Raw genomic sequence first — 57671 nt, forward strand, 5'->3', positions numbered from 1 at the left:
CCTCGCAGTGGCCGTCGTCGACGCCGAAGAGCCAGAGGATGAAGTCCGCGAGCAGCGAGACGACCTCTTCGCGGCCCTCGGGGAGGATGCGGGCGTCCACCGGTCGGTGGCACACGGTACGGGCGACGCCTGGGCCGACCCTGGGGCGGTTCCACCGGTTGTCGTCCGGTGCACCCGCCTCCACGGACTACGTGATCACACGCATCTCTTCGCTTCTCGTGCTCCGCACGGATCCGGTCCGCCGGGCGGCGGCAACGATGCGACGGGTGTCCCGGCCGCGCCGTGCCGCCGCCCCTGGGAAGGCCTCCCGGCGCACGTGGTGAGGCGGTCAGCGCCTGAATCCGTGCTTCGAATGCTCCTTGGTCTCGCGGGCCCTGCCCCGTGTCTCCAGGGCGGCTCCCTTGGCCGCGGTGGTCTCCTTGCCCATCGCGTGGGCCGCCTTCCGCACGGCCCTGCCGACAACCTGCTCGGCCTTGGCCTTGGCCTTCTCTCCGGCACTCATGTCGGTCCTTTCGTAGTCTCCACTTCTGCGGCTGCCCGAGCCGCAGGGCCGGAAACCGGTCGCTTCGCGAGGGCGGGGAACGATGAAGAACCCGGCGGCGTGGCGTTCGCGCCCCTGTGGCGAGACCGTGCGGGATCAATGACCGCCCTGGACTGGTTTCCCGGCGGACGGGAAATCGGTCCAGAGCGTTGACAACGATGTCAGATGCATGGTCAAGTCTCCGCGCCGGTCCACGGATTCAGGAGAGGGACGCCCATGCACCAACTGCTCAGGAGAATACGGGCGCGCACGACGAGGGCCGCCGCCCTTCCGCTGGCGGCCGCCATGGCGTGGGGCGGGCTCCTCGCCCCCGCCCCCGCCGCGCAGGCCGCCGCGCCGGTGGCCGACGACCCCGCCGCACTGGTCAACCCCTTCGTCGGCACACAGAACTTCGGCAACACCTTCCCGGGTGCGAGCGCCCCCTTCGGCATGGTGCAGGTCAGCCCCGACACCGGCGGCCAGGGCGGCTACGACTACCAGCAGGACAAGATCCACGGGTTCAGCCAGACCCATCTGTCCGGTGTCGGCTGCTCTGTCGCCGGTGAACTGCCCCTGATGCCCACCACCGGAGCGGTCGACACCGTCGATCCGTCCCGCTACCGGTCCGCCTACTCCCACGACGACGAGGAGGCCGAGCCCGGCTACTACCGCGTCGGCCTGAAGACGTACGGCATCGACGCGGAGCTCACCGCCACGCCCCGCACCGGCTGGCAGCGCTACACCTTCCCCGCGACCGGCCGGGCCAACGTCCTGTTCAACACCGGCAAGGCCAACCAGCGGGTGTACGACTCCGAGGTGCACGTCGTCGGGGACCGCACCGTCGAAGGCCGCGTGGAGGCCGGGAACTTCTGCGCCGGGAAGGACCGCCACACGGTCCACTTCACCGCCACCTTCGACCGGCCCTTCGCCTCGCACGGCACCTGGCGCGGCGACACCCGCACCCCCGGCGGCCGTGACGCCGAGGGCGAGGGCGGCAACGGCGCCTGGGTGACGTTCGACGCGGCCGACGACCGCGACGTGGTCGTCAAGGTCGGCCTGTCGTACACGGGCATCGAAGGCGCCCGCAAGAACCTGGTGGCGGAGACCGGCGACTCGTACGACTTCGACGCCACCCGCGCCGGCCTGCGAGCCACCTGGCAGCGTCAACTCCGCTCCGTCGAGGTCGGCGGCGGCACCGTCGAACGGCAACGCGCCTTCTACACGGCGCTCTACCACGCCCAGTTGCACCCGAACCTCGCCGGCGACGTGGACGGCCGTTACGCCGGCTTCGACGGCAGGACGCACACCGCGGACGGGTTCACGCCGTACCAGAACCTCTCCCTGTGGGACACCTACCGGCCGCAGAACCAGCTGCTCGAGCTGCTCCGGCCGCAGGTGGCCCGTGATGTGGCGCTCTCGGTCGTCGCCGCCGGACGCGACGGCGGCTGGCTGCCGCGCTGGGCGCTCGCCAACAGCGAGACCAACATCATGACCGGCGACCCGGTGACCCCGTTCCTCGTCGAGGCCTGGTCCAAGGGGCTCCTCGCGGGCCACGAGGAGGAGGCGTACCAACTCCTGCGCAAGAACGCGACCAGCACGCCGCCGGCCGGCTCGCCCTACAACGGCCGTTCCGGGGTGGAGCACTACAAGGAGCGCGGCTACGTCCCCTCCGGCCTGGAGCTCGGCGAGGACTGCGCGGACAAGGGCGGCGACAACGACTGCAAGCACCCCGCCTCCGCGACCCTCGAATACGCCGCGGCCGACGCCTCGTTGGCCCTGATGGCCCGTGAGCTCGGCCACGCCGAGGACGCCCGGACGTTCGCGGCGCGCGGCCAGTGGTACCGCAATCTGTGGGACTCGGGGATCGCGCAGTTCCGGCCGCGTACGGCCGAGGGGACGTGGCTGACGCCGTACGACCCGGTCGAGGCGGCCCACCAGTTCCACGAGGGCGGCGCCCACCAGTACCAGTGGCTGGTACCGCAGGACCCGGCCGGGCTGGTCGCTCTGATGGGCGGCAGGTCCGCCACCGAGAAGCGGCTCGACTCGTTCTTCGCGTACGAGAAACTGCTCACCGACCCGGAGCGCACGGCCCGCGAGGACTGGATCTCCGCGCCGTACGACTACTACGGCAAGCCCACCTACAACCCGAACAACGAGCCCGATCTGCACGCCCCGTACATGTACCTGTGGGCGGGCGCGCCCGCGAAGACGGCGACCGTCGTCCGCGCGGCGATGACGCTGTTCACCAACGGCCCCGACGGCATGACCGGCAACGACGATCTGGGCACCATGTCCGCCTGGTATGTCTTCTCCTCCCTCGGCCTCTACCCGACGATGAGCGGCGGCGACTTCCTCGCCGTCTCCAGCCCGCAGTTCTCCTCCGCCGTCGTCCGCGTCGGCACGTACGGCGAGGAGCAGGGCGGCACCCTGACGATCAAGGCGCCGGGAGCGAGCGACACCACCCGCTACATCCAGCGGTCCTCGTTCGACGGCCGTGACCTGCGCCGGACCTGGCTCGACTGGGACGCCGTCGCCCACGGCGGCACCCTCGCCCACGAGCTGGGCGACGAGCCGTCCTCCTGGGGCACCGGCAGGAGCGCGGAGCCGCCGTCGGTGAACCGCGCGGCCGCCGACTCCCGCAGCCGGCTGGACGCCTCGCTGCGTGCCGGCTCGGACGTCGTACCGCGGGGCGACACCCCGCAGACCGCTCACCTGGCCCTCGACGTGCTGGGCCAGTCTCCCGGCGCGCTGCGGGTCACCGTACGGGCCAGGACCCCTGAGGGCTGGGAGGTGCGGATGCCGACGTCCTTCACGCTCGACTCCCGCCGGCTGCCCGTGCAGCGCACGGTGGAGGCCGAGGTGAGCGTGCCGGCCGGGACCGCGCCGGGTTCCTACCCGGTGCGCATCGAGGTGACGGGCACCGGCGTGGAGAGCGTGGTGCGGGAGGCCACCATCGAGGTCCGCGAGCCGAACCGGTGCGCGACGGCGAGCGGCGGGCAGTGCGCGGTGGACCTCGCCCAGGAGGCGAACCACGACGGCACCGCGACCGTGGCCGCCTCCGACGAGGGCGACTTCGACGGCGGCGGCTGGAGCTACGACGCCGCACTGCTGCCGAAGGCCGGCCCGGTGACCTGGGACGGCGTCACCTACCAGGCGCCCGACGCGTCCGGTACGGCCACCAACTTCACCGAGGCACGCGGGCAGTCGATGCTCCTGCCGGCGGGGCGGCACAGCACACTCCGGCTGGTGGCTGCCGCCCACAACGGCACGGTGTCCACGACGCTCACCGTCCGCTACACCGACGGCACCAGCGCCGAACTGCCCGTCACGGTGGGCGACTGGGCGGGCTCCGCGCCCGGCGGCACCACCGTCGCGCTCGACATGGACCACCGGATCCGGCGGGGCCAGGGCGTCGACGGGCCTTCGGTACGGCTGTTCGCGACCTCGGCGCCGCTCGAGGCCGGGAAGACGGTGCGCTCACTGAGCCTGCCGGACGACCCACGGGTGGAGGTGTACGCGCTCACGCTCGTCTGAGGCACGGTGCAGGGCCCGGGACCGCGTTCGCGCGGTCCCGGTTCTCGTCCACCGGTGCTTCCGGCCGTGGGCCGGAGGCGATGTGAGGCTCACGAGCCTGCTCGTGTCCCGGCGCAGCGGCTGCCGGGCCGCGTTGCTGGGTCCTTCTCGGTGGCGACGGCGGAGGCGGAGACGAGCGTCGCAGCGGCGAGGCTCCCCCAGAGCGCGGTCGCGCCATGGGGTGCGAGAGCGGTGATGACCGCCGTGCGCCCCGGTCCAGCCATCGGCCCACCGCGGGCATGCACACCAGGCCCACGACGACGCCGACCGTCATGGCGAAGCCGGTGGCCGGGGCGGACAACCTCAGCACGGTCACTCCGTAGAGCAGCAGAAAGGGCCGGAGCAGACCGGTGCCGAGCGCGTCCACGGCCAGGGCGACGGCGTAGCGGGGACCTCCAGAGGCACGGACGAGGGCGCGGGATCGGATCTTGGTGGTGGTCGGCATGGCGGCAACGGTGCGTTCGGCCGCCGGGACGGCCATGCCGGTTGACGGACACCGTCAACCGAGGCCGTCGCCGCGGTCCGGTCGGCGATGCTGAGGGGATGACGTTGAGGATCGACATCGGCGGGCTGCCGTCCGACCGACTGCGGTTCGCCGCCTCCCCGCTGGCCGAACTGACCGCGATGCTGCACGTGCTGGCCGAACCCGGGCATCATCCGCAGCACGCCGGCTGGGCCGGGGACGTCTGGTCGGGGCTGCGGCCCGAGCTGGCCGAGCGGCTGCGGGAGGCCGAGTTCCTCTGGCGTTCCTCACAGGCCGACTTCCTGATCCCCGCCAGGCCTCGGCCGACCCTCGCCGAGGAGTTGGACGACGTGGACCGGATCGACGACGAGACGTATGCGACCGCCGCGCTCGTCACGACGTGCGGCAGCAACCGGCTCCACTTCGCTGCGGCGTCGCCGCTCACCGACGCGACAGCGCGCGAGCGGGCCCTGGACCTGGCCCAGGCCCGCGGCGCGCGGCAAGAGGCCTTCGCCGAACGGCTGCTCGCGGACCCGGCCGCTGTGCGGGCGCGGGTGCGCCGCACGCTCGAAGAATGCGCCGAGGCCTTCTTCGACGCCGCGTGGACGGGCGTCGCCGTGCAACTCGCCACCGACCTGCGCCTGAAGAACGACCTGTTGAAGCGCCAGGGCGTCGGGGCGGCGCTCGCGTCGGTCTCCGGCGCTCTCACCCTGGCGCCGGACGGCGACTGCATCGTGGTGGACAAGCTGCAGGACAAGGCGACCGCCGCCCACGGCACCGGTGTCACCTTCATCCCCAGTGTCTTCGGCAGCCCGCACCTGGTGGTGGTCCACGCGTCCGGGTGGCAGCCGGTGGTGCAGTACCCGGTGGCCGAGCCGGGTCCTTCGGAGCCCGTATCGCTGGAAACGGTCACCCTGCGGCTGGAGGCACTCGCGCATCCGGTACGGCTTCGGCTGCTGCGCACCCTGGCCCGCGGCCCGCACACCACCGGTGAGCTGGCCCACGCCTGGGAACTCTCACCCCCGGAGGTCTCCCGCCACCTCGCGGTCCTGCGCCGCGCGGGCCTGCTCACCGCCCGGCGGCAGGGCCGTTACGTCCGGCACCACCTCAATCTGCCCGATCTGACGGCGCTGGGGGCGGACCTGCTGGCGGCCGTCCTGCGCTGAGAGGCTCCGGCCTGCCGGAGAACGCGCGCGACCGCCGTCTTCGCGGCCTCGTCCGACTCGGCGCACGCCGCCGGGGGGCGGTACCGGGCCCGCCCTCGGGCAGGCCAGGTAGCCATCGGCCGCTGCGCGGTACCGGCGCGCCCGGCTGCCCGCCTTCGGGCAGCCGGGGAACGAACCGGCCGCCGGGCAGTTGCCGGCGGATCCGCCTGCCCGCCTTCGAACGGCCGGGCCGCGCACCGGCCGCCGGGCAGCTACCGGCGCGAGCGCCTGCCGGGCTCGAGCAGCCGGGGGCGCACCGGCAGCCGAGCGCAGCGGCCGACAGGCGCTACTGGTGCGCGCGCCTGCCGCGCTCGGTCAGCCGGGGAGCGCGCCGGCCGCAACCGCCGGAGGTCCTGCCGCGCCATCCACGACGTTCACCTGCCCCGGCCCTGCCCCACCGCCGTCGTCAGCCCTGCCCGTTGGTGTTGGCCAGCGCCGCGGACAGGTCGAGCGCGACCTCCTGGAGGATGGGCACGATCTTCTCCGTCGCCGCCTCCGTGACCCGGCCCGCCGGACCGGAGATCGAGACGGCCGCCGCGGTGGGGGAGTCGGGCACGGAGACCGCGAGGCAGCGGACCCCTATCTCCTGCTCGTTGTCGTCGACCGCGTAGCCGGCGCGGCGGACCTGCTCGAGCGCCTCGAGGAAGCCCTCGGGCGTCGTGATCGTCTTCTCGGTCGCGGCGGGCATGCCGGTCCTGGCCAGCAGCGCCCGCACTTCCTCCGCCGGGGTGTGCGCGAGCAGCGCCTTGCCCACGCCGGTGGAGTGCGGCAGCACCCGCCGGCCCACCTCGGTGAACATGCGCATGGAGTGCTTCGAGGGCACCTGCGCCACGTAGACGATCTCGTCGCCGTCGAGCAGCGCCATGTTCGCCGTCTCGCCGGTCTCCTCGACGAGGCGGGCGAGGTAGGGGCGGGCCCAGGTGCCGAGGAGTCGGGAGGCGGACTCGCCGAGGCGGATCAGCCGGGGGCCGAGCGCGTAGCGGCGGTTGGGCTGCTGGCGTACATAGCCGCAGGCGACCAGTGTGCGCATGAGACGGTGGATCGTGGGCAGCGGCAGACCGCTGCTGGCGGAGAGCTCGCTGAGACCGACCTCGCCACCGGCGTCGGCCATTCGTTCGAGCAGGTCGAAGGCGCGCTCAAGGGACTGCACGCCGCCGCTGGCGGCGGGCTTGGCTGCGTCGGTGGCGCTGGCGCTGGACGTCGGCACGTCGGCGGTCCTTTCGGGCAGGCAGGGCAAGGCTGCAGCCTACCGGGCGCGGGTCCGGGACACATCGCCCGCAGAGTCGCGTCGTGGCCGGTCAGGGCGTGTTTGTCCCTGTGTCTGCGGTGATGCGCGGGCCTGCTCCTGGCTGAAGCGACCACGTCGCAACGGAATTGTACTTCCACTTTGTGGAAACGTACAAGCGTGATCTTCCGCCTCGGGCGGGTCTTGACGGGTATCGACGAGAGGGGAAGACTCCTTCAACAGTTCGTTGAATTTTTCGCTGAGCAGTGGAAGTGAGGGGAGCGGGTGTCCGACGTGGAAGTGGACCTGGTGCTGCGCTCGACGCGCGTGATCACCCCCGAGGGGACGCGCGCCGCGACGGTCGCCGTCGCCGGCGGGCGGATCGCCGCGGTGGAGCCGTACGACGCCGATGTGCCGGCCGGGGCACGGCTCGAGGACTTCGGCGACGACGTCGTCCTCCCCGGCCTCGTCGACACCCACGTTCATGTGAACGACCCCGGCCGCAGCGAATGGGAGGGCTTCTGGACCGCCACCCGCGCGGCCGCCGCCGGCGGCATCACCACCCTGCTCGACATGCCGCTCAACTCCCTGCCGCCCACCACCACCGTCGACCACCTCGCCGTCAAGCGCGACGTGGCCCGCTCCAAGGCCCACGTCGACGTCGGCTTCTGGGGCGGCGCGATCCCGTCCAACGTCAAGGACCTGCGGCCGCTGCACGACGCGGGGGTCTTCGGCTTCAAGTGCTTCCTGTCCCCGTCCGGCGTCGAGGAGTTCCCCGAGCTCGACCAGGAGCAGCTCGCCCGCTCCATGGCCGAGATCTCCGGATTCGGCGGCCTGCTGATCGTGCACGCCGAGGACCCGCACCACCTCGCCTCCGCGCCGCAGCGGAGCGGGCCCAGGTACGCCGACTTCCTCGCCTCCCGGCCCCGGGACGCCGAGAACACCGCGATCGGGAACCTGATCTCGCACGCCAAGCGGCTCGGCGCCCGCGTCCACGTCCTGCACCTGTCCTCCAGCGACGCGCTGCCGCTGATCGCGGAGGCCCGGCGGGAGGGCGTCGCCGTCACCGTCGAGTCGTGCCCGCACTTCCTCACCCTCACCGCGGAAGAGGTCCCGGACGGGGCGACCGAGTTCAAGTGCTGCCCGCCGATCCGGGAGGCCGCGAACCAGGACGCGCTCTGGCAGGGCCTCGCCGACGGCACGATCGACTGCATCGTCTCCGACCACTCTCCCTGCACCACCGACCTCAAGACCCCGGACTTCGCATCCGCCTGGGGCGGCATCTCCTCGCTCCAGCTCGGCCTGCCCGCGATCTGGACCGAGGCCCGCAAGCGCGGCCACACCCTCGACGACGTCGTCCGCTGGATGGCGAAGGCACCCGCCGATCTGGCGGGCCTCGGCACCAAGGGCGCCATCGAGGCCGGCCGTGACGCCGACTTCGCGGTCCTCGCCCCCGACGCGACCTTCACCGTCGACCCCGCTGAACTGCACCACCGCAACCAGGTGACCGCCTACGCGGGCAAGACGCTGTACGGGGTGGTCAGATCGACGTGGCTGCGCGGCAGGCGGATCGTGGAGAACGGCAACCTGGCCGAGCCGACGGGCCGGCTGCTCGAAAGGAACAACTGAACCGTGTCTGCATCCTCCATCCCCTCCTTCACCGGTGACGCCAGCCCCTACGGCGGCGGTGACCCGTACGCCGACTACCGCGCAGCCGACTTCCCCTTCACGCAGTACGCCGACCTCGCCGACCGCCGCCTCGGCGGAGGCGTCGTCGCCGCCAACGACGAGTTCTTCGCCGAGCGAGAGAACCTGCTGAAGCCGGAGCCCGCCGAGTTCGACCCCGAGCACTTCGGCCACAAGGGCAAGATCATGGACGGCTGGGAGACCCGCCGCCGCCGCGGTGTCTCCGCCGGGCAGCCCCACCCCGTCGACGAGGACCACGACTGGGCGCTGGTACGCCTCGGCGCCCCCGGCGTCGTACGCGGCATCGTCGTCGACACCGCGCACTTCCGCGGCAACTACCCGCAGGCCGTGTCGATCGAGGGCGCGTCGGTCGCCGGCTCGCCGTCGCCGGAGGAGCTCCTCGGCGACGACGTGAAGTGGACGACGCTCGTCCCGCGCACCGCCGTCGGCGGCCACGCCGCCAACGGCTTCGCCGTCGACGTGGAGCAGCGCTTCACGCACCTGCGCGTCAACCAGCACCCCGACGGCGGCATCGCCCGCCTGCGCGTCCACGGCGAGGTCGTGCCCGATCCCGCCTGGCTCGGTGCGCTCGGCACCTTCGACCTCGTCGCGCTCGAGAACGGCGGCCAGGTCGAGGACGCCTCCGACCGCTTCTACTCCCCGGCCACCAACACCATCCAGCCCGGCCGCTCCCGCAAGATGGACGACGGCTGGGAGACCCGCCGCCGCCGCGACAAGGGCAACGACTGGATCCGCTACCAGCTGGTCGGGCAGGCGGAGATCCGGGCGGTCGAGATCGACACCGCGTACCTGAAGGGCAACAGCGCGGGCTGGGCGGCGCTGTCCGTACGGGACGGCGCCGAGGGCGAGTGGCGCGAGATCCTGCCGCGCACCCGGCTGCAGCCCGACACCAACCACCGTTTCGTGCTCGACGCCCCCGCGGTCGGCACCCATGTGCGGATCGACATCTACCCCGACGGCGGCATCTCCCGCCTGCGGCTGTTCGGCTCCCTGACCGAGCAGGGAGCGGCCCGCCTGACGGCCCGTCACCAGGAGCTCGGCGGCTGACGGCCGCCCCCGGAGCCCGGCGGGCACGCGCCCGCCAGGAGCCCGGGAGGCGCGCAGCCGCCACAGAACGGGGAGGTACGACACCCTCCCTGCCCCGCGGGGCGCACCGGCCGACAGCAACGGTGCGCCCCGCGCACATGTCTCAGGCGGCGTGTCCGCCGTCCACGGAGAACTCGGCACCGGTGATGTACGCCGCCTCGCCGCCCGCCAGGTAGGCGACCATCGACGCGATCTCCTCCGGCCGGCCGAAGCGGCCGAGCGCCGTGTCCGCCTTCTGCGGGTCCGCGTACGGGCCGTCCGCCGGGTTCATGTCGGTGTCGACCGGACCCGGGTGGACGATGTTCGCCGTGATGCCCCGCCCGCCCAACTCCCTGGCCAGCGCCTTGGTGAGACCGATCAGCGCCGACTTGCTCATCGCGTACAGGGTGCCGCCGGGTCCCGGCACCCGCTGGGTCATGCAGGTGCCGATCGTGACGATCCGAGAGCCGCTCCCCATGCGCGCGGCGGCCGCCCGGGACGTGAGGTACACGCCCCTTACGTTCACGGCCAGCACCCGGTCAACATCGGCCGGCGTGATGCTCTCCAGCGGCCCGAGCAGGCCCACGCCCACGTTGTTGACGAGGATGTCGAGCCCGCCCAGGGCGTCCACGGTGCGGTCCACGGCGTCCGCCGCCTCCGTGGTGTCGGCCGAGTCCGCGCGCAGGGCCACCCCGCGCCGGCCCGCCTGTTCGATCCGCCGCACGACCTCCTCCGCGGCCTCCTTCCCCGCCACGTAGGTGATAGCGACGTCGGCGCCACCACGTGCCAGCCGCAGCGCCGTCGCCGCGCCGATCCCGCGGCTTCCGCCGGTCACCAGAGCCACCTTGCCGTTCATCGAAGCCTCCAACATCCGTTAAGTGGTTGCGGCTTCAATCACATCGCTTCCGGTGGTCTGGTGCTGGCGGTGATCGGACATCGCGCTCGGCACGCCGATGAGTTCCGGGACCCCGCGCGGTCAGAGCTGTGAGACTCATCGGAACCCGCTGAAATGCGATGAAAGGCGAATGAACCATGGCGCAGCTCTCCCTCACCCAGTTCCTCACCCTCGACGGCGTCTACCAGGCCCCCGGCGGGCCGGAGGAGGACACCACCGGCGGATTCGAGCACGGTGGCTGGTCCGTGCCCTACGGGGACGCGGACTTCGGACAGTTCATCGACGAGGTCTTCGGGCGGGTCGGCGCCTTTCTGCTCGGCCGCCGCACCTACGACATCTTCGCGAGCTACTGGCCCAAGCAGACCGACCCCGCCGACCCGGTCGCCTCGAAGCTCAACTCCCTGCCCAAGTACGTCGCCTCGACCACCCTCAAGTCGGCCGACTGGGAGAACACCACCGTCATCGGCGGCGACATCGTCAAGGAGGTCACCGCGCTCAAGGAGCGCACCGACGGGGAACTCCAGATGCACGGCAGCGGCAAGCTCGCCCAGACCCTGATGGCGCACGACCTCGTCGACAAGCTGTACCTGGTCGTCTTCCCCGTCGTCCTCGGCACCGGCATGCGCCTGTTCCCGGAGGGCGCGACGCCCACGGCGTTCAAGCACCTCGAGGCGCGGACCACCGGCACCGGCGCGGCGATCCACACCTACGAGCTCGCCGGCCGCCCCGAGTACGGCAGCTACGCATAGGAGATGCAGCCCTGCGCGTGTCCGGTACGGTGATCGCTCCCGTGTGCGAGCCGCTGAAGTCTCCACCCCGCCGTGTCCGCTGGAGACCTGGTGTCGTCGATCGCCGTACCCGCACCCGCACTCGCCCCCCGCCGGGCCTGGCTCACCGACCTGCCGGTGCTGCTCGTCGCCGTCGTCTGGGGCGCCAGTTACCTCGCGGCGAAGGGCATCACGACCACGCACACCGTCGTGGCCGTTCTCGTCCTGCGGTTCGCGCTCGTCCTGCCGGCGCTCGCCGTGGCGGGTCGGCGCAGGCTGCGGTCGCTGACCGCCGCGCAGTGGCGGGGGGCCGGGCTGCTCGGAGTGATCCTGAGCGCCGTCTTCCTGCTCGAGACCTACGGCGTGGTCCACACCTCGGCTACCAACGCCGGCCTCATCATCAGCCTCACCATGATCTTCACGCCGCTCGCGGAGGCGGCGGTGACCCGGCGCCGGCCCCCGTCGTCCTTCCTCGCCGCGGCGGCCGTATCGGTCGCCGGCGTGGTGCTGCTGACCCAGGGGACGGGCTTCACCGCCCCCTCCACCGGTGACCTGCTGATGCTGCTGGCCGCCGTGGTCCGTACCGTCCATGTGCTCGCCATGGCCAGGATCAAGGCGGTCCGCGGCGCGGACTCCCTCTCCCTGACGACCGTCCAACTCGGGGCGGCGGTCGCCGTGTTCACCGTCCTGGCCGTCCTGCCGGGCAGCGGGGCCTCCCCGTGGGCCGTGGCCGTCGGCTTCGGGCCGCGCGAATGGGCCGGGCTGGTGTTCCTGTCCGTCTTCTGCACCCTGTTCGCGTTCTTCGTGCAGATGTGGGCCGTACGCCGCAGCTCGCCGTCCCGCGTCAGCCTGCTGCTCGGCACCGAGCCGCTGTGGGCGGCGGCCGCGGGCATCGCGATCGGCGGCGAACACATCGGCGCCGTCGGCCTGGTGGGCGCGGCTCTCGTGCTCGCGGGGACGACCTGGGGTCGCCGCGCCGCCGACAGGGCCGACTGCTAGTTTCGACGCCCATGCGATCGCTTCAGCACGACCTGGCCTTCCGCGCCCGCGCCAAGCGGACGCAGACCTGGGGCTTCGGCCTGCTGTCCGTGGCGGCGCTGCTGTGGGTGTGGTTCGGCGTGCTGCTGCTCCTCCCGTACACCCTGGACAGCGCGTATGGCGAGGGCAGGGAGTGCGAGTCCCGGCTGCTGACCGAGTGGGGCACGGCCAACGAGGGCGGGGAGGACGCGACCTGCGAGTCCGAGCGCGACTGGCCCGAACTCCTCGGCGTTCTCGGCCTGTCGGTGCCGGTCGCGGTCGTCGGCACCGCGCTCTACACCAGCGGGAGCGTCGGTAACCGGCTGAGCGAGCACGCGGCGGAGGTCGCCCGCCTCATGGACGCGGAGCGTCCGGCGAAGGACAAGGCCTGAGAGGGCGGGCGGCGCGGCCGGCGGCGAAAGGACAAGGCCTGCGCGGGCGGGCGGACCCGGCGCGAAGGGCCGGTTCGACGGCGGCGGCGCGGGGGCGCGGCCGGTGCGCGGGTGCGGTCCAGGCGCTCGACGGCGGGCGTGGCCCGGCGTGGGCCCGCCCCGCCGCCCGCGTCGCGCCCTCAGCGGAAGCGGTCCGACGCCACCATCATCACCCCGCCCAGCACCGCCAGCACGATGCTCGCGTACAGCTCATGGCCGTCGAGGAAGCTCAGACGCCGCACGACTCCCCAGAGCTTGAACCAGCCCGTGAGCTCGTGGGCCACACCCGCCGCGCCCCACACGAACAGCAGGAACCCGCCGACCTCGAGAATCTTCTTCATGCCGGCAGCCTCGCGCGGCGGCCCGCCCGCGCGCGTCCGGCTTCGGCACCGATCACGGCCGACGAAAGTATCCGGTCCCGCGACTTTGGTCGCTTCCGCCGCCCGGACGGGCACATCCGGGCCACGGGCCTCGTAGCTTTGTCGACATGACCCGCGCGGAGTACCCATGGCTGCTGCCCTCGGCCATGGCCGACCCACCCGACCCCGACCTGCCCGGCAACCAGGGCAGGGCGAGACCCCGGCGCACCGTACGCGACTGGATCGTCGACACCTTCGTCTTCCTGGCCGCCGCCGTGATCGGCGCGCTGGCCGCCGACGCCAGTGCCCAGGCCGGGAACTCCGAAGCCGTGATCCTGGCCGATCAGCTGCTGGGCGCCGCCGCCTGCTGTGCCCTGTGGGTCCGCCGGCGGGCGCCGGTGCCGCTCGCGGCGTCCTTGGTCGCCGTCTCCGCGATCGCCCCGGCGGCCGGGGGCGCGCTGATGCTCGGTCTGTTCAGCCTCGCCGTGCACCGCCCGTTCCGGCCCGTCGCCGTCCTCGGGGTGCTGGCGATGGCGTCCGGCGCGGTCCAGGCCTTCCTGCGGCCGGATCCGAGCGTCTCCTTCCTCGCCTCCACGGTCGCCGGGGTCGTGCTGGTGCTCCTGATGGTCGGCTGGGGCATGCTGGTGCGCGCCCGCCGTCAACTGGTCCTCGCCCTGCGCGAACGCGCCCGGCGCGCCGAGGCGGAGGCCGCCCTGCGCGCGGAGCAGGCGCAGCGGCTGGCCCGCGAGGCCATCGCCCGTGAGATGCACGACGTGCTCGCGCACCGGCTCACCCTGCTGAGCGTGCACGCCGGAGCCCTCGAGTTCCGGCCCGACGCGCCCCCCGCGGAGGTCGGCAGGGCCGCCGGCGTGATCCGCGACAGCGCACACGAGGCGCTCCAGGACCTGCGTCAGATCATCGGTGTGCTGCGCGCCCCGGGTGACAGCGACGGCCCTGACCGGCCGCAGCCCACGCTCGCCACCCTCGAGGCCCTGGTCGGCGAATCACGGGAGGCCGGGATGAGCGTCACGCTCGACAACGCCGTCGCCGACCCGGACGCCGTGCCCGCCGCCACCGGCCGCACGGCGTACCGCATCGCCCAGGAGGGGCTGACCAACGCCCGCAAGCACGCCCCGGGCACCGACGTCACCCTCTCCCTGAGCGGGGGCCCGGGGGAGGGGATCACCGTCCAGGTCGACAACGAGGCCCCGGCCGGCGATGTCCCGAAGGTCCCCGGCTCCGGCCAGGGCCTGATCGGCCTGACCGAACGGGCCACGCTCGCGGGCGGGCGGCTGGAGCACGGTGTGCGGGGCGACGGCGGGTTCCGGGTACGGGCCTGGCTACCGTGGTCCGTATGACTATCCGGCTGATCGTCGTGGACGACGACCCGCTCGTACGGGCAGGCCTCGCCCTCATGCTGGGCGGGGCCGGCGACATCGAGATCGTGGGGGAGGGGGCCGACGGCTCCGAAGTGGCGGAACTCGTCGACCGGCTCGCGCCGGACGTGGTCCTGATGGACATCCGCATGCCGGTCATGGACGGCCTCGAAGCCACCGAGCGGCTGCGCCGGCGGCCGGACGCGCCGGAGGTCGTGGTGCTGACCACCTTCCACGCCGACGAACAGGTGCTGCGGGCGATGCGGGCGGGCGCGGCGGGGTTCGTGCTGAAGGACACTCCGCCCGCGGAGATCGTCGCCGCGGTGCGCAGAGTCGCCGCCGGAGACCCGGTGCTGTCCCCGGCGGTCACCCGGCAGCTGATGACCCACGTGGCGGGCAGCGGCGCCGACACCCGCAGGGCCGCGGCACTGCGGCGCCTCGAACTGCTCGCCGGCCGCGAGCGGGAGGTGGCGCTCGCCGTCGGCCGGGGCAGTTCCAACGCGGAGATCGCGGCGACGCTGTACATGAGCGTCGCCACCGTCAAGACGCACGTGTCCCGGATCCTGGCCAAGCTGGACCTCAACAACCGTGTCCAGATCGCGCTGTTGGCGCACGACGCGGGCCTGCTCGACGACGAGGAACGCACGTAGGGTGAGCCGGTGACCATCGTTGATCTGGACCAGTACGGGCCCGACTTCACCGCGAACCCGTATCCGTACTACGCGCGACTGCGGGAATCGGGCCCCGTGCACCGCGTGCGCGGCGCCGACGGCGGCGAGTTCTGGCTGATCGTCGGCCACGAGGAGGGACGGGCGGCACTCTCCGACGCGCGGCTGTCGAAATCGCCCGCCACCATAGGCGTGACCATGCTGGACGAGCAGGTCATCGGCCCCAACCTCCTCGTGATCGACCCGCCCGACCACACCCGGCTGCGCAAGCTGGTCAGCCGTGAGTTCACCCCGCGTCGCGCGGAGGCGCTGCGGCCCCGTGTCCAGCGGATCACGGACGATCTCCTGGACGAAATGCTGCCGGCCGGCCGTGCCGACCTCGTCGACGCGCTGGCCTTCCCGCTGCCGATCGTCGTGATCTGCGAACTCCTGGGCATCCCCGCCGCCGACCGCGACGCCTTCCGCACGTGGTCGAACGAGGTGGTCGCCCCGACCTCCCAGGAAGCGGGCGAGGACGCCGTCCGGCAGCTCGCGGTCTACCTCGACGAACTCATCGAGGACAAGCGCTGCGCCACCCCCACGGACGATCTGCTCTCCGCCCTCGTCCGCACGCTCCCCGGCCCCGCCGAAGCGGACGGCCCCGCCGAGGACGACCGGCTCTCCACGGCCGAACTGCGCGCACTCGCCTACCTCCTGCTCGTCGCCGGCCATGAGACGACGGTCAACCTCATCTCCAACGGCGTGCGCGCCCTGCTCACCCACCCCGATCAACTCGCCGCCCTGCGGGCCGACTTCTCCCTCCTCGACGGCGCGGTCGAGGAGATGCTGCGCTACGACGGACCCGTGGAGACCGCCACCGTCCGCTTCAGCGCCGCGCCCGTACCGATCGGCGACCAGGTCGTTCCACAGGGCTCAATGGTGCTCATCGGCCTGGCGGCCGCCGACCGCGACCCGGCCCGCTACGCGGACCCCGACCGCTTCGACATCCGCCGGGACACCCGCGGCCATCTCGCCTTCGGGCACGGCATCCACTTCTGCCTCGGCGCGCCGCTGGCCCGCATGGAGGCACGGATCGCCGTCCGCTCCCTCCTGGAACGCTGCCCCGAACTGGCCCTGGACGCCCCCGCGGACACGTACGACTGGCTGCCGGGCCTCCTGATGCGTGGTGTCCGCCGGCTGCCGGTGCGCTGGTAGGGCGGCCGTGGCCGAGCGGGCACGTTATGCGGTGGTCAGGGACGGGGCCTGGCAGCAGTTCTACTTCCGCTGGGGCGGGCCGCGCCTGGCCGTCGACGCGGCGGAAGGGCCGGAGGAGTTCGGCCGTCTCATCGCCGGCCTGGAGCCCGTGGGGCCCCGCAACTGGATGGACGACATCTCGTGCGAGGCCGCGGCGGTCGTCGACCACGACAGACGCGTCCTGCTGCTGTTCACCTGGCACCTGGAGACGTACGAGGAGCGCCGGACCCTGTTCGCGGTGCTCGCCGGGACCTGGCCGGGCTGGGAGGTCCGCTGGGCGTACGACGGCCTGGAGGACGTCGTCGCCCACCTGGGCATGGAGCGGGAGTCCGTGCGCTCCGAGCTCGGCACCCGGCCCGGCGGCCTGTTGCAGGCCGCCTTCCCCGACGAGCCCGACTTCACCGTCGCCGTCACGGTGACCTACCGGGACGGTCCGCAGGCGCACGCCGTCTCCGCCGAGAACGTGTCCGACGTGCTGGCACACGGCCCCGACGTGGTCCGTCAACTGCTGCCCGGCACCCGGGTGCCGAGGCTGCCCCACATCCCCTACGGAGGCGTGCACATCGACGTGCCCGCCCGTCGCGTCGCCGCCTGGACCCGCGGCAACTTCCTCGGCGGGGCGGCGGCCGCCGACCGGCTGTCCGGCTGGCCCGGCTGGGAGTGGACCTGCTGGTACGACGCCCACGAGCGGCAGCAGGAGGCGAGCGCCGGGGCGCTCTCCTTCGCCGCGCCCGACCCGGCCGCCGGAGTCCTGGCCTGGACCGCGCGACTCGACGAACTCCGGCCGGCCGACGGCACGGAGAGCGAGGCGCGAGCCGCGCTGCGTGCCGTACTCGATGCCCTCGCCCCCACATCCATGGAGTGCGCACATGACCGGACTTGATCTCGACACCGCGCGCAAGGTGCTCGACAGCCAGCCGTTCAGCAGGCTGCTGGGCGCGCGGATCATCGCCTTCGGCGACGGGGAGGCCGTGCTCGAGGTGGACGTCCGGGAGGATCTGCGCCAGCAGAACGGGTATCTGCACGGCGGTGTCCTCGCGTACGCCGCCGACAACTCGATCACCTTCGCCGCCGGAACCACCCTCGGGCCGGCCGTGCTGACCGGCGGCTTCTCCGTGCAGTACGTGCGGCCCGCCACCGGACGCACGCTTCGCGCCCGTGCCGCCGTCGTGCACACCGGGCGACGGCAGGCCGTGGTCCGGTGCGAGCTGCTCACCGTCGGCGAGGACGGGGCCGAGACCCTCTGCGCCGTCGCGCAGGGCACCGTCCTGTCCGCGGGCACATCGTGACGTCGTCTGGCCCGGCGACCGACCCGCCGTGTCAGCCCGCCGGGATCTCCTCCAGCCGGACCGGCCGGTGCTCCCGGCGGGACAGTTCGCAGGCCTCCGCGATCCGCAGCGCCGTCAGTGCCTCCCGGCCGTCGCAGGGGTTCTCCGCCTCGCCCGCCACCATGCGCACGAACGCGTCCAGCTCCGCCTCGTACGCCGGGGCGAAGCGCTCGAGGAAGCCCGGCCAGGGCTTGTCGACGGGCGGCAGGCCGTGCGGCTCCGTGGAGCTGATCGGCGTGCGGTCGTCGAGGCCGACCGCGACCTGGTCGAGCTCTCCGGCCAGCTCCATCCGTACGTCGTAGCCGGCGCCATTGCAGCGGGTCGCGGTCGCCGTGGCCAGCGTCCCGTCGTCGAGCGTGAGCAGCGCCGCCGCGGTGTCGATGTCGCCCACCTCCTTGAACATCGGGTGGCCCGCGTCCGAGCCGGTCGCGTACACCTCCGTCACCTCGCGGCCGGTCACCCACCGCAGGATGTCGAAGTCATGGACCAGGCAGTCCCGGTACAGGCCGCCCGACAGCGGCAGGTAGGCCGCGGGCGGTGGCGCGGGGTCGGAGGTGATGGCCCGTACGGTGTGCAGCCGGCCGAGGCGGCCGGAGCGCACGAGCTCGCGCGCCGCCGTGTAGCCGGCGTCGAAGCGCCGCATGAAACCCAGCTGGAGTTCGGTCCCCGCCTCCTCGACCGCCCGCAGCGCCCCCAGGGTGCCCGGCAGGTCCAGGGCGATCGGCTTCTCGCAGAACGCCGGGATGCCGGCCCGGGCGGCGCGGGCGATCAGGTCGGCGTGCGCGGCGGTCGCGGAGGCGATCACCACCGCGTCCACGCCCCAGGTGAAGACCTCGTTGCTGCTGGGCGCGGCGGTGGCGCCGCAGCGGTCCGCCACCTCCGCCGCCCGGACGGCGTCGGTGTCCGCCACGACCAGGGAACCCACCTCACGGTGGCGGCTGAGCACCCCCGCGTGAAAGCTGCCGATACGTCCCGTCCCGATGAGTCCGATGCGCATGGCCCAAAGGTGGAGGTGGGGCCACCGCGCTGTCAAGACTTTGTCCTGACAACCGAACCTCACGACTTCCCGTCAACATGGCGTGCGACTACGCTCCCCCACGTGCCCAAGCAGCCCAGACACGAGACGGGACCGTCGCTGTCGCTCCAGCTGAGCGTGGACCGGACCAGCCCGGTCCCGCTCTATTTCCAGCTTTCACAGCAGCTGGAATCAGCCATCGAGAGGGGGGTGCTCACCCCGGGCAGTCTGCTCGGCAACGAGATAGAGCTCGCCGGCCGGCTCGGGCTGTCCCGGCCGACGGTCCGCCAGGCCATCCAGTCCCTGGTCGACAAGGGGCTGCTGGTGCGCCGCCGGGGTGTGGGCACCCAGGTCGTGCACAGCCAGGTGAGGCGCCCGCTGGAACTGAGCAGCCTCTACGACGACCTGGAGGCGGCCGGCCAGCGGCCCGCGACGGTCGTGCTCACCAACGAGGTCGAGCCCGCGAGCGCCGAGGTCGCGGCCGCCCTCGCCGTCCCCGAGGGCAGCGACGTGCGGCTGATCGAGCGGCTGCGCTACGCCCACGGCGAGCCGATGGCCCGGCTGCGCAACCACCTGCCGGCCGGCCTGCTGGAGTGCGACACCGAACGGCTGGAGTCCACCGGCCTCTACCGGATGATGCGGGCGGCGGGTATCACCCTGCACAGTGCCCGCCAGTCGGTCGGCGCCCGAGCGGCGACGGAGCAGGAGGCCGAACTGCTCGGCGAGCTCGCCGGAGCGCCGCTGCTGACGATGGAACGCGCCACCTTCGACGACACGGGCCGGCCGGTCGAGTTCGGCTCCCACGTCTACCGCGCCTCGCGCTACGCCTTCGAGTTCCAGCTCCTGGTGCGACCGTAGGCACGCTGCGCCCGACCGCGGGGCCGTACGTCTCGCGTAAGAATGTTCGGACAAAGTCTTGACGGGGTCGCGGCACCGCCGTAGAAACTCACCCAGCCGCAACCGGGCGGCCGGGAGAGAAGGCGGACCCACCATGCGTAGCCCCCGCACGGCAGCAGCCCTGCTCGCCGCATGTGCCCTGGTCGTCGTCGCCGGATGCAGCAGTTCCGGTGGCAAGGACGCCGACGAGAAGCCGTCGGGGGACGGCGCGGGCGGCGAGGCCGCGAAGACCCCCCGGATGAAGATCGCCATGGTGACGCACTCCGGTCAGGGCGACACGTTCTGGGACATCGTCCAGAGCGGCGCCAAGGTCGCCGCCCGCAAGGACAACGTCGACTTCCTCTACGCGGCGAACCCGGAGGGCAAGGAGCAGGCCCAGCTGGTCCAGACGTACATCGACCAGAAGGTCGACGGGATCATCGTCACCCTCGCCAAACCGGAAGCGATGAGCGACGTGGTGAAGAAGGCGGTGGCGGCGGGCATCCCCGTCGTCACGATCAACTCCGGAGCTGAGTTCTCCGACGGCCTCGGCGCGCTCAGCCACATCGGCCAGGACGAGTCGGTGGCCGGCGAGGCCGTCGGCGAGGAGCTCAACGCCCAGGGGAAGAAGAAGGCGCTCTGCGTCATCCACGAACAGGGCAACGTCTCCCTCGAGGCCCGCTGCGCCGGCGTGAAGAAGACCTTCGACGGCACGGTCGAGAACCTCAACGTGGAGGGCACCAACATGCCCGCCACCACCTCGTCCGTCGAGGCGAAACTCCAGAGCGCCGAGGACATCGACGCCGTCGTCACCCTCGGCGCGCCGTTCGCCGCCGCGTCGGTGAAGGCCAAGCAGGGCGCCGGGTCGTCGGCGGAGATCAGCACCTTCGACCTCAACGCCGAGGTCGTCGCCCGCCTCAAGGCCAAGGAGATCGCCTTCGCGGTCGACCAGCAGCCCTACCTCCAGGGCTATCTCGCGGTCGACGAACTGTGGCTCAACAAGGTCAACGGGAACGTGATCGGCGGCGGCAAGCCGATCCTCACCGGCCCCGCCCTGGTCACGGAGAAGGACGTCCCCGCGCTCGAGAAGCTCACGGCCGACGGCACGCGGTGAACGCGCTCGAACCGGCCCCCGCGGCCGCCTGCCCGCCCCCGCTGCCGACCCCGCGACCAGCGATGACCGATACTTGGGCGGCCGGCCGGGTCCGCCCCGGGGCCGGCCGCAGCAGGCAGGACAGCGAGTACGGCAAGAAGGGCACCACGTCGTGGCAAGGGCAAGGACAGGGGTACGCGCGCTCGGCGCGGTGCTGGCGGCGGTACTCGGAGTGTCCCTCGCGGGATGCAGCAGCACCGGCGGCAAGCGGGCGGAGGACGCCCGCAAGGCCCAGGCCGCGGCCGGGAAGGCCGCGGTGAACACGCCGCGCTGGACGTTCGCCATGGTCACCCACTCGGGCGACGGCGACACGTTCTGGGACATCGTCCAGAGCGGAGCGGAGCAGGCGGCCGCCAAGGACAACATCAACTTCCTCTACGCCCACAGCGACGAGGGCCAGCAGCAGGCGCAGCTCGTCGACTCCTACATCTCCAAGAAGGTCGACGCGCTGATCGTCACGCTCGCCAAGCCCGACGCGATGAAGGCCGTCGTCGCCAAGGCCCGTAAGGCCGGCATCCCCGTGATCACGGTGAACTCCGGCTCCGAGCAGTCCAAGGCGTACGGCGCTCTCACCCACATCGGCCAGGACGAGACCATCGCCGGCGAGGCAGTCGGCGACGAGCTCGACGCGCGCGGCAAGAAGAAGGCCCTGTGCGTCTTGCACGAGCAGGGCAACGTGGGCCACGAGCAGCGCTGCGCGGGCGCGAAGAAGACCTTCGGCGGCGACCTGCAGAACCTGTACGTCGACGGCACCAACATGCCGGACGTCCAGGCCTCCATCGAGGCGAAGCTCCAGGCCGACCGGTCCATCGACTCCGTCGTCACCCTCGGCGCGCCCTTCGCGGACGCCGCCGTCCAGGCCAAGAAGACCGCGGGGTCCAAGGCCGAGGTCGACACCTTCGACCTCAACCCCAAGGTCGCGAAGGCGCTTCAGGAGGGCACGCTCGGCTTCGCCGTCGATCAGCAGCCCTACCTCCAGGGCTACCAGGCGGTGGACCTGTTGTGGCTCTACAAGTACAACGCCGACGTCCTCGGCGGAGGGCGGCCCGTCCTGACCGGACCCCAGATCATCACCGAGAAGGACGCCGCCGAGCTCGAGGAATTCACGGAACGGGGGACCCGATGAGCACGAGCGCACCACCGGCCACACCCGACAAGGCGCCGGACAGGGCGGACGAGCGGCTGCTGCGCACGTCACCCCTGCGCAAGCTGATGGGCCGCCCCGAGCTGGGCTCGGTCGTCGGAGCCGTGGCCGTCTTCGTCTTCTTCTCCGTCGTCGCGGACGCCTTCCTGCGGACGTCCAGCCTCGCCACCGTCCTGTACGCGGCCTCGACCCTCGGCATCATGGCCGTGCCGGTCGCGCTGCTGATGATCGGCGGGGAGTTCGACCTCTCCGCAGGTGTCATGGTGACCAGCTCCGCGCTGATCTCCTCGATGCTCAGCTACCAGATGACCGCCAACGTCTGGGTCGGGGCCCTCGTCTCCCTGCTGGTCACCCTCGGTCTCGGCGCCTTCAACGGCCTGATGCTCACCCGTACGAAACTGCCCAGCTTCATCATCACGCTCGGCACGTTCCTGATGCTGACGGGCCTCAACCTCGGCCTGACCAAACTCATCAGCGGCACCGTCTCGACCAAGTCCATCGGCGACATGGAGGGCTTCCCGTCCGCCAAGAGCGTCTTCGGCGAGTTCACCGTGGGCGGCACGACGGTCAAGGCGACCATCGTGTGGTGGGTCGTGCTGATCGCGCTGGCCACCTGGATCCTGCTCCGCACCCGCTTCGGCAACTGGATCTTCGCGGTGGGCGGCGGCGCCGACGCGGCCCGTGCGGTGGGCGTCCCGGTCAACCGGACCAAGATCCTGCTGTACATGGGTGTGGCCTTCGCCGCCTGGGTCTCCGGCCAGCACCTGCTGTTCTCGTTCGACGTGGTGCAGTCCGGCGAGGGCGTCGGCAACGAGCTGACGTACATCATCGCCGCGGTCATCGGCGGCTGTCTGATCACCGGCGGCTACGGCTCGGCGATCGGCTCGGCCGTCGGCGCACTGATCTTCGGCATGACCAGCAAGGGCATCGTCTACGCGGAGTGGAACCCGGACTGGTTCAAGTTCTTCCTCGGAGCGATGCTCCTCCTGGCCACCCTGCTCAACGCATGGGTACGCAAGCGCGCGGAGGCGACCACCTGATGAGTGCCCTTGTCGAGCTCGACGACGTCAGCAAGTACTACGGCAACATCCGGGCCCTCGAAGGCGTCTCCCTCGAGTGCCACGCCGGTGAGATCACCTGTGTCCTCGGTGACAACGGCGCCGGCAAGTCGACCCTGATCAAAATCATCTCGGGACTGCACCGGCACGATGCCGGCACCCTGCGCATCGAGGGCGAGGAGACCTCCCTCGCCGGCCCGCGCGAGGCGCTGGACCGGGGCATCGCCACCGTCTACCAGGATCTGGCGGTCGTCCCGCTGATGCCGGTCTGGCGCAACTTCTTCCTCGGCTCGGAGCCGACCCGCGGCAGGGGCCCCTTCAAGCGCCTCGACGTGGAGACGATGCGGCGGACCACCCGCGCCGAGCTGCTGCGGATGGGTATCGACCTGCGCGACGTCGACCAGCCCATCGGAACGCTGTCCGGCGGTGAGCGCCAGTGCGTGGCCATCGCCCGCGCCGTCTACTTCGGCGCCAAGGTGCTGGTGCTGGACGAGCCGACGGCCGCACTGGGCGTGAAGCAGTCCGGCGTGGTGCTGAAGTATGTGGCCGCGGCCCGCGACGCGGGTCTGGGCGTGGTGCTCATCACCCACAACCCGCACCACGCCTATCTGGTCGGCGACCGCTTCGTGCTCCTCAAGCGCGGTGTCATGTCGGGGAGCCACACCAAGCAGAGCGTCACACTCGACGAGCTCACGCGGCAGATGGCGGGTGGCAGCGAGCTGGAGGACCTCCGCCACGAGCTGGAGCGCGCGCCCGGGCCGACCCACCTCGGCGGCCACCCGTCCGGCGGCGACCGGACCGCCAGCCGGCCGCGCGGTTCGGGGGAGGGCCCGGCCGCCCACTAGCATCGAGGGGGCGGACCCCACCCGCCCCGGACCCCGCCGAGGACCCGGACCGGCCACCACGACCCCGCAGGGACGACTTGAGTACGTACCGCGACTTCACGAACCGAGGCACCGCGCGCGCCACCGTCCTCAAGACGGTCGGCACGCGCGAGCGGCGCTCGCACCTCACGGCGCCCCGCGTACCCACGGTCGGCATCGACATCGGCGGCACCAAGGTGATGGCGGGCGTCGTCGACGCCGACGGGATCATCCTCGAGAAGATCCGCACCGAGACCCCCGACAAGTCCAAGAGCCCCAAGGTCGTCGAGGACACCATCTGCGAGCTGGTGCTCGACCTCTCCGACCGGCACGATGTTCACGCCGTGGGCATCGGCGCGGCCGGGTGGGTCGACGCGGACCGCTCCAAGGTGCTCTTCGCCCCCCACCTCGCCTGGCGGAACGAGCCCCTGCGCGACGCCCTCTCCGCCCGTCTCGCCGTCCCCGTCCTGGTCGACAACGACGCCAACACCGCCGCCTGGGCGGAGTGGCGCTTCGGCGCGGGACGTGGCGAGGACCACATCGTCATGATCACGCTCGGTACCGGCATCGGCGGCGCGATCCTCGAGGACGGCCAGGTCAAGCGCGGCAAGTTCGGCGTCGCCGGCGAGTTCGGCCATATGCAGGTCGTGCCCGGCGGCCACCGCTGCCCGTGCGGCAACCGCGGCTGCTGGGAGCAGTACAGCTCCGGCAACGCCCTGGTCCGTGAAGCCCGCGAGCTCGCCGCCGCCGACTCGCCGGTCGCCTACAGCATCATCGACCGGGTCGGCGGCAACGTCGCCGACATCACCGGGCCGCTCATCACCGAGCTGGCCCGCGAGGGCGACGCGATGTGCGTCGAGCTGTTCCAGGACATCGGCCAGTGGCTCGGTGTCGGCATCGCCAACCTCGCCGCCGCCCTCGACCCGTCGTGCTTCGTCATCGGCGGCGGCGTCAGCGCCGCCGACGACCTGCTGATCGGCCCCGCCAGGGACGCCTTCCGCCGTCATCTGACCGGCCGCGGCTACCGCCCGGAGGCCCGGATCGCCAAGGCCCAGCTCGGCCCGGAAGCGGGTATGGTCGGCGCGGCCGACCTCGCGCGGCTGGTGGCCCGACGCTTCCGCCGGACCAACCGCCGCCGCGTGGAACGCCACGAGCGCTACGAGCGCTATGCCCAGGCCCTGCGCAACCCGAGTTCTGTACGCCCCACCCAGGAACCGCCGTCATGACAACGCTGACCACCCGCCGGCTCACGCCGCAGCCGAATCCGCCGACCCCCGAGGGCCGGCGCCACATGATCGTGCGCCGCTGGATCACCGCGATCGTCATCGTGCTGCTCATCGGCATCCCGGCCGGCTATCTCGTGATCTCCGCCGGTCAGAGCCGCGCCAGCGGCCGTGACAAGGAGGCGGAGTCCGCCGCCCAGGGCCTGCGCGACTTCTGGCCGTCCATCATGAAGCGCCGCATCTTCGAGGTGCCGGTCCCCGAAGGGGCCACGCGGGTCTCCTACTTCGAGACCAGCAACTGGAAGACCAGCCGGCTGTACGTCCAGTTCCGCACCTCGCCGAAGGGCCTCGACACCTTCCTCAAGGGCGCAGGGACGAGCCGCGCGGCCCTCGAGAACGGCAAGGTCACCATCAGCGACCGGGACTCCGCCGTGGTCGGCTGGAACTTCAAGCTGAAGGGCCGTGCCTGGGCCGGCACCGTCCACAACCAGAAGGACCCGCGGCCGAGCAAGGACATCACGGTCGACCTGACCGAACCGGACCGCCCCTGGGTGTACGTGGTCTCCACGGCCAACCCGTAGGAGCCCGCCCGGACGTCCGGCGGCCCGTTCCCGGCGCGCGCCTCCTCATGAGGGCCACGGTTCGGTGGGCCGGACGGTGTCGAAAGCGAGCCCGCTGGAGCTCTCCCCGGTGCCGGGGGCCTTCTCCCTGCGCACCCAGCTGTGCCAGGAGCCGTCGAACCAGCGGGCCAGCACCGGGCGGCGGGTCACGTTCACCCCGTCGCGCGGCACCTCCTCCTCGTGCACCAGCAGTCCGGGCGTGATCAGCAGACCCTCCGGGCGGGAGGCGACGCCGGGACCGGTCAGTTCCGTCAGCCGGAACTGGATCACCGCGGTCCGGACCGGCTCCGGGACGAGCGGGAACCAGTGCTCGGGCACCACGGTCTGCACCCCGTAGGCGGGCAGCTCGCCGGTCGCGACCGGCTCGGGCGCCGTGCGTGCCCACCGGTCCCGGCGGTCGATCGGTTCTCCGCGGCCGTCCGTGTAGCGGTGCTGTACGGCCCAGGCCAGGTTCGCCAACTCGTCGCGGGCCAGCGTCATGTGCTCGAGCACCTCGCCCACCTGACCGCGTTCGGTGGGCAGGACCAGCAGCCCGGACGCCGCCGGGTGGTCCGGGTCGGGGCTGTGCAGGCTGAACATCGACCAGGACGGGTCGTCCCGGCCGGCGCGGGGGACCAGGTGGTGGCGGCCGAACACGTCGCGCACGAGCAGCCGGTCCAGCACGGTCAGCGAACCGGTCGGAACCTCCAGCGGCACCAGGAACCAGTCGTTGCCGTAGACCGTCGCGAACGAGATCAGCAGCAGCCGGCCGGTGTCGAGCGTGGACACGTCCACCGAGCCCAGGTCGACCCGCGCGTCCTCCATCTCCCAGAACCGGTCGGCCGGCAGCCCGCCGTAGCGCACTGTCGAGGGCAGGCCCTCGTCGGTGAACGTGTGCCGCGGTCCTGCCGGGGCGGCCGCGTTCTCGGGATCGGGGTGCACGTCGAGGCCGTACCAGTCCAGGCCGTCGCCCAGGTACTCCTCGGCGCACAGCACCGCGCCGCCGGCGGACAGCTCTGCGGCGTACTCGAACCGGTGCGGGTCGAAGCAGTCCGGGCCGCGCTCGGCCAGTTGCCCGGCCCACCAGCGGCGCCAGCGGGCGGCCACCTCGCCGAGCCTCGGGTCCGGTCCGGCGTCGAACGTGCCCGCGTCCAGAGCCGCCGCCACCGCCACCGCGTCCGGTACCCGGCCGTCGAGCAGGCCGACCATACTCGTGTCGGGCTCACCGGCCGGCAGCTGATGCGGTGCCAGCGCCGTGACGGCGGCGGTGAGCAGCCCGGCGTCGTCGCACATCCGCAGCAGCGCGACGCCGCCTTCGGCGCGCAGCCGCTCGTCGACCCTGACCGGCTCGTCCTCGACCTGGACGTCGAGCGGCCCGAGGCGGGGGTCGTAGGGCACCCAGTCCGTGGCGCCGGCCGGCCGCCAGGCGTCGATCGGGGCACTGTTGCCGGACATCCGGACCACGGCGGGGGAGCCGGCGTCCTGGGCGGCGAACTCTCCGAACTGCCACTGCCGGGTGAGAAGCCAGAGCGGGTCGTGCACCCGGGCCGCCAGACCGGATTCGACGTCACCGGTGCGGTGCCCGGGCTCCAGACGGAACGGCCCCTCAGGGTCGGTGTTCGGCCGGCGGGTCTCGATCCTGGACAGCGCCTGCCCGGTCGCGCCTTGCGGGGAGATCCGGACAGCGGGGATCAGATCGTCCAGCAGCGGCAGGTCGGCGAGATCGACGGCGCGCAGCTTGGCCAGCTCCAGGGTCTCGCGGAGGACCTGGACCAGGCCGTCGGAGGTCCATCCGCGATCCAGGTCCGGGGGGACGGCGATGAGCACATTGTGCGGGGCCTTGGCGTCGGGCCGGTCGTAGTGGAACGCGACACCCGTCAGCTCGGTCTCCGGCGGTGCCGCTGCCGCCGGTACCTCGGGTGTCGGTGCCGGGGGCGCACCGGCCGGCAGCGGGGGTTCGGCGGCCGGGCGCAACACGTCCGAACCGGGCAGCAGCTCGATCCATTCGTCGAGCAGCAGACCGGTGACGGCCGTGTCGGGTGCGGCCTCCGCCGGGGCGTGCCAGACCAGGTGTGCGGCGGCCTGCGGGCGTCGCCCGGCCGGGAAGGTGCCCCCGATCCAAGGGTCGGCCTCGCCCTGCGGGCTCTGTGCCGCGCGGAGCCGCTCGGCCCGTCCGGCCCGGGCCCCTGCCAGCACCAGTGTCTCGTGCAGGGCCCGGACCACCGGCCGCACCGTCGCGTTGCGCCGCAACCAGTCCTCGACGTCGGCGCCGGGCAGGTCGGTCCGGCCGGCCGGCGCCGGCCGGCCGAGCGCGGGAAGCAGCGGGACGTTCGCACCCAGCACCTCGGTCACCGCCGCCCGTGCCCGGGACAGCCAGCCCTCGGCCCCGTCCGGTCCGGCCGCCTCCGCGGCCAGTGCGCCGAGCGCGGCGGCGCCGGGGTGTGCGGCGACCAGCGGGTCGGCCGCGAAGTCCGCGAGCCGACGCTGCAGATCGGTCGTCGCGAGCGAATGGTCGCCCGGGTTGTCGGACAGGTGCGCCGGCAGCAGCGGCTGGGCAGTGGCCAGCAGTGAACGGATCCGGACCGCCCTGCCGCGCAGACCGGTCCAGCCGGGGCCGGTGAAGGTGACACGTGTGTCCGGCGGGGCGCCCTGGGCGTCCAGGACCGCGCGGCTGAGCCGGGCGTGTGCGGCGCTGCCCGCTTCCAGCACCGTGCTCAGCGCGCCCGACCCGAGCCGGTCGGCGGTGACTTCGAACGCCTGGCCGTTGCCCTGCTCATCGGGCACGCTGCCCTGGCCGCCGCCCGGGTCCTCACCGTGCCCGCCCAGCACGCCGGTCAGGGTCCAGCCCGCCGCCGGGCCGAGCAGGTGCGCGACCCAAGCCTCCACATCCGGTAGCAGCGTGGCGACCGGGTCGGCCGGCCAGCCGCTCGGCGCGACCGGCTGGGCCGGCAGCAGCGCGGCCACTCGATGGGTCAGCGCGCGGGCCCGCCGCGGGGTGCGCAACACGTGGAACGTGTCCGGTACGTCCTCACCGCGGCCCAGGGTGTCGGCGGTCAGCCCCGCGCGGATCGGATTGCCTCCCACCAACTGGTGGACACTCTCGGCCAGCACCAGGTCGCCCACGGCGTCGAGGGCGTCGGCGAGGTCCTGCACCAGCGGTTCCGCCGCTCCCCGGTCGGCCGACGGCACCACCGGCGCGCCGTCGATGACACTGGGCAGGTCGAGCACCCCGGCACCGGCCCGCACCAGGGCCATCCCGTCGACGACGTTGCGAGCGGAGACGGCCTCCGCGCTGCGCGCCCACAACGGAGCGTCGGCCCCCGGGTCCTCGGGTTCGGGCACGACAGGGAGCGGGAACTGGCGACGGAACCGTTCGACGAGGTGGTCCAGCTCCACATCGTGCAGGGCCCGCTCGAACCGGTAGCCCAGCAGGGAGCCCAGGTTCTGACCCCGGCGTACGCCGCCGAGCAGCCAGCGGGCGATGCGGGCGCGGCGCGAGGTGAGGCCGACCGCGTAGGTCTGCTCGCCGGGGTGGCCGAGGAAGCCCGAGCGCAGTACGGCCGCGGTTGCCGCGTGCTGAAGCGACGGTGCGTGGATGTAGCCGTCCTGCCCGGACACCTCGGCCGTGGTGGCCACGCCATCCACGTCGATCTCGGTCTGTTCCCTCGGCACCGCCGGCCGCAGGTCCTCCACCCAGCCGTAGCAGCCGTACCGGACGCCCTCGGTTCCGGATGCCCGCAGCTCGGCCAGCCGCCGGGACGCCAGTGAGGTGATCCAGGCGTCCAGCCGGTGCGAGTGGACGTCGACGACCTCCAGCAGCAGCTCGGGAAGGCGGGTCGTCGGTACGGCGGCGAGTGCCCGCAGTGCCTGCTCCAGCCGGGGCAGCGCGGCCGTGGCCCGGGTGGCGGCCGCGACCCGTTCCGCCCGATCGCCTTCCGACAGCCCTTCCAGCACGTCGGCCACCAGCTGGTCCACGTCACCGGTGGCGGCCAGCGCACGGGGGAGCGGATCGTCCTCACCGTCGTCGGAGAACGCCCAGTTCGGCAGGAACAGCAGCGCGTCGAGCACTCCGGTGGCATCCGGCGGAGCCTGCGGCGGGAACTCCAGCGGTACCCCTTCGTCCTCGGGCGTCGGTGCACTGCCGTCGGCCGGTGGGGCACCGCCATCGGCCGGTGGGGTTCCGTCCTCGGGTGTCGGTGCACTGCCGTCGGCCGGTTCGCCGCCCTCTTCCGGCACTTCGCCGCCGACGGCCGGAAGGTCGAAGAACGTGCTGGGCCGCGGTGGGGTCTCCCGGCCGGAGGACAGCTCCACCGGCCAGGCGCGGTCGTAGCTCTCGGCGTCCAACTCGCCTGCCAGGAAGGCGCGCACCGCGGCGAGGTAGTCCGCGGTGGCCGACGCGCGGGCCGGGAAGCCGGCCGCGTCCGGCGTGAGCCGGGGTACGAACGCCGGGACGCCGGTCGCCTCGTCCAGGCCCCAGCCGAGATCGGTCCAGCCGTCGGAGCCGGTGGTCCAGCGCAGCACGCCTTCCGGGTCCAGGCCGGGCAGGCCCGGCCGGGTGGGGGGCTGGTCGTGCGGAGTCTTCGGCACCGCGAACCCCGGCCCGTCGAGCCGGCGCATGGCCAGGCCGGTCGCCACCGGCAGCCGCTGCAACGCGTCGACCGCGACCTGGTCGACCGGCTCGCCGGGCCGCACTCTGGGGATGGTGGAGTCCTCGCCGTTCAGCACCCCGCGCCAGCGTTCCCGCAGTCGCAGCAACCAAGGAGCCAGCAACGCGTCCACGTCACCGTCCCGCGTGGCGCGCCAGTCGCCCAGCGCGGTCGCCGGCAGCACGCCGTAGGGCTGGCGGCCGACCCGCAGCATCGGCAGCGGCCCCCGACCGCGGACATGCTCGGCGAGATGGTCCCGGACCGCGCGCCACGGTCCCGTCGGACCGGCGGCCCGGACCTCTCGGGTGCCGAGGTCCAGTTGGGACGCGGCGGCCTCGGCGAACCCCTTGCCCAGGGTCGGCCAGGTGAGCAGGGTCAACGCGGCGACGGCCGACGGTTCCGCGTCGGTCGCGCCGGGACAGCCGCGCAGGAAACCGGCGTCCGGCAGGCCGAGCGCGCCGGCCAGCACGTCGGCCACCTGCCGCTGACCGGCAGGCGGCTCCGGATCCGGGTCCGGGCCGGGGTAGGCGGGGGCCGAGGACCAGCCGGAGCGGGCACGCGGAGTGTTGTTGGTCGCGGTACCGGCGGGCAGCATGCCGAGCCCGCCGCCGAATCGGTGGCCGTGCAGCACGTCGCGCAACCGGGCGGCGCCGTCCGCCGCCGAGTCGTCGCGCACCCCGACGACCAGCAGCTCGTCGAGATGATCGGTGCCGTCGGTGAAGGTCAGCTCGACACCCATGCCGGCCTTGACCGCCTCGAACCAGTCGGTCTCCCAGCCCTCCTCGTCGGTGCGGAGCATGCTGATCGGCAGCGGGTCGGGCACCGGACGGCCGAGTCTGTCCACCACCACCTGGCCGTCGACCAGGCCGAGGAAGCGCCAGCGCTTGGGCATCGCGACCACCCGCCGCCGGCGTTCGTTCGGGTCGTCGGGGCGTACCGCGGGCGGCGGAGCACCGGGGCGGCAGGCGCGGACCGCCCAGGCGGCGCGGGCCGGACGCAGCAGGCTGAGCACCTTCTGCCAGGCTTCGGGGCCCGGCGTCCGCCAGTACTCGGTGCCGGCGGCCGCCTCCGCGGCGGTGAGCTCCGGGTCGAACTGGGACAGCAGGATGTCGTCCGGGTAGACGCGCACCCGAAGTGCGCCCGGTTCCCACCAGATGGTTTCCACCCGCACCGGCAGCAGGGCGATCGGGGCGGTGTTGTCGTCGGGGAACAGCGCCGTGCCGGCGGCCAGGGCCTGTGCCAGTTCCTCCCCGGCACTGCTGACGGAGCTCTTCAGCTGGTCGGCCGTGCGCTGCAGCTCCGCCTGGGCCGCCTCGGCGGCCGCGAGCAGTTCGGGGGTGGCGCGCTCGTCGCCGGCCTGGACGGCGGCCTGAAGTCGCCGGACCACGGCCAGTTGCTCGTCCGCGAGGGCCTGCGCGGTGTCCGCCTCGGCGCGTGCTCGGTCCAACTGCGCGCGGGCGGCGAACGCGTCGGTCATGTCCGGGGTGCTCCTGTCCTCGACACGGTGATCAGCCGCCCAGCAACGTGGTGGCCCGGAAGGCCAGTTGGAACGGCTGTTGGAAGGCGATGCGGGCCATGTCGGCCGCGTCGCGGCCCCACACCGGCGGATCGGCCGGCGGCAGCTCACTGGGTGTGGCGGGCGCCGGGGCGAGGCGGACGAACCTGGCGGCGTCCACGGTGACGCCGCTCCAGGTGAGGTCGGCCCAGGTCTTCACGGGGACGGGCTGACCGGAGTCGAAACCGAACTGGGTGCCGCGCATCGGTTCGCGGAACACGAAGAACCAGTCCTCGGCGCGCGCCCGTTGCTCGTCGATGCCGGCGAACAGATAGAGCACGGTCGACTCGTCCAGCGCCAGCGGGGTGCCCGGCACTCCGCCGAACGCGGCCGGCAGCTTGCCCTCCTCGCCGCGTACCGCGAGCAGCGCGGTGCCCGGGAACCGGCGCAGCAGCTCACCGCGAACCAGCAGTGCCAGGCTGCCCTCGCCGCCGGTGCGCAGCCCGCTGCCCAGCGGGGCCTCGAGCGGCCAGCGGGCGATCTCGTCCACGTCCGCCTCGTCGCCGGGCCAGAATCGGGCGAACGGGGTACCGCGCTGGTCGGTGGGGAACTCCCGCCACAGCAGCTCCCGGTTGAATTCGTGGTTGAGCCCGACGAGCAGGGCGGCGACGAACTCGGGATTGGTCTCCAGCAGCGTCACCGAGTCCGCCGGCAGCGCGCCGATCCCCGGAATCGCCCATTCGGGCCAGCGGGCCAGCAGTTCCTCCGCGATCGGCACGGTGAACTTCGGGTGCGCCATGATCGGCCGCAGCGGGCGGGCCTCGGTCTCGCTGCGCCGCGCCCAGAAATCGGCGGGGATGCGGTCGGCCATCCGCAGGAGTTGCAGCCTCGACGGGCTGACCCCGGCCCGGAGTTCGCCGGGCAGGCCGGCCTCGGGCGCTCCCGCGTCGATCATGCCCATCTCGCTCAGCCCACGTTCGAGGACCGGCCTGGGCCCCTCCGCGACGGTGGCGACAGCGGCGTCGCCGGTCGCGACGCGGCCCGCACGGCGGGCCAGCGCGCCGCTCCGGCGGGTCAGCCGGACGAACGAGGTGTCGGCCGCCCCGGTCGGCACCGGGGAAGCGGCCAGCATGGTGGCCAGTGTGGTCGCGGCTCCCACGGGTCCGGCGACCGCGTCGGAGAGCGGCATCCGGTTGCCCACCGGCGCCATGACGGTGACCAGGTCGGACACGTCCAGCGGCGCGAGGTGCTTGCGCTGGGCCTGCTCCGCGGCGACGGTCGCCAGCTCGCCGACGGCCAGCAGCCGGTTGGCCTCCCGGATCTCGCCGACCTGCTCCCAGGCCCTGGCCATCAGGAACTCCTGTTCCAGCTGCACGTAGCGGGCGCCGAGAGCGGCGGCCACCCGGCGGCGGACCTCGAGGTTGAGCGTGCTCATCCAGCTGTTCGGGTCGGTGGGCACGGTCTGCCGGCCGGTGTGGTGGCTGCCGTAGAGCGGCGGGGCGACGGCGGCCGTGTCACGGTCCTCGGCGGGAGGCCCGGCCTCGCCGCGGCGTCGGTCGGGAGCGTCCAGGCGTTCTCGGACCAGGGCCAGGAACCGTTCCTGTGCGGCGGGGTCCGACCACACCTCGGGAGCCGCCGTTCCCGGTACCCGCAGCGCACCGTCCAGCGCCACGGTGGCGGGCACGGTTTCCTGCTCGGCCGGCCAGGGCCGGCCGACGTCGATGGTCCGGGTGCCGAGCCCGGCCTCGGCGGCCGGCCGGAAGCGCAGCCGACGAGCCAGCTCCTCGAAGGTGCCCGCCGCCGCGGTGCGGAAGGTCCACCAGTGGTAGACGGGCAGCTCGATCGTGGGGCCGTCGCCCGCCGGCCAGGCATCAGCCGTGCCCGGTCCGACCAGGGGCGTGTTCAGGCCGGCGGCCCGGCCGGCCGCGGTGGCCGGCACCACGGCGGCGATCCAGCCCCGGTTCGGCTCCAGTTTGCGCGGGCACAACAGCCGCGCGACGACGTCGGCCGAGTGGTTGCGCACTCCCTCCGTGGCGAGCTGCTGCGCGGCTCCGAGGTCGGTGACGCCGTCCGGGAGGCGGGCCTCCACATGCGCCCAGGCCCAGCGCTCGGCCGCCGGTGGCAGCGCCGCCACCGGCGCGGTGAGCACCGGCAGCGGGTTCGCGCCCCGCGGCGGGGCCGCCTCGTCCTCGGCCAGCACGATCAGCGCGATCCACGGCAGCGGCGTCGGCCCGGCCGGTGTCGTGGCCTGCCCCGGCGAGAGCAGCCACGGCAGGTCGGCGTGCGCCAGCTCGACACCGGCCAGCACGTTCTCCGCCGCCGGCGCCGAGCCGGGCTGCGGCTCCTCGCGCAGCACCATCGCCCGGTCGAAGCCGAGCACATCCCCCGGCCCGACCAGCGACAGCGTCGGTCCCGCCACCGTCTCCCGCCTGTCCTCGCCGTCGATCTCACGGGCGAACAGCACCGACGTCGGCAACGCCTGGCCCGACGCCGAAGCCGCCGCACCGACCTGCGCCGAGGAGAAGAACCATCGCGTACTCATGCATCGCTCCAGCTCGGGCCGCGTGACCCTGACGTGCTTCGGTGGGTCGCCGGCCCGGTACTCACCGGGAGGCTCATGTGCGTTGCTCCCAGCTCTCGACGAGCCGAACAGGAGCGTGCGGGTCGCCGAGCTGTTCGCGTACCGCCTGCCAGGCGTCCGCGGTGGCGTTCACCAGGGAGACGTCGGCCAGCAACGGGTGCAGGTCACCGGCGGCGACCACACTCATCGTCGGGGGGCGTACCCGCACGGCCGCCTCGGGCGTGCGCCACCGCTCCAGCCGTTCGGCGGCGCCGAGCCCGTACACCGCCTCGCGGCGGAAGAGCCCCGGCCAAGAGGAGAACTCCCGCGACGGCAGGGGCGGTTCGTACCCCGTCTCGTAGCCGTCGTCGACCCGGTGACCTGCGCCGAGCCTCGCGCCGTCGGTGCCCACACGCACCCCGCCGGCGTGGCTGACGAACGCGGGCTCCGTGAGCTGCTGGTCCTCGGTGAGGTCGAAGAACTCGCCGGGCACGAACCGCTCCGGCAGCGAGGGGAGACCGTCGACCGGACGGGGCGTGCCGGCGGTGACCTCCTTGATCGTCCACTTCTGCACCGGCACCGGCCGACGCTCGAACCGGGAGATCGGCACGCCCAGCGGCAGCACCTCCTGGCTGACCCGCAGGGTGGCGTCCGGGTGCACGAGCTCGCCTTTGGTGAGCTTTTTGACCGCCGCGGGAGTGAACGCCAGCGCGGTGCGTTCGGCTGCCGGCCGTTCCGCCACCCACGCCTTCGGCTGTCCGACGGCGCTACGCAGCGGCTCGATCGGATCACGCCCGGCCTGCGGCGCGACCGCCGGCGGGGAGCCCCAGCGGATGTCGAAGTCGAGCTCGACGTCCCAGAACAGCACCGAGATGCTGCCGGTGCCGAACGCGTGCCATGGCGCCGGGCCTTCCAAGGTGAAGTCCAGGCCGACGCTGGCCAGTCGGCGGCCGAACGCACGCACCGCCACACCGGCCCGCACGTGCACCGCGAACGCGAACACCGGGTCGAAGACGAACAGGGCGTCCAGTCCGAGCCAGCCCTGCACACCGCAGCCGGCGATCATCGCCTCCAACTGCACCTGGCCGCCGAACATGACCGCGTTGGAGGTGACCGCGAAGTAGGCCTCCATGCGCAGCCCGAAGCCGTTGCCCGGCGCCAGATCGACCTGGAGCCGGCGCAGCGCGGGCACCCCGGCGGGGCGGGTGTAACGGGGGTGGAAGCCGCCGGCGGACATGACGAACTCCGGCTGTCGACCGCCGCGCACCAGCAGGTACATCTCGCCGCTCACGGCGAGTCCGACGATCCACGACCCCGTCAGCGACACCAGGAGCTCGAATTCGGGGACGCCCGTGTCGATCCGGCCGAGCACACCGGCCTGCAGCCGGATCAGCGGCACCACCGGGTCCGGAAGGGCGATCAGGAGCCGCCCCAGCAGCACCGCGCGCACCGGGGCGGGCAGTTCCAGGATCAGTGCGCCGGACAGCGACACCATCCGACCGCCCCAGGTGATGCGGACCATCGGCCCTACCAGCACCCTGCCGGTGGCCACCGGGAACACCGAGGCCAGCGAGTCGATGATCTCCCCGGCGCGCTCCACCGCCCGGTCCGGGAACAGCACCCGGTCGGCGTTGCCGTCGCAGACCAGCTGCTGCAGCGCGGTGACGTCGACGCGCCGGTTGACCCCGACCAGACCGCCGACCGCGTCCAGTGCGAACCCCAGCCCGAGCTGGATGCCGGGATCGGGGAACTTGGCGGCCAGCAGCACCAGGAAGCTGGTCGGGGCTCCTGCGACCGGGGGCCGGAACAGGGCGACGGCCTGCAGTCGCAGCACGCTCAGGTCGATCGAGATCAGCCCGGCGTAGCCCTGGTCGGGAGTGCGCCGGACCACGCCGCCGCCGGACACGGGCGGCAGAGTGAGCTCGGTGCCGATGCCGTCCGGGAAGAGCTCACGCAGGCGCTGCGGATCGATGCCCGGCCGGGTCGCCGGTGACAGCACCACCGGCAGGTCGATGCCGGCGCCGTCCATCGACGCGCGCAGTGGGAGCCCGGGCAGCCCCGCGTTGACCGACATGGACAGGGCCAGCCGCAGCTCGCCGCCGTCGGAGGTCAGTTCCAGGGCGGCACCCCGGGTCTGCACACCAGGAGCGTTCAGCCGTAGCGGCAGCGGGGCGCGCAGCGCGCCGGTTCCGGCGAAGCGCAGTCCACCGGCCCGGTCCGCCCGGACGGTGACGGTGACCGGCCCCGAACCTCCGGCCGTCGGGCCGGCCCCGCCGACGCCGATGAGCTTGGCCAGAGCCGCCGGCAGCACGGCGGCGGCGAGTTCCCGCAGCTCCACCTCGACGGCCGGCGGCGTGTCCGGGCCCGCGGTCACGGTGAGGGCGATGCCGTTGACGCTGATCCCGGGTCCGTCGGCCGTCCCGGCGGCCAGCCGGCCGGTGCGCAGGAACTGGATCGTCGCGGTGCCGCCGGGCGGCGCCGGCGGCATGCCCGGACCGAACGCGGCGTCCCAGCCGCCGGCCGTGGCGATCGTCGCCTGCGCACTCCACGGGCCCGTGACCTTCGGCGGCATGGACAGGGCCGCCCCGGGGGTGACCACCACGTCGAACACCGGCCCGCCCGGGGTCACCCCGAGCACGGCCCGCCCGGCCGCGTCGGTCAGCACCAGCGCCACCCCGAGCGGCGCCCCGGGCGCCCGCCGCCAGCCGTGCAACCGCACCGGCGAGCCGGCGTCCAGGTCGCCGAGCATCTCGCGCACGAGTTCCACCAGCGAGTTCCCCGGCGGCAGCCGGTCGTGCGCCGCAAGCAGCCGTCCGGCCAGTACGGTGCCGGCGGCCGACGGCTCCTCGGGCAGCTCGCGGCTCAGACCCTCTACCGCGTTCTGGGTCAGCGCGCGCAGCTGGTCGGCGACCTGGCGCAGAAGCTCGGCGGGGTCCATGCCGCCTCACCCGAGCCCGAGTTCGCCGTTGTCGATCACCAACGCGCGGCCGAAGCTGCCGAGCCCCAGCCACCGGCCGTCCGGGCTGAACTCCATGGCCAGTACCTCGTCGGTGGGCACCGCGTACAGCTCCTTGCCGCCCAGGTCGAACAGACGCACCACGTTGTCGATGGAGGCGCTGGCCGCCACCTTGCCGTTGGGGCTGAAGGCCACATGGGTGACGGCCCCTGGGTCGGGGAGTCCGGGGGCCAGCTTCGGTGCCCTGCACTTCTCCACCCCGGACTCCGCTTCCAGTACCCGGGCGAACCCGTCGGAGCCGCCCACCACGGTCCACTTGCCCTTCGGATCGAACGCCAGGCAGTTGGGGGCGGTGACCTGTTCGTCGACCTCGTCCGGCGTCGGCCACAACTGCGTCCCGTCGTCCGCCAGGAACATCCGGGTGGTGTCGTCGGCGGCGCAGCACAGCACCAAGGAGGCGTCCGGACCGAACGCGACAGCGAGCACCGCGTCGTCCGGGGTCAGTCGCGCGAGTTCCGTGCCGGTGGCCAGCTCCAGCACCCGGGCCGACCCGGCACGCCGGTGGTCACCCCCGTGACGTTCGTCGATGGCGAGCGCGATCCGGGTGCCGTCGCCGCTGAGGTCGATGTCGGCGATCTGCGGCGTGTCGACGGTGATCCGCCGCGATGAAGCCCCGGTCGCACCCTCGAGTACGACGACCACCGCGTCGGTGGACGCGACCACTTTTCCGTCCGGAGTGAACCGCACCGTGTTGACGGAGCTGCCCGGCTCGAGAGGCCCTTGCCAGATCACCGCTCCGGTCGTGCTGGAGCGCAGGAACACCTGCTCGAAGTCGGCCACCGCGAGCGCGGCGCCGTCCGGGCTGAACGCGATGCCGGTCACGGACCCCTCGCAGGGCACATCCAGCGGCACACCGACGCCGACCCCGCGCACCCGCAGCACCGAATCGCTGCCGCCGCTGGCGAACCGCGTGCTGTCGCGGCTGAATGCGACCGCCTGCGCGGAGCCGTCATGTTCGACCGTGAGCGCCACGGTTCCCGGCTGACTCATGACCAGCTCCTCCTTCGGGCCGAGCCGTCTAAGCGATCGGCAGCGACAGGTCGAAGACCGCGCTCCCGCCGCGCACGGTCACCGTCACTGTCGTAGGGGTGAGATGGTCCGGGTTGTCGAACCGGTACAGCGCGTAAGCGTTGGCACCGACCATTTCGATGGCCGGCAGCGGCCCGGGGGCTGGCCCTTCGGCAAGGCTCAGGGACTGTCCGTCCGCGACGAGCTCCACGCCGACGTCGGTGTCCTGGAGATCGAACGACTTCTCCACCGCGATGGCCACGTTGACGCGTACCGAACCGTCCGACACCTCGCCGAGAGACGGATACACCCAGAAGTCACCGGCGAGCTGGGGAGCGTCCGGATTCATGGGACTCATCACGGCACCCTGCAATTCACGGTCCACTCCCGGGTGAACAGTACGGTTCCGCCGTTGCACACATCGATGAGCTGCCCGCGGAAATCGACATCGATCTTGTAGAAGGTGCCGGGCGGTCCGACCCCTCCCGGCGTGTCCCTGCCCACGTACTCCGCCCCGGAGCGCCGCTTGACCAGGTACATGTCGTTGCGGTTCCCGTTTCCGACGGAGGCGTTCCGGTGGCCGTAGTCCAGGTCGACGTGGAACGGGTTGGCCGGGTTCGACGCGGCCTGGCCGTCCTCGACGAAATGGTCATCGGTCGACCCGGGCCCGGGCCGGGAGCGCATCAGCCGTCGCGTCGGCACCCCGTTCTCCTTGGTGATGAAAGGCACCGGCTGTCCGTTCACCTCGAGATCACCCCGGATGAACTGCCGGTACTCGCCACACGCCGGGACCGACGGATCGGCGTCGGCGAACACCGCGTGCATGTCGAATTCGCCGCCGCAGCGCACATCGGGCTGGGTCCGCTTGCTGCAGCTCGACAGCCTCGCCGGAATGTCCACGCTCGCCACATCGGCCTGCGGCCACTCGATCACGTCGTCGACGGGACCGGTGAAGCCTGCTCGGACCAGCTCCGGCCATTTCCCCGGCTCCGTGACCGGCAGAGGGTAGCCAGGGCGCACCGCGCTCTTCGCGATGTCGTAGTTCAGGTAGCTGGTGCCCTTGAAGAAGTACGCCGATCCGTTTCCCCAGTTGACCGCCGCGTCCACGCCGGCCTTGAACGCGGCCGGGAAGTCCGGCCAACCCTCGCTGATGTCCCGGGGATAGACGGTGTGGTCGACGACATCGTTCGCGATGTCGTAGAGGACGTACTTCGAGCCTTTGAAGAAGAACGCCCGGCCGTCCCCCCAGTTGATCGCCGCGTCCATCCCCGCGGCGAACGACGCGGGCAGGGCCGGCCACTGCTCGGCCGTGTCATGCGGGAAGAAGTCGGCGTCGACGGTGTCGTTGGTGGCGTCCCAGCGAACGTACTGCGAGCCCTTGAAGAAATAGACGAAGCCGTCCGGCCAGGTCACCGCGGCGTCGAAGCCGTGGGTGAACGAGGCGGGCATCGCTGTCCACGCCTCTGCGACGTCGCGCGGGTAGACATCGTGATTGACCGTCTCCGCGCCCGTCGCCGCGTTGATCTCGTAGCGGACGTACTTACCGCCGCGGAAGAAGAACACTGTCCGAACCGGCGCCATAGCTGCTCCTTCCATGAGCCGACAGGCTCTGATTGCGGTACGCAGCCGAAGCGTCACTCACAGTCATCAGGGTAGGGGAAGGGCGCGACGGCGGCGAGCGTTCGTGAACCCGCGGGAGGAGATCCACTCGGTTGGCTCCGACACTGCCGCGCCGGGGTTCCGCTGCGGCTGACCGCTGCCGCGCCGCCAGGTGGTCTAGCCGTCCCCCTTCTCCTGGTGGGCCTTCTCGACCCAGGTCCCCGCCGCGATCCCTGCCTGTTCGAGATGCCAAGCGGCCTGGAGGCAATGAAGGGCGGGAGTGCCGATGGCCCAGAACAGATCACCCGCCGGAACGAGTTCGGCGAGACGCGTGGTGAGCTCCCCCACATTGAACGGCTCGTCGGCGTCATCTCCGTTCCGCAGTTGTGCGAGGACCTCGAGGGAGTCGTTCCCCTTTTCCTGTGCTTTCCAGAAGTCCTCAACCCCTGCGATTTCCCATTCCTGGGGGAGGAGGCCTTTCAGAGTCCATCCGAGGGCGCGATCGGAGACGCTGGAGAAGATGCCGTTGGTGCACACTTCGGCAGCCTTGCCGAGAGGTACGTCCGGCACACCCTGAGCGGAAACGGCCGCTTCTTTCTGCTTCTTCATCTCGGCGCTCTGCTGACGGTAGACCTCCTGAGCTTTCGCCCCGTCCTCCTGTGACCCTCCGGAATCACTGAGTTTCGGCAGTGACGAGGCGGCCCGAGCTGCGGCCTTCGCGAGCGCGAGCCGCTGAGGCGGAGGGGTCTTCGGATCGCTGGCCACTTCTGCCGCTCCGGCCACCTCCGGCTGCTCACCCGTCACCTGATTCCATTTCGGCGCAGGACTCGCCGGCGGGTCGGACGGGTCTTCCTGAGCGTCGGACTGGCCTTCCTTGGCCATGGAGGAGGTCAGCGGGTCAATGATCAGGATCAGCTCCGTCCGGAGCTCGGGGGGCGTCTCGGGGTCACCGATCATCTCCAGAGCCGAAGTTGCCTGCTCCACCGTCGAGATGGTGGCTGCCCGCCGTTCCGGCGGCACCCCCGGGTCCCGGCTGCCCTCCACGGCGGACGCCACCTGCCGCACAATCGCGGTCAGCTGCTCCCGCAGCTCAGGGGGTGTCTCAGGGTTGATGATCACTGCCAGCGCCGAGGTCACCTGCTGTGCGATGTCGGTGACCTCGTCGCGCTCCTGTGGTGACGTCTTAAGGTCCTGAACCGCCTTGAGCGTGGCAGTCAGTTGCTCTACGGCCGGTGCGAGTTCCGCAGGGGCGCTTTCCCCTGCCCCCATCAGGCTCGCCGTCGCCGTTTGGATCTCCTTGTTCTGCTGAGCCAACTGCCCGGTGACCAATCGGTCCAATCCTCCGCCTGGCGGCCCGTCAGGCTCTGTCTCTCCCGGCGTAGTGGTGTCGCCGGGTGTGGTGTTCTCGCCCGGAGGGCGCGTGTCGCCCGGCGGAGGAGAATCGTCCGTCTTCGGCGGTGGCGCTGTGGGGGTTCCTGGAGGAGGCGTGTTCCCCGGCGGCGTGGGCGGGTCGTCCGGCGGCGGGGGAGGAGGCGTTGTCTGAGCCGGTGCCGCCGCCGTGCTTGCGCCGCCGAGGTGAGGCGCTGACGCAGCACTCGCCATTCCGGCCGGGAGCACGAGCGAGGCGGTCAAGGCGGATGCTCCGACCATGCGGCAGAGGTTGCGCCGGGCGACTATGGCCATGATGCGTTCCAGATGCGCTTCTCGGTGGTACCGGCTTGTCCGTTGCGGACCGGCCCCTTGGGGGCAAGAACGGATCCCCCAGGAGGTCTGGAGTTCAGCAATGCATAAGCGATCCGATTTCCACTCTTTACCCGAACGGCACATCCTGCAACGCGGAGTGTTTGAAGCGGCAAGTGTGTGAGTGGTGAAACGTGTCGCGATCAAGCGGTCCGGCGGTGTCCGGTCCGGTCACGCTTCCCGCAGAGGCGGAGGCTAGATACCGCTTGTTTTCAGTACCTGTGCGAAGGGAACTGCGGCCGTGGCTCTGGTCAGAGCGACACCGTATCTTTCCCTTTCTCGCTGATTCTCTTCCGCTGCATCTCTCTTGAGATGAAGGGCTTCCCGGGGTTCGTGCGACAAGACATACGACTGGATCTCGGCGCTCGATCCGGTCCACCCGTAGTAGGAGACCACGTATCGAGGCCGGCGCGTCACATTGATCATGTTGTTGTTGTGAAGGACCCGGCCACGGTTGATGATGTGTTCATCACACTCAAATGGAGGGCAATAGAACTGCTTGTCTTTCGGACGCCAGGAATAATGCGGGACCGAAAATTCGTCATCGATCCTTCCGCGGTCCTTCCGCATGATGGTCATGGTCAAGTCGGCCTCGATCACGTCGTACGTGGCGGACCTGGGAAGTTGAACCACTCTTTCTTTCACGTATTGCTCGCCGGGCTCGAGCCAGTTGCCGGGCCCGTAGAACCGTGCGGCGCTGATCGTCTCCCGGGTGGGAGACTTTTCGTAGCGTCCTACTCTTGATCCGTCCATTTTGGCGTCCAGCAGCTTTCGCCACTCAAGGAGACCGCTCCCGTCGCTCGCGTGCTTCGCGGATGCCCCGTAGATCCCGTAACCATCGCTCGTGATGTAAGCCGGCACCTTTCCGGAATTCCGGGCCCGGAAGGTCACGGGGAGATGGATGATCGGTCGCTTCGTATCCGATTGCGGTGTCCCGAATTTTACTTCAAGGTCGAAAAGGACCGGGGCGGATGTTGGTTGATAGAGCGCGGAATACGCCAGGTTGAAGGTGGCCAGAAGTGTCGTGGCTGTCACCCCGGCCGCAAATTGTTTGGGGTAGGGAATTCCTTCCCATGCCCTTTCCCTGAGGAGCAGCTGCAGTGCCCACAGGGACCAGCCGGTAAGTGGAAGGTACGTCAGCACATAGGGCGTGTACTCTCGTTCCTCGAGCCACATGAACAGCAGCAGGCCGTTGGTGACCAGCGCGATGGACACGCCGAGCAGGATCAGCGCTCCGGAAAGTGTGAGCTTTCGTCTTCCCCAGTAATCGAGCACCGCCAGTGCCGCCACGCCCTGCACCACGCCCGCGAAGGCGAACAGGAAACCTGTGACACGCCCCGCGAACGTCAGGGCCCCGATGGCGTCCGGCATCCCCACGACAATGAGCAGGGCCATGGAGCCCAGCAGACCCGCCACCATCAGCGCGATGGTCGCGTGCCGCCGCCCCGTGCGGGCGGGCCACGTCCCGCTGTCTCCGCCGAGCCAGACTATGAGTGAGCGGTCTTCTACATCCACGTCCTCCGGATGACCGAGGCGACGGAGAACCTTGCGCAAGCCCCGCAGCGACCAGGCACTGCCTACCGTCCTGCCGCCCATGGTGACCTCGCGCAGGCCGCGGCCGTCCGGTGGCTGCACCACCACCTTGGGTTTGTTCATGGGGCCCACGATCAGATTCGCCCCGGGGGCGTGCAAACCAGGTTGGACCGTCCAGCGCAGCACGAGGCTGCGGCACGGGCCTCAGTAGCTGGGCTTGGCGACTTGGCCGTAGGCCCATTCACGGCCCTTCGACATCTCGAAGTGCAGGTGCGGTCCGGTGGAGTTTCCTGTGTTTCCCACCTTCCCGATCTGCTGGCCCGCGGCGACCTTCTGGCCGGGCTTCACCTGCCGCTGTGAGAGGTGGCAGTAGGTGTAGATGTGACCGTTGTCCCCACGCAGTCCGATCCACTGGCCGTACGCGCCCCCGTCGCCGTTGGACCAGGCGATGGTGCCGCTGCGTACGGCGACCACCGGAGTGCCCGACCGGGCCGCGAAGTCCTGGCCGGTGTGCCGGCCGACGCCGTCGGGCTTCCATGCGTACGGGCCGCGTGAGAAGAACTCGAAGGTGACCTTGTGGCCGGGCACGGGCGACTTCACGCGTCCCTTGCTCGGGGTGGCCGCGCGGCCGGCGGCGGGGCGGGCACCTTTGCAGTCGACGGCGAAGTGGGCCTCCCGGCCCAGCTTGGTGAGCGACGCGCAGCCAGGTATGCCGTCGGCGTCCTCGTCCTTGAAGCCCTGCTTCCTTTGTTCGGCACGGTAGGCCTTCTTGGTCTGTTCGCCGAAGAAGCCGGTGGCTCCGTCCGGGATCTTGTGGCCCCGCGCGATCAGAGCCTTCTGCACCGTACGGATGTCCGGGTGCTTCTTGCCGAACTGGACGTTGGAGAGTGCGACCATGGCGGTCTCCTTAGTATCCGCGGGCAGGCCGGTTCGGGTCCGCCTGCTGTACACGGGCGGCGAAGTTCGAGCCCGACTGGTTCACGTGATAGCGGTCGCGCACGTAGTTGACCGTCGCGCACATGTCCGCGACCACGTCGTAGGGTGTGGTGGCTGTGCCCGCCTGGTGGTAGGTGGCGAACGTCGCCGGGACGCACTGCGTGGCGCCGCGTGAGCAGTTCTGTGGATGGCCGTCCGGCGCGCGCCGGCCCCGCGCGTTGACGTCCGCCACGTTCACCCGGAACCTCGGGTGGTTGTGGATGGACTCGCGCCGGGTGATGGTGGTCAGCGCCGGGACGCCGAACCGCGGGTCCATGCCCGTCAGTTCGCACGCCTTCTCGGCGTAGCGCCGCATGGCGGCCTCCCCGTCGTCGTCGTCGGGGTCGTCGTAGGTGACCTGGCCGAGGGTGAGCCGGCCGCTGCCGGAGGTGGGGCGGGCGGCTTCGCGCTCGACGGTGAAGCCGGCGTGGCGGCCCAGCGCGGTGAGGGACGTGTAGCCCGGGACGCCGTCGGCGTCCGCCCCCGTGAAGCCCTGGGCCTCCTGTTCGGCACGGTAGGCCTTCTTGGTCTGTTCGCCGAAGAGCCCGGTGGCTCCGTCCGGGATCTTGTGGCCCCGGGCGATCAGGGCCTTCTGCACGATCCGCACGTCCTCGTTCTTCAGGCCGAAGCGAACCCTGGACAGGGTGACCATGACTGCTTCCCTCCTCTCGTCGGTTCCAGGGGGCCGCACGGTGACCCGGTGGGGGAAGGTCGCCTGGGCACCGGCCGTCGGGACACGATCCGCCGCCGGCTCAGCATTCACCGATGCCCGGAAGCCAGGCGTCCGGGTGGTCGATGAAGATGTTGGAGAGGTACCCGCCCAGCGCCGGGACAAAGGACCAGGCGTTGTTGGTGTGACCCGAGGCGTTGACGGTGTCGCCCTGCGTCTGGCACTGCACCAGCACGCGCGTCGGCCCGGACAGCACAGTGACGACGGGTGCCCCGAGCCGGGGCTCCGCCCGTACGTTGACTCCGGTCCCCCAGGTGACGAAGTTGCCCTCCGCGACGTCGCCGCCCCCGTCGGCCGGCGCCTCTCCCAGGACGGGCGCGCTCCAGTTCTGTGGGTCGTCGCAGAGTGGATCTGCCACCACCGAGATATGGAAGTGCTTGTCGTGCGGGTTGGCACCGTCGTACGGCTTCCACTGCCAGTCCTGGTTGGTGGCGATCCGGCTGTTGGCGATGACGTACTTGATCCTCGGGTCACGGCTGTCGAGCAGTTGGTCGGCCACCTGCTGGATCTCGAGACCGTGAGCGGGATCATGGGTGAAGTCGCGGGCGGTGACGATGCCGGGCCCGTACCAGGGGTTGTGGTCGCTGGCGCTGCCGCGCACCCAGTGGGCCTCGTCTCCGATGCCGCCGTCGGAGGCGAGGCTGCGTCCGCGGAAGCGGGCGTCGAGCTGCCGCCGCAGGGTTTCCAGGCTGTTCGCGACCCGCCACGACATGGTGGCCTCCTCGCCGATGCCGGCCCGGCGCCCGGTTGCCCCCAGCTACGGAAGGACGATCGACGCCGGCGCGCCTTGGCATCCCACGCTACGGACGTGCCGTCAGCCCGGCGTCAACCATCGGCGTCCGTCCGGAAGACGCGTGGCTCACGGCCGGTCACGAAGGGCACGGCCCGGCCGGTGCACGGGAAGCATCCGGGCGAACTGCGGGGACGGTTCCACCCCCAGTTCCGCGTTCAACAACTGGCGGAACGCCTGGTAGTGGTGCACCGCTTCGCTGAGGTTGCCCTCTGCGAGGTGCACCGACACGAGGACCCGATGGCCGCTTTCCCGCAGGGGTTCCGTGCGGACACTCGCCCATGCCGCTTCCAGCGCCAGGGCCGGCTTGCCCTGCCTGACGAGCGTCTCGGCCAGCGCGTCGAGCGCGTGCAACCGCAATTGACGCAGGCGTTCCCGTTCCAACAGCACCCAGTCCTCGTCCCAACCGGGCAGGAGGTCCTCACCTCCCAGCAGCCCCAACGGCACATGGCCGGGGAGCGGAGAGGCGTAGCCCTGTACGACGCCGAGTGCCGTCTCCGTGAAGGTGTGGACGTCCACCTGCATCGTCTCCGCGGCCACGAGCCAGTCCCCACAGCACCGGATCAGGGGTTGATCACCACGCGGCAACTTCCACAGAGTCGTACGCAGACTGCCCCGGGCATGCTCTTCCGTGACCTCGGGCCACAACATTCCGGCGAGCATCGTGCGGGACGCTCGTCCCCGCAGTCCCACGAACGCCAGCAGTCGCTGGGCGTTCCCGCACAGTTCCACGGGCTCGGCACCGAATTCCAGGCGGAACTGGCCGAGCAGCCACAATCGAGGGGGAGGAGATGCCAGTTTGATCGCCTCGCTCAACAGTTCCTTGTTTCAACAGTTCCTTGTATGGCCGCCACCCTGTTCCCAAGGAAGCCTGTCGTCTTCAGTTTCCGGCTGTCGACCGAGCAGTGCAAGCGGCGAAGCGCTACCCGCGCCCGGATGTTTACGGCTGCACCTATCTACTGGACGACGGTCCTTGGGCTCGCTCGCGCTTTTCCCCTTTTTCCTTTTCCGCGTCTCCGACATTGCTGCCCGGTGCCTTCACGTTGTCGATCAGATGCTGGCCCTGCCGGTCGACCGCGCGAGTGACGGACTCTTGGAGGACTCCGAAGGCGAAGGCCCATGCGCACACCTGCGTCGGCGTGTCGAGGTTGGTCAGGCCGGGGAGGAACTCGCCGCTCATCAGGAGTATCCCCGCCACTGCCGTCAGGGCTCCGACGGGGAGCCGGAGGATTATCAGTCCTGTTGCCACGTGGTAGGGCCCGGAAGTTCCTCTGACGCCTTTCAGTGATACCGCCCCCGCCACAGCCGCCGCGAAGAGTCCGATGAATTCAAGAAAGAAGATGTTGGCCGCCTTCGGTGTCTCTCCCAGAGGGCAGACCCTGGTCGTGCTTCCCCCGCCCTCCGCCACCTCCGTGTTCGTGAAGCACACTCGCTCGGCGACGTCCGGGGCGAGGGCCCCCCATACGCCCAGGGAAACGGCTATCAGCCAGAGAGCTCCTGCGGCCATGACGACTATCTGGGTAAAGCTCCGGACTCGCGCTCTTTCTGCTTCTTCCGCTTGGTAGGCGGCGTGCAGTGTGAGGGCCGCCAATTCCCTCTGGCCAGCGCCGAGGGGTTTTTGTTGCCGCCTGAAGCCGAGCATGTTCCGCTCAGGACTGCTGTGCACCGCGGCACTGAGCTGCTGCAAAAGCACGTCGTCATGCATGAGGTGAAGCTTGGCGTGCGAGAGGGCGTACATCCCTTTATCGTGAAGCTCACTTTCCGGGGCTATCCTGAGAAGAGCCACTTCCGCTTCGTGTACATTCGCCAAAGCCCTGTCCGCCGACGCTCCCAAAAGGCGTTGCCACCGGGAACAGTCCCGCAATGTATTCCGAGCGGCATCGAGGTGGGCATTCGCTGTGGCCACGGTTCTGGCGTCCTCCGGAGATACCCGACCTCCGGCCTTTCGTCGCTCTTCGAACTTGTTCAGCTGTCCCTGGAGATGCGCCACGTGAGCATTTACGCGCTGATACCAGGAGGATCCCTTGACCGTAACGTCGGGGTCTGTGCCACCTCTGTTACCCACCATGGGCCCATCCTCCTTGGCAGATACCTCAACTTCAGTGAACTCCTACGGGGTTTGGTAGGCAACTCAGGTCGCGTCCCGTACGGTGCGGAAGCGTTCGACCTTTCATGAGGCGGGAGCAGGGGCCGAGTTGCAGGCGGACCGGTACGGACAGACGCTGAGAACCGATTTCCCGACTCCGCGTACACAGAGGCAGGCGACATGCATCAAATCGTTCGCGACCATTGGATCGCATTCAACAATCCCCTCGAGGGCCGGGTCGACTTCATGTACCTCGACCAAAAGGGATGGGTGAGCACCGGGATCGGCAACAAGATCGATCAGACCGCCGCGGCCAACTCTCCCCCGAATCAGGCGGAGCGGTCCGCCTCCCTGGCTCTGGCCAACGAGTTGCGGTGGCTGGACGGCAGCGGTGCCCAGGCGTCGGCGGACCTCGTCGCCGCTGAGTGGGACAAGGTCAAGGCGCATCTCGATCTCGCTCCGCAGGGACACAGAGCCTTCAAGCCGCCGTTCACCTCATTGCATTTGGAGAACGACGAGATCGACCGCCATGTGTTCGCCAAGCTGGATCAGATGGAGTCGTTCCTCACGCAGCGCCCCGAGTTCGCCGGCTTCGCCTCCTGGCCGGCCAACGCGCAACTCGCCACCATGAGCATGTGCTGGGCGCTGGGACCGGCGTTCAAGTTCCCGAAGCTGCAGGGCCATGTAGCGGCGCGGAACTGGAACGGTGCGGCCGACGAATGCCATTTCACCCCGGACGAAGGAACCATCAAGATCCGGAACAAACTCGACCGTGCTCACTTCCTGCTGGCCCAGACCGTCGAGGACCGTGGTCTGCCTGCCGACCGTCTGGCACTGGACCTGTCGGACGTGTTCGGCGTGCAGGGCGCTCTGCTCGTCCTCCGATACGACCCGGGGCCCCAGGACGGCGCGGACGGGCCCCGCACCCAGGCCGCGGTCCACAAGTTCCAGGGTGACGCCGGCCTTCCCCAGAACGGCTCCTCCACCGACCCGGCCGCCCTCGCCGCCCTGAGCGCCCGGCTCACCGAGTCGGGCTTCACCGTGCTGGGGGTCTGACCCCCGCGTTCACCGGGTGCCGGCTGCCGCGACGCCCAGGCGGTCGGCGATCCGCCGGCGCATGGCCGCCATCTCGAATCCTCTGGGATCGACCTTGCCCGGCTGCCATTCCAGATGGCCGATCACGCTGCGCTCGCTCCAGCCGTGCGCCCGGCAAATGGCTGCGGCCGCCTTTTCGATCGCCTCCAGCTGCTCCTGCGGCCACGGGTCCCGGCCGTCACCGAGATTCACGCACTCGAAGCCGTAGAAGTGAGCGTTCCCGTCGGCCTCGGCCTGGTTGTCCGGTGGCAGCGCGACCTCGTCGATCACCGCTCGCAGGACGTCGGGATCGCCCTTCCCGGCGTGGTTGGCACGGCCGTTGCCGACCATATGGACTGTGCCGTCCTTCGCGATGACTCCGTGGCACAGCGGGCCGGGCAACGCGGAATGCCCGTTGTAGCACAGCTCCACGCTGCTCTTGGTGCCGGAAGTGACCGTGTGGTGGATCATCACCCCGTGCAGGGGGCCCCAGGGGCCTTTGTGGTTGCGGTTGTGGGTTCGCCATGAACGGTGTTCGACGACGGTGAGTCCTTCGTCGCGCAGCGCGGCAAGCAACCGGTCCGGTGACAGTGGAATGGCCATGATTCTCCTCGCGAGAACTCGAACCGGCCCCTGCGTCGAGTCCCAGGAGCCGCGAAGTCCCGACGTGTACGGCGGCCGACCGATGACCGGGGGCCGCGCGATGACGAACGGCGCGACCGGACACCTTCGGTAGGGTGACGAACTTCGTGGTGTCGAAAGACATCTGAAGCCGTGCAGACCAACTCGATTCCACTGTAGACCGGTCCCCGGCGGACCGACCACCTCCATTCGGCTACCATTCGATCCGGTTCGTTGAATGCGAAGTCATTCAGTCGCGTTTCGTTGAATGGGAACCGATAATCACGGTTCTCCGTCAACTCGACTCCGGTAGTGGGCCCTGGTGAACGCGCCTAAACTGAAGGCGATATCGCCGTCCCCGGGCGAACCCCAGGAGGAACAAGGGCGGCAGGCGCCGAGCCTGGCCGTGCGCACCGAGGGACCGGCGACGACGGTTCACGGATCAACCGTGTCGTCCACGATCCGTACTGCGGTTTTCCAGGGATCCCGCATGTGCGCGTGGCACCGGACAACAGGACCGGCTTCTGTTCGCCTGACTCCTCGCGCCGCGGATCCGGTGTTCGCACGGCGGAACGAGCTGGAGGCGGAAGTGACTGCCATCGACGAGAAGTGGGCCCAGATCCAGTGGATCGGCGCCCCGTTCGACGCCGGCGCGGGAAGCGGCGAGGGACCGAACCCCGACGGGCGGGGCACCTCGCGTGATTTCGACCACGGGTCCATCTACTGGTCACCGGATACCGGCGCGCACGAAGTGCACGGGGACATCCGGATCAAGTACGCCCAGGTCCGCGGCTCCAGCGGATTCCTCGGGTACCCGGTGACGGACGAGTTGGGGTGTCCGGACGGAACGGGCCGCTTCAACCACTTCCAGGGCGGCTCGATCTACTGGACACCGTCGACGGGCGCGCACGAGGTGCACGGCGCCATTCGCGACCTCTGGGCGAACATGGGCTGGGAGACCAGTTTCCTCGGCTATCCGGCGACCGACGAGATCGGCACAGGGGACAGCCGCTCCAGCCGCTTCCAGCACGGGCACATCAGTTGGTCGCCCGCAGAGGGGGCGGTGGCGCACCGCAGCACCCTGATCGACTGATCGACCGATCGGTGGCGAGGAGCGAGACGGGTGGCATCCGGGAAGCAGGTGCCACCCGGGGACAGTGAGGTTCCCATGCCCGAGAACACGAAGTTCCCGATCGTGTACGTCCGGGGATTCGCCGGCGATACCGAGGGGATAGACAAAACCGTCAAGGACCCCTTCTACGGCTTCAACGAGGGCTCAACCCATGTCCGGGTCGGGGCGGGAAACGTGCCGAGCTTCCACCAGTTCGAAAGCCCGCTGCTACGGCTCATCCTCGACGAGGATTACAAAATTCTGGTCGAGGGCGGGCAGGAGGCCTATCTGGACGCGCATGAAAGCGTTCCCTCCAATTCGATCTGGATTCTGCGTTTCTACGACGTCTCCGCCACGACCTGGGGTGCCGAGCCGAAGAAATTCCGGATCGAGGACGCCGCCGCGGACCTTCTGACGCTGATCGACAAGCTTCGCGAGAAGTCGGGGGCGTCGCATGTCCACCTGGTCGCCCACTCCATGGGCGGGCTCATCTGCCGCTGCCTCCTGCAGAAAGTGCTCCCGGACGCCGGCCGTGACCCGGCCGACTGCGTCGCCAAGGTGTTCACGTACGGGTCGCCGCACGGAGGCATCACCTTCGACGCCGGGTTCGGCGTCTTCGAGAAGGTGCGTGACGCGACGGGCCTCAACGGCGCCGAGGTGTTCGGTCCGGAGCGCATGTACGAGTACCTGACCCCGACATCGGACCACGATCCGCAGGGACGCCCGCCGGACTGGCGCGCCCGGGACATGCCCGAGCGCGACAGTGCGCACCCGAAGGCGTTTCCGCGTTCTCGGATCTTCTGCCTGATCGGCACCAACCCGAAGGACTACGACGTCGCCTTCGGCCTCTCCGCCGCCGTCGTCGGCGCGCACAGCGACGGGCTGGTGCAGATCGAGAACGCCTATGTGCCCGGCGCACACAGGGCGTTCGTGCACCGCAGCCACAGCGGCCGCTACGGCCTCGTGAACTCGGAGGAGGGCTACCAGAACCTACGGCGGTTCCTCTTCGGTGACCGCAAGGTCGAGGCCACGCTCGCCGACTGCCGGCTTCCGTCGATCGAGGGGACCACCTGGCAGGCCGAGGTCCGGCTGTCCGTCCGGGGACTGCCGATCGTCATGCACGAGCAGACGGCCGAGCACTGGTGCCCGGTTCAACTGCCCTCGTCGGGCGCCTCGGCGGACGTTCCGCTGACCACCGCGTTCCTGTGCAGCGGCCTGCGGCCGCACGGCAGCGACACGACCATGCGCTACGCACTGCAACTGCGCATCCTGTCGCTGCGTGAACAGCTCGGGTTCCTGAGCTTCGGCGACCACTTGGAGCAGACCGCCGACTTCGACGACACCCTGGTGGTCGACATCGGTGAGGGCACATGGGCCGCATGGAACTCGCTCATCCCCGGCACTATCAGCCACTATGAGCCGAGCGGCACGTCGCTGCAGGACGAGGACGAGCGCGCGGGGACGTGGGTGGCGAACATCCCGCTGCCCGGCTCCGCGCAGCCGATCCTCGGCGAACAGGCGCGGATCCGGCTGACGGTCACCCGCTGGACCTGACGACGCGGCCGCCACCGCACCGTATCCCGGTGGCGGTGTCCGGTCCGGCCGGCCGGCCGGGAGAAGCATCCGGACCGAAGGACCCGTTCGTCGCGACGGCTCAGCGAAGCAGCGCTCCGCGCAGCGTGATGTTGTGCCGTGTGCGCAGCCGCCGCAGTTCCCACATCGCCACGAGGGTGACCGACAGCGGGGCTCCCAGGGTGAAGGCCATCCGCACCCAGAACGGCACGCTGTCGTAAGCGCCCCGGAACAGGTCGAAGAGGGCGACTTCCCACACGAGCAGCGTCGCGAGCAGTGGCGGCACCGTCTCGTGGAGGTCGGCCGTCCGGAAGACGTGCACGAGTGACTGCGCGATGCCGTAGAGACCGAACGGGGCCAGCCACAACGCGAAGGCGCCCAAGGCGAACAGAAGCACCACCCGCCCCGCGGAAGCCGTCCAGTTCGTGTCCTCGGTCACGTAACCCAGACCCGTGATCAGTCTCGGCACGGCGAGCGTGACGACAAGCGTGAGCAGCGCCCCGGCGGGCTTGCCGACGCGGCGCAGGAACAGACGCCGGTTGGGCGGGCGGGCCGCCGCGATGAAGACGGCGACGGCGACCGGGAAGGTCACCCCGAGAACGATGAGCGTGGTACGGATCTGGCCGAAGCGGTCGTCCAGCACGGCGTCGGCGTCCGACGCCGGCCCGTAGGACAGCAGCATCCACGTGACGGCGACGAGGCCGACGACCGTACGGACGACCTGGACCTTCTTCACCATCGGGTCGTGCACACGGTCGGGCCGGGACGGCGTGAACACCGCGCGCGCCACGGCGATCGGGTTGAAGAGACGCCCGAAGGTCAGCCGCCGACGCGCCGGGGCGGGCGGCCACGGGCCCGGCGGCGGTAGGGGCGGCCCACCCGGTCCCGGCGGTCGTCCTCCGCCGTACGGGTTCCACGGAGCCCCGGCCCCGCCCCCGTTTCCGCTCATCCCCGTGTCCTTCGCGTCGCCGTGCCAGGAGGTCACAAGGAGATTAGGCACTCACGGCGCGTGAAACCGTCTCCGTCCCGCTGCAGTTGCGCTGCAGCCGTGTGCCGACGGTGAGCGGGCCGCCACCGTCGGCCGCGCTTGCGTGCGGCAGGCGCGAGGGTACGGAAGCGGAGCGGAAGGCCGACGAGGAGACGGACGGCCGAAGCGCACGGACGGCCAGGCCGACGGGCGAGTGTCAGTGCCGGGTGTCAGGCTGGGACGAGACCTGATCTGCGAAGGGAATTGCCGTGATCACCACTGATTTCGTCCCCGGCTCCCCCTGTTGGCTGGACCTCGGTGCCCCCGACGTCCCGGCCGCCGCGGCCTTCTACGGCGCGGTGCTGGGGTGGGACTACGAGTCCATGGGGGAGGGGGAGGGGGAGGAGGACATGGAAGGCGGGATGTTCCGGAAGGACGGCAAGATCGTCGCCGGCCTCGGCAAGCTCACCGAGAAGGGCGCGCGCCCGGCCTGGATGATCTACTACTGCGTCGCCGACGCCGATGCCACGACCCAGGCCGTGGAGAGCGCGGGCGGCACGGTGCGGGTCCCGCCGAGGGACCTCGACGAGTGGGGCCGGATGGCCCAGTACAGCGACCCCCTGGGGGGCCAGTTCGCCGTCTGGCAGCCCGGTCAGAACAAGGGTGTCGACCTTGTGGACCAGCCGGGCTCGCTGTCCTGGACCGAGCTGTACACGAGCGACGTAGCGGCCGCGAAGGAGTTCTACGGCCGGGTCTTCGGCTGGCAGTTCAGTGACATGGAGCTGCCCGGCGGCGGGGGGACGTACGTCCTCATCACTCCCGCCGGGCTTCCCGAGGAGCGTATGCAAGGCGGCCTCATGGAGCTCCGTAAGGAGGACCTCGCTCTGGCGGACGGGCAGCCGTACTGGCACCCGGTCTTCGCCGTCGAGGACTGCGACGCCGCGGTCGCACAGGTCACCGAGAAGGGTGGCAGCGTGCAGATGGGGCCGGAGGACGCGGAGGGCGTCGGCCGCCTGGCGGTCTGCCTCGACCCGTCGAACGCCGACTTCGTCGTGCTCACCCCGACCGAGAGCTGAACCGGCGCGGAAGAGGCCCGGGAGACGGCACGGGCCACCGCCTCCTGTTCTGCACGCGCCCGGTCGCGGAGAAGGCGGCTGGTCGGCCTCGTCCCGGTCAAGAGCCCCGCCGACCGGCGGGTGGCCGGCCTCGTCCCCGCACACTGCCGCCCCCCGCCTCAGCGGCCTCGTGACGCATGTCGCGCCGCGCGGTAAGGACACCGGCCCGTCCGCGCGGCGCCGGATTCCGTCAGGCGGCGACGGAGTCGTACGCGTAGTGGGGCGTGTGGTCCAGCATGTCGGCGGGGGTCACGTTGTTCCACGGCCGCATGGTGTCGTGCAGGGCCACGACGTTGCCGGTGGCGGCCGTCGGCAGGTAGGCAGAAGCGGGATGGAGCTTCTGCCAGTCGGCCCACAGTTTGTCGACGAACGCGTGGTGCATCCAGAACACCGGGTCGTTCGGGGAGGCTCCGGTCGCCATGTGGCCGCCCACCCAGACATGGACGCGGTTGTGGAGATTGGCGCCGCGCCAGCCTTCGAGGTGGTTGCGGAAGCCGTCGGACGCGCTGTTCCAGGGAGCCGCGTCGTAGACGCCCATCGCGAGGACGGCGTCGACCTCGGCGCGGGTGGGCAGTTGGCGCCCGCCGGCACCGAGGGAGCGGCGCAGGAAGTCGCGTCCGTCGACACGGACGTTCACGGCCCAGCGGTTCGCACCGCGCGCGAACGGTCCGTCCATGACCTGACCGTCCCGGCCGCGGCCGCTGCCGCCGAGGAAGTCGGGGGCCCACAGCGACGCGCCGGGAGTGCGGTCCACGGTCCAGTCCCAGTAGGGCAGGGCGACGCTCGGGTCGACGGACTGGAGGGCCTGTTCGAACTCTATGAGGAATCTGCGGTGCCACGGCAGGAAGGACGGCGAGCGGTGTCCGACCCGTTCACCGCTGTCGGTGTCACTCATGATGAAGTCGTTGTGGGTGGCGACGAACGTGTCGTAGCGCCCGTTGCGCTTGAGCTCCAGAAGCGCGTCGACGAAGGCGCGCTTCTCGGTGGCGGTGAGCCGGGCCTGGTTCTTGCGTACGGTCATGGCGGTGGGGCTCCCGGTCAGGCGGTGGCGAGGGGGACGAGTACGGCGCCCTGGAGTTCCCGCACGGCGGCGCGGGCGGTGGCACGGGGCGTGGCACGGGGCTCGTAGTGGTTGATGACGCTGATCCAGGTGCCGTCGGCGTTCTGCATCACGTGCAGTTCCTCGTCGTCGATGTGCACGGTGTAGCCGCCTCCGTGTCCGCCGTGGTGCCCGCCGGCGTGCGAGGGCGCGCCCTGGATACGGCGGCCCTGGTAGACCTCGTCGAACGGCGGCGGTCCGGCGGCGGCGCGGGCCGGGGTGGTGGCGCGCGCTGTCGCGGCGACGGCGACGGTGAGGCCGGCGGCGGCGCCGGCGACGGCCGCCAGTGCGTGGCGGCGAGTGATGGTGGACACGGAAATTCCCCCTGCGTGGTCGGTCGGGCAAGGGGGCTGTGGTCGGCAGCCCCTGGTGGCATATGCCTATCGGGGCTGCTCGAGTGGGAGGAAATCGCCGGAAACGGTTGGGCCGGATGCGGACATCTCCCCACGCATGGTGCAGACTTGAACGAAGTTGATCTTGCTGTCGAGCGATGCTCGAGCCCTGCCGCGAAGGGAATTCCTGCGGGCGCCGCGGCCATCGCGCGAAGATTCTTCCGCCCCGGTCCGGAACATGTGTCAGGCCTCACGCGCCAGAAGTGTCCTTAAAGCGCCCGGTGTCGCGGCCTTCGCCGATGCGGGGCAGGCGTGCGAGCCCAGGGAGCCTCGCCGGCGGCAAGTTGGCCGGATCCTGTGCGCCCCGATGGACCGCAGGGGCGTCGTGGAGCGGTGGTCGGCCTGCGCGACCCCGTCGCGCTCCAGCGAAGTGGCGCAATGTCACTGATTGAACAGATAAACCGTATTCAAATGATCGTCACTGCTTCGAGGTAATGCGTCCGGGTTCTCCAGGCGACGCGGCCCGAGCGGTCGTTACGGTCCTCCGGGACCTGCACGGATCCCCGTGACTCCCTCCGTTCCTCCCTGTTCGCAGTCGGCGCACCGGTGTGCGCCGGCCGTCATCCGTCGTGAAGGAGAACTGGCCTCGATGACTGTCGACAGCAGCCCGGAAGCCCAGGCGGCCGCACCAGCGCTGCCTCAGCAGTCCCTGGGCACCGCCGCTGCCCGCAACCTCGCCACCACCACCAAGTCCGCTCCGCAGATGCAGGAGATCACCTCCCGCTGGCTGCTGCGCATGCTCCCCTGGGTCGAGACCAAGGGCGGTGCCTACCGGGTCAACCGCCGGTTACGCCACACCGTCGGCGACGGGCGCATCGAGTTCGTCCAGGAGGGTGCCACGGTCCGTGTGATCCCCCGCGAACTCGGTGAGTTGTCCCTGCTGCGCGGCTTCGAGGACCTCGACGCTCTCACCGCTCTCGCCGGCCGCTGCACGCAGCGCGACTTCTCGGCGGGAGAGGTCCTCGTCGAGCGCGGCACCCCGGCCGACCGGATCCACATGATCGCCCATGGCCGCGTCCGCCAGACCTCCGACGGCAAGTACGGCGGGGAGATCGCCATCGCGGTGCTCGCGGACGGCGACCGCTTCGGAGAGAACGCCCTCCTGGACGCCGACGCCCGCTACGACTACACGGCCACCGCCGAAACCTCCGGCACGCTCCTGACCCTCTCCCGTGCCGACTTCGCCGCAGTACAGGCCGCCGCGCCCAGCCTCCGGACCCACATCGAGGAGTTCAGCTCGCTCGCACGGCAGCGGCAGAACAAGCACGGTGAGGCCGAGATCGCCATGTCGGCCGGCCACGTCGGCGAGGCCGAACTGCCCGGCGCCTTCGTCGACTACGAACTGAAGCCACGCGAGTACGAACTCTCCGTCGCCCAGACCGTTCTGAGGGTCCACACCCGGGTCGCCGACCTCTACAACGGCCCGATGAACCAGACGGAGGAGCAGCTCCGGCTCACCGTCGAGGCGCTGCGCGAGCGCCAGGAGCACGAGCTCATCAACAACCGCGAATTCGGCCTGCTGCACAACGCCGACTTCAAGCAGCGGATCCAGCCCCACTCCGGGGCGCCGACCCCGGACGACATGGACGAGCTGCTCTGCCGTCGCCGCGGCACCAAGCTCTTCCTCGCCCACCCGAGGACGATCGCCGCGATCGGCCGCGGGTTCAACGCGTGCGGCCTCTACCCGGACCACGTCGACCTCGGCGGGCAGTCCGTCCCGGCCTGGCGCGGTGTCCCGATCCTGCCCTGCAACAAGATCCCGATCAGCAAGGAGCAGAC

General features: G+C 71.2%; 45 protein-coding genes and 2 pseudogenes (1 of these 47 running past the window's edge). 24 read left to right on the forward strand and 23 right to left on the reverse strand.

Annotated elements, in window-relative coordinates; translation table 11 throughout:
• Positions 1-328: 328 nt before the first annotated feature.
• Complete coding sequence (locus AB0K36_RS25055; RefSeq protein WP_189464382.1) at positions 329-502, reverse strand: hypothetical protein; 174 nt, start codon at positions 500-502, stop codon at positions 329-331.
• Between the two features lie 255 nt (positions 503-757).
• On the opposite strand from AB0K36_RS25055, the gene AB0K36_RS25060 reads away from it, so the two are divergent.
• A complete protein-coding gene (locus AB0K36_RS25060; protein WP_364598398.1) occupies positions 758-4054 on the forward strand; it encodes a GH92 family glycosyl hydrolase in 3297 nt (1098 codons plus the stop codon).
• Between the two features lie 241 nt (positions 4055-4295).
• Here AB0K36_RS25060 and AB0K36_RS25065 read toward each other — a convergent pair.
• Positions 4296-4538: pseudogene (locus AB0K36_RS25065) on the reverse strand (MFS transporter); the annotation flags it as partial.
• Positions 4539-4636: 98 nt separating this feature from the next.
• Here AB0K36_RS25065 and AB0K36_RS25070 point away from each other — a divergent pair.
• Positions 4637-5722 (forward strand): DUF5937 family protein, encoded by a 1086-nt coding sequence (locus AB0K36_RS25070; RefSeq protein ID WP_364598400.1) that lies wholly within the window; start codon positions 4637-4639, stop codon positions 5720-5722.
• Between the two features lie 445 nt (positions 5723-6167).
• Here the strand turns inward: AB0K36_RS25070 and AB0K36_RS25075 are convergent, their stop codons facing one another.
• Positions 6168-6968: an IclR family transcriptional regulator gene (locus AB0K36_RS25075; RefSeq protein ID WP_364598402.1), complete on the reverse strand. Its 801-nt coding sequence runs from the start codon at positions 6966-6968 to the stop codon at positions 6168-6170.
• Positions 6969-7271: 303 nt separating this feature from the next.
• Here AB0K36_RS25075 and allB point away from each other — a divergent pair, with 303 nt between their 5' ends.
• Both allB and alc read left to right on the forward strand, forming a co-directional pair.
• A complete protein-coding gene (gene allB / locus AB0K36_RS25080; protein ID WP_364598404.1) occupies positions 7272-8615 on the forward strand; it encodes an allantoinase AllB in 1344 nt (447 codons plus the stop codon).
• Between the two features lie 3 nt (positions 8616-8618).
• The gene (gene alc / locus AB0K36_RS25085; protein WP_364598407.1) at positions 8619-9740 is read left to right on the forward strand and encodes an allantoicase; all 1122 of its coding nucleotides are present in this window, start codon (positions 8619-8621) and stop codon (positions 9738-9740) included.
• A gap of 142 nt (positions 9741-9882) precedes the next feature.
• On the opposite strand, the gene AB0K36_RS25090 is transcribed toward alc, so the two are convergent.
• A complete protein-coding gene (locus AB0K36_RS25090) occupies positions 9883-10614 on the reverse strand; it encodes a 3-oxoacyl-ACP reductase family protein (protein WP_364598410.1) in 732 nt (243 codons plus the stop codon).
• A 176-nt stretch (positions 10615-10790) separates the two neighbouring features.
• Here AB0K36_RS25090 and AB0K36_RS25095 point away from each other — a divergent pair, with 176 nt between their 5' ends.
• The 3 genes from AB0K36_RS25095 (at position 10791) to AB0K36_RS25105 (ending at position 12829) form a co-directional block, all read left to right on the forward strand.
• Entirely contained in the window at positions 10791-11402 is a 612-nt protein-coding gene (locus AB0K36_RS25095; protein ID WP_364598413.1) for a dihydrofolate reductase family protein, read from the forward strand.
• A gap of 90 nt (positions 11403-11492) precedes the next feature.
• Complete coding sequence (locus AB0K36_RS25100) at positions 11493-12419, forward strand: DMT family transporter (RefSeq protein WP_364598516.1); 927 nt, start codon at positions 11493-11495, stop codon at positions 12417-12419.
• Between the two features lie 11 nt (positions 12420-12430).
• Positions 12431-12829, forward strand: a complete 399-nt coding sequence (locus AB0K36_RS25105; protein WP_364598415.1) for a hypothetical protein — start codon at positions 12431-12433, stop codon at positions 12827-12829.
• Positions 12830-13008: 179 nt separating this feature from the next.
• Here AB0K36_RS25105 and AB0K36_RS25110 read toward each other — a convergent pair whose 3' ends face one another.
• Positions 13009-13209 carry a hypothetical protein gene (locus AB0K36_RS25110; RefSeq protein WP_307709177.1) on the reverse strand — a complete coding sequence of 67 codons (201 nt, stop codon included), beginning with the start codon at positions 13207-13209 and terminating at the stop codon, positions 13009-13011.
• Between the two features lie 146 nt (positions 13210-13355).
• Here AB0K36_RS25110 and AB0K36_RS25115 point away from each other — a divergent pair, with 146 nt between their 5' ends.
• From AB0K36_RS25115 to AB0K36_RS25135, 5 genes are read left to right on the forward strand one after another with little or no spacing between them, the layout of a single operon-like run.
• Complete coding sequence (locus tag AB0K36_RS25115) at positions 13356-14585, forward strand: sensor histidine kinase (RefSeq protein ID WP_364598418.1); 1230 nt, start codon at positions 13356-13358, stop codon at positions 14583-14585.
• A complete protein-coding gene (locus AB0K36_RS25120; protein WP_364598421.1) occupies positions 14582-15253 on the forward strand; it encodes a response regulator transcription factor in 672 nt (223 codons plus the stop codon). Before AB0K36_RS25115 ends, AB0K36_RS25120 begins: the two co-directional genes overlap by 4 nt.
• Before the next feature lie 9 nt (positions 15254-15262).
• Positions 15263-16465 carry a cytochrome P450 family protein gene (locus AB0K36_RS25125; protein ID WP_364598424.1) on the forward strand — a complete coding sequence of 401 codons (1203 nt, stop codon included), beginning with the start codon at positions 15263-15265 and terminating at the stop codon, positions 16463-16465.
• A gap of 7 nt (positions 16466-16472) precedes the next feature.
• Positions 16473-17387, forward strand: a complete 915-nt coding sequence (locus tag AB0K36_RS25130) for a hypothetical protein (RefSeq protein ID WP_364598427.1) — start codon at positions 16473-16475, stop codon at positions 17385-17387.
• A complete protein-coding gene (locus AB0K36_RS25135) occupies positions 17374-17793 on the forward strand; it encodes a PaaI family thioesterase (RefSeq protein ID WP_364598429.1) in 420 nt (139 codons plus the stop codon). Before AB0K36_RS25130 ends, AB0K36_RS25135 begins: the two co-directional genes overlap by 14 nt.
• Positions 17794-17824: 31 nt before the next feature.
• Here the strand turns inward: AB0K36_RS25135 and AB0K36_RS25140 are convergent, their stop codons facing one another.
• A complete protein-coding gene (locus AB0K36_RS25140; RefSeq protein ID WP_364598432.1) occupies positions 17825-18829 on the reverse strand; it encodes a Gfo/Idh/MocA family protein in 1005 nt (334 codons plus the stop codon).
• Positions 18830-18985: 156 nt separating this feature from the next.
• Here AB0K36_RS25140 and AB0K36_RS25145 point away from each other — a divergent pair, with 156 nt between their 5' ends.
• The 7 genes from AB0K36_RS25145 to AB0K36_RS25175 all read left to right on the forward strand — a co-directional run bounded on the left by AB0K36_RS25145 (position 18986) and on the right by AB0K36_RS25175 (position 25745).
• Positions 18986-19705 (forward strand): GntR family transcriptional regulator, encoded by a 720-nt coding sequence (locus AB0K36_RS25145; protein WP_364598519.1) that lies wholly within the window; start codon positions 18986-18988, stop codon positions 19703-19705.
• A gap of 133 nt (positions 19706-19838) precedes the next feature.
• The gene (locus AB0K36_RS25150) at positions 19839-20837 is read left to right on the forward strand and encodes a sugar ABC transporter substrate-binding protein (RefSeq protein ID WP_189464403.1); all 999 of its coding nucleotides are present in this window, start codon (positions 19839-19841) and stop codon (positions 20835-20837) included.
• Positions 20838-20988: 151 nt separating this feature from the next.
• Positions 20989-22002 carry a sugar ABC transporter substrate-binding protein gene (locus AB0K36_RS25155; RefSeq protein ID WP_364598435.1) on the forward strand — a complete coding sequence of 338 codons (1014 nt, stop codon included), beginning with the start codon at positions 20989-20991 and terminating at the stop codon, positions 22000-22002.
• On the forward strand, positions 21999-23060 hold the full coding sequence (locus AB0K36_RS25160) for an ABC transporter permease (protein ID WP_364598438.1): 1062 nt from the start codon (positions 21999-22001) through the stop codon (positions 23058-23060). Before AB0K36_RS25155 ends, AB0K36_RS25160 begins: the two co-directional genes overlap by 4 nt.
• Positions 23060-23923, forward strand: a complete 864-nt coding sequence (locus tag AB0K36_RS25165) for an ATP-binding cassette domain-containing protein (protein ID WP_364598441.1) — start codon at positions 23060-23062, stop codon at positions 23921-23923. The genes AB0K36_RS25160 and AB0K36_RS25165 overlap by 1 nt, the downstream gene beginning before the upstream one ends.
• A gap of 77 nt (positions 23924-24000) precedes the next feature.
• Positions 24001-25167 carry an ROK family glucokinase gene (locus AB0K36_RS25170; protein WP_364598444.1) on the forward strand — a complete coding sequence of 389 codons (1167 nt, stop codon included), beginning with the start codon at positions 24001-24003 and terminating at the stop codon, positions 25165-25167.
• Positions 25164-25745, forward strand: a complete 582-nt coding sequence (locus AB0K36_RS25175; protein ID WP_189464408.1) for a hypothetical protein — start codon at positions 25164-25166, stop codon at positions 25743-25745. The genes AB0K36_RS25170 and AB0K36_RS25175 overlap by 4 nt, the downstream gene beginning before the upstream one ends.
• A 45-nt stretch (positions 25746-25790) precedes the next feature.
• On the opposite strand, the gene AB0K36_RS25180 is transcribed toward AB0K36_RS25175, so the two are convergent.
• The 13 genes from AB0K36_RS25180 to AB0K36_RS25240 all read right to left on the reverse strand — a co-directional run bounded on the left by AB0K36_RS25180 (position 25791) and on the right by AB0K36_RS25240 (position 47923).
• Positions 25791-31886: a hypothetical protein gene (locus tag AB0K36_RS25180; protein WP_364598447.1), complete on the reverse strand. Its 6096-nt coding sequence runs from the start codon at positions 31884-31886 to the stop codon at positions 25791-25793.
• A gap of 31 nt (positions 31887-31917) precedes the next feature.
• Positions 31918-34446 (reverse strand): amino acid adenylation domain-containing protein, encoded by a 2529-nt coding sequence (locus AB0K36_RS25185; protein ID WP_364598450.1) that lies wholly within the window; start codon positions 34444-34446, stop codon positions 31918-31920.
• A gap of 73 nt (positions 34447-34519) precedes the next feature.
• Positions 34520-37402 (reverse strand): DUF6603 domain-containing protein, encoded by a 2883-nt coding sequence (locus AB0K36_RS25190; RefSeq protein ID WP_364598453.1) that lies wholly within the window; start codon positions 37400-37402, stop codon positions 34520-34522.
• 6 nt (positions 37403-37408) lie between these two features.
• The gene (locus tag AB0K36_RS25195; protein WP_364598456.1) at positions 37409-38470 is read right to left on the reverse strand and encodes a WD40 repeat domain-containing protein; all 1062 of its coding nucleotides are present in this window, start codon (positions 38468-38470) and stop codon (positions 37409-37411) included.
• Between the two features lie 28 nt (positions 38471-38498).
• On the reverse strand, positions 38499-38846 hold the full coding sequence (locus AB0K36_RS25200) for a hypothetical protein (protein ID WP_364598459.1): 348 nt from the start codon (positions 38844-38846) through the stop codon (positions 38499-38501).
• The gene (locus AB0K36_RS25205) at positions 38846-40069 is read right to left on the reverse strand and encodes a hemopexin repeat-containing protein (RefSeq protein WP_364598462.1); all 1224 of its coding nucleotides are present in this window, start codon (positions 40067-40069) and stop codon (positions 38846-38848) included. Before AB0K36_RS25205 ends, AB0K36_RS25200 begins: the two co-directional genes overlap by 1 nt.
• Before the next feature lie 195 nt (positions 40070-40264).
• The gene (locus AB0K36_RS25210) at positions 40265-41416 is read right to left on the reverse strand and encodes a hypothetical protein (RefSeq protein ID WP_364598465.1); all 1152 of its coding nucleotides are present in this window, start codon (positions 41414-41416) and stop codon (positions 40265-40267) included.
• A 606-nt stretch (positions 41417-42022) separates the two neighbouring features.
• The gene (locus AB0K36_RS25215; protein WP_364598468.1) at positions 42023-43483 is read right to left on the reverse strand and encodes a hypothetical protein; all 1461 of its coding nucleotides are present in this window, start codon (positions 43481-43483) and stop codon (positions 42023-42025) included.
• 81 nt (positions 43484-43564) lie between these two features.
• Positions 43565-44257 carry a peptidoglycan DD-metalloendopeptidase family protein gene (locus tag AB0K36_RS25220; RefSeq protein ID WP_364598471.1) on the reverse strand — a complete coding sequence of 231 codons (693 nt, stop codon included), beginning with the start codon at positions 44255-44257 and terminating at the stop codon, positions 43565-43567.
• A 10-nt stretch (positions 44258-44267) separates the two neighbouring features.
• The gene (locus AB0K36_RS25225) at positions 44268-44987 is read right to left on the reverse strand and encodes a peptidoglycan-binding protein (RefSeq protein ID WP_364598474.1); all 720 of its coding nucleotides are present in this window, start codon (positions 44985-44987) and stop codon (positions 44268-44270) included.
• Positions 44988-45087: 100 nt separating this feature from the next.
• Positions 45088-45777: a hypothetical protein gene (locus AB0K36_RS25230; protein ID WP_364598477.1), complete on the reverse strand. Its 690-nt coding sequence runs from the start codon at positions 45775-45777 to the stop codon at positions 45088-45090.
• Positions 45778-45924: 147 nt separating this feature from the next.
• Positions 45925-46674, reverse strand: coding sequence for an AfsR/SARP family transcriptional regulator (locus tag AB0K36_RS25235; protein ID WP_364598522.1), 750 nt, complete (start codon positions 46672-46674; stop codon positions 45925-45927).
• A 133-nt stretch (positions 46675-46807) separates the two neighbouring features.
• A complete protein-coding gene (locus AB0K36_RS25240; protein ID WP_364598480.1) occupies positions 46808-47923 on the reverse strand; it encodes a hypothetical protein in 1116 nt (371 codons plus the stop codon).
• 198 nt (positions 47924-48121) lie between these two features.
• Between AB0K36_RS25240 and AB0K36_RS25245 the strand changes: the two genes are divergently transcribed.
• Positions 48122-48997 (forward strand): peptidoglycan-binding domain-containing protein, encoded by an 876-nt coding sequence (locus AB0K36_RS25245; protein WP_364598483.1) that lies wholly within the window; start codon positions 48122-48124, stop codon positions 48995-48997.
• Positions 48998-49015: 18 nt separating this feature from the next.
• On the opposite strand, the pseudogene AB0K36_RS25250 reads toward AB0K36_RS25245, so the two are convergent.
• Positions 49016-49618, reverse strand: a pseudogene (locus AB0K36_RS25250) (N-acetylmuramoyl-L-alanine amidase); the annotation flags it as partial.
• 607 nt (positions 49619-50225) lie between these two features.
• Between AB0K36_RS25250 and AB0K36_RS25255 the strand changes: the two are divergent.
• Complete coding sequence (locus AB0K36_RS25255) at positions 50226-50729, forward strand: LGFP repeat-containing protein (protein ID WP_364598486.1); 504 nt, start codon at positions 50226-50228, stop codon at positions 50727-50729.
• 75 nt (positions 50730-50804) lie between these two features.
• Positions 50805-52301 carry a lipase family alpha/beta hydrolase gene (locus AB0K36_RS25260; RefSeq protein ID WP_364598489.1) on the forward strand — a complete coding sequence of 499 codons (1497 nt, stop codon included), beginning with the start codon at positions 50805-50807 and terminating at the stop codon, positions 52299-52301.
• A 100-nt stretch (positions 52302-52401) separates the two neighbouring features.
• On the opposite strand, the gene AB0K36_RS25265 is transcribed toward AB0K36_RS25260, so the two are convergent.
• On the reverse strand, positions 52402-53109 hold the full coding sequence (locus tag AB0K36_RS25265; RefSeq protein ID WP_364598492.1) for a hypothetical protein: 708 nt from the start codon (positions 53107-53109) through the stop codon (positions 52402-52404).
• Between the two features lie 446 nt (positions 53110-53555).
• Between AB0K36_RS25265 and AB0K36_RS25270 the strand changes: the two genes are divergently transcribed.
• Entirely contained in the window at positions 53556-54362 is an 807-nt protein-coding gene (locus AB0K36_RS25270) for a VOC family protein (RefSeq protein WP_364598495.1), read from the forward strand.
• A gap of 229 nt (positions 54363-54591) precedes the next feature.
• Here the strand turns inward: AB0K36_RS25270 and melC2 are convergent, their stop codons facing one another.
• Entirely contained in the window at positions 54592-55422 is an 831-nt protein-coding gene (gene melC2, locus AB0K36_RS25275) for a tyrosinase MelC2 (RefSeq protein WP_364598498.1), read from the reverse strand.
• A 17-nt stretch (positions 55423-55439) separates the two neighbouring features.
• Positions 55440-55814 (reverse strand): apotyrosinase chaperone MelC1, encoded by a 375-nt coding sequence (gene melC1 / locus AB0K36_RS25280; protein ID WP_364598501.1) that lies wholly within the window; start codon positions 55812-55814, stop codon positions 55440-55442.
• Between the two features lie 667 nt (positions 55815-56481).
• On the opposite strand from melC1, the gene AB0K36_RS25285 reads away from it, so the two are divergent.
• Positions 56482-57671: the 5' portion of a family 2B encapsulin nanocompartment shell protein gene (locus AB0K36_RS25285; protein WP_364598504.1), read on the forward strand. 241 nt of this gene lie beyond the right edge of the window; the window shows 1190 of its 1431 coding nt (coding positions 1-1190); it begins with the start codon at positions 56482-56484; the stop codon falls past the right edge of the window.

Source organism: Streptomyces kurssanovii, from assembly GCF_040677245.1.
Lineage (GTDB): Bacteria > Actinomycetota > Actinomycetes > Streptomycetales > Streptomycetaceae > Streptomyces > Streptomyces kurssanovii.

What these genes read in the sequence shown, in the direction of transcription:
- AB0K36_RS25160 (WP_364598438.1), top strand. Translation starts at nt 21,999, where the DNA reads ATGAGCACGAGCGCACCACCGGCCACACCCGACAAGGCGCCGGACAGG.
- AB0K36_RS25095 (WP_364598413.1), top strand. Translation starts at nt 10,791, where the DNA reads ATGGCGCAGCTCTCCCTCACCCAGTTCCTCACCCTCGACGGCGTCTAC.
- AB0K36_RS25240 (WP_364598480.1), bottom strand. Translation starts at nt 47,923, where the DNA reads ATGGTGGGTAACAGAGGTGGCACAGACCCCGACGTTACGGTCAAGGGA.
- AB0K36_RS25220 (WP_364598471.1), bottom strand. Translation starts at nt 44,257, where the DNA reads ATGGTCGCACTCTCCAACGTCCAGTTCGGCAAGAAGCACCCGGACATC.
- melC2 (WP_364598498.1), bottom strand. Translation starts at nt 55,422, where the DNA reads ATGACCGTACGCAAGAACCAGGCCCGGCTCACCGCCACCGAGAAGCGC.
- AB0K36_RS25110 (WP_307709177.1), bottom strand. Translation starts at nt 13,209, where the DNA reads ATGAAGAAGATTCTCGAGGTCGGCGGGTTCCTGCTGTTCGTGTGGGGC.
- AB0K36_RS25120 (WP_364598421.1), top strand. Translation starts at nt 14,582, where the DNA reads ATGACTATCCGGCTGATCGTCGTGGACGACGACCCGCTCGTACGGGCA.
- AB0K36_RS25180 (WP_364598447.1), bottom strand. Translation starts at nt 31,886, where the DNA reads ATGACCGACGCGTTCGCCGCCCGCGCGCAGTTGGACCGAGCACGCGCC.
- AB0K36_RS25195 (WP_364598456.1), bottom strand. Translation starts at nt 38,470, where the DNA reads ATGAGTCAGCCGGGAACCGTGGCGCTCACGGTCGAACATGACGGCTCC.
- AB0K36_RS25225 (WP_364598474.1), bottom strand. Translation starts at nt 44,987, where the DNA reads ATGGTCACCCTGTCCAGGGTTCGCTTCGGCCTGAAGAACGAGGACGTG.
- AB0K36_RS25150 (WP_189464403.1), top strand. Translation starts at nt 19,839, where the DNA reads ATGCGTAGCCCCCGCACGGCAGCAGCCCTGCTCGCCGCATGTGCCCTG.
- AB0K36_RS25245 (WP_364598483.1), top strand. Translation starts at nt 48,122, where the DNA reads ATGCATCAAATCGTTCGCGACCATTGGATCGCATTCAACAATCCCCTC.
- AB0K36_RS25060 (WP_364598398.1), top strand. Translation starts at nt 758, where the DNA reads ATGCACCAACTGCTCAGGAGAATACGGGCGCGCACGACGAGGGCCGCC.
- AB0K36_RS25070 (WP_364598400.1), top strand. Translation starts at nt 4,637, where the DNA reads ATGACGTTGAGGATCGACATCGGCGGGCTGCCGTCCGACCGACTGCGG.
- AB0K36_RS25185 (WP_364598450.1), bottom strand. Translation starts at nt 34,446, where the DNA reads ATGAGTACGCGATGGTTCTTCTCCTCGGCGCAGGTCGGTGCGGCGGCT.
- AB0K36_RS25200 (WP_364598459.1), bottom strand. Translation starts at nt 38,846, where the DNA reads ATGAGTCCCATGAATCCGGACGCTCCCCAGCTCGCCGGTGACTTCTGG.
- AB0K36_RS25135 (WP_364598429.1), top strand. Translation starts at nt 17,374, where the DNA reads ATGACCGGACTTGATCTCGACACCGCGCGCAAGGTGCTCGACAGCCAG.
- AB0K36_RS25190 (WP_364598453.1), bottom strand. Translation starts at nt 37,402, where the DNA reads ATGGACCCCGCCGAGCTTCTGCGCCAGGTCGCCGACCAGCTGCGCGCG.
- AB0K36_RS25105 (WP_364598415.1), top strand. Translation starts at nt 12,431, where the DNA reads ATGCGATCGCTTCAGCACGACCTGGCCTTCCGCGCCCGCGCCAAGCGG.
- AB0K36_RS25215 (WP_364598468.1), bottom strand. Translation starts at nt 43,483, where the DNA reads ATGAACAAACCCAAGGTGGTGGTGCAGCCACCGGACGGCCGCGGCCTG.
- AB0K36_RS25230 (WP_364598477.1), bottom strand. Translation starts at nt 45,777, where the DNA reads ATGTCGTGGCGGGTCGCGAACAGCCTGGAAACCCTGCGGCGGCAGCTC.
- AB0K36_RS25165 (WP_364598441.1), top strand. Translation starts at nt 23,060, where the DNA reads ATGAGTGCCCTTGTCGAGCTCGACGACGTCAGCAAGTACTACGGCAAC.
- AB0K36_RS25090 (WP_364598410.1), bottom strand. Translation starts at nt 10,614, where the DNA reads ATGAACGGCAAGGTGGCTCTGGTGACCGGCGGAAGCCGCGGGATCGGC.
- AB0K36_RS25140 (WP_364598432.1), bottom strand. Translation starts at nt 18,829, where the DNA reads ATGCGCATCGGACTCATCGGGACGGGACGTATCGGCAGCTTTCACGCG.
- AB0K36_RS25055 (WP_189464382.1), bottom strand. Translation starts at nt 502, where the DNA reads ATGAGTGCCGGAGAGAAGGCCAAGGCCAAGGCCGAGCAGGTTGTCGGC.
- AB0K36_RS25115 (WP_364598418.1), top strand. Translation starts at nt 13,356, where the DNA reads ATGACCCGCGCGGAGTACCCATGGCTGCTGCCCTCGGCCATGGCCGAC.
- AB0K36_RS25205 (WP_364598462.1), bottom strand. Translation starts at nt 40,069, where the DNA reads ATGGCGCCGGTTCGGACAGTGTTCTTCTTCCGCGGCGGTAAGTACGTC.
- AB0K36_RS25175 (WP_189464408.1), top strand. Translation starts at nt 25,164, where the DNA reads ATGACAACGCTGACCACCCGCCGGCTCACGCCGCAGCCGAATCCGCCG.
- AB0K36_RS25260 (WP_364598489.1), top strand. Translation starts at nt 50,805, where the DNA reads ATGCCCGAGAACACGAAGTTCCCGATCGTGTACGTCCGGGGATTCGCC.